The 57287-nt window shown below is 60.4% G+C and carries 53 protein-coding genes, 2 tRNA genes and 2 pseudogenes (1 of these 57 cut by a window edge); 39 read left to right on the forward strand and 18 right to left on the reverse strand.

Going from position 1 to position 57287, the window contains the following annotated elements; genetic code table 11:
* The 8 genes from AACP59_RS01750 to AACP59_RS01785 form a co-directional block, all read left to right on the forward strand.
* Positions 1 to 544, forward strand: the 3' portion of a protein-coding gene (locus AACP59_RS01750) for a ComEA family DNA-binding protein (RefSeq protein WP_339349603.1). It extends 89 nt beyond the left edge of the window; the window shows 544 of its 633 coding nt (coding positions 90-633); the start codon falls outside the window, past its left edge; the stop codon is at positions 542 to 544.
* 563 nt (positions 545 to 1107) lie between these two features.
* Positions 1108 to 2517, forward strand: a complete 1410-nt coding sequence (locus AACP59_RS01755) for a ComEC/Rec2 family competence protein (RefSeq protein WP_339350065.1) — start codon at positions 1108 to 1110, stop codon at positions 2515 to 2517.
* The gene (gene holA / locus AACP59_RS01760; protein ID WP_370465953.1) at positions 2514 to 3497 is read left to right on the forward strand and encodes a DNA polymerase III subunit delta; all 984 of its coding nucleotides are present in this window, start codon (positions 2514 to 2516) and stop codon (positions 3495 to 3497) included. Before AACP59_RS01755 ends, holA begins: the two co-directional genes overlap by 4 nt.
* Positions 3494 to 4096 (forward strand): tRNA (adenosine(37)-N6)-threonylcarbamoyltransferase complex ATPase subunit type 1 TsaE, encoded by a 603-nt coding sequence (tsaE, locus tag AACP59_RS01765; RefSeq protein ID WP_339349605.1) that lies wholly within the window; start codon positions 3494 to 3496, stop codon positions 4094 to 4096. Before holA ends, tsaE begins: the two co-directional genes overlap by 4 nt.
* Positions 4093 to 4929: a tRNA (adenosine(37)-N6)-threonylcarbamoyltransferase complex dimerization subunit type 1 TsaB gene (tsaB, locus tag AACP59_RS01770; RefSeq protein ID WP_339349607.1), complete on the forward strand. Its 837-nt coding sequence runs from the start codon at positions 4093 to 4095 to the stop codon at positions 4927 to 4929. Before tsaE ends, tsaB begins: the two co-directional genes overlap by 4 nt.
* Positions 4929 to 5432 (forward strand): ribosomal protein S18-alanine N-acetyltransferase, encoded by a 504-nt coding sequence (gene rimI, locus AACP59_RS01775; protein ID WP_297316463.1) that lies wholly within the window; start codon positions 4929 to 4931, stop codon positions 5430 to 5432. The genes tsaB and rimI overlap by 1 nt, the downstream gene beginning before the upstream one ends.
* Entirely contained in the window at positions 5425 to 6468 is a 1044-nt protein-coding gene (gene tsaD, locus AACP59_RS01780) for a tRNA (adenosine(37)-N6)-threonylcarbamoyltransferase complex transferase subunit TsaD (protein WP_339349609.1), read from the forward strand. The genes rimI and tsaD overlap by 8 nt, the downstream gene beginning before the upstream one ends.
* A gap of 100 nt (positions 6469 to 6568) precedes the next feature.
* Positions 6569 to 6641 (forward strand) — tRNA-Asn (locus tag AACP59_RS01785).
* A gap of 82 nt (positions 6642 to 6723) precedes the next feature.
* Here AACP59_RS01785 and AACP59_RS01790 read toward each other — a convergent pair.
* From AACP59_RS01790 to AACP59_RS01800, 3 genes are all read right to left on the reverse strand, one after another.
* Positions 6724 to 7614, reverse strand: coding sequence for an AraC family transcriptional regulator (locus tag AACP59_RS01790; RefSeq protein ID WP_339349610.1), 891 nt, complete (start codon positions 7612 to 7614; stop codon positions 6724 to 6726).
* Positions 7615 to 7748: 134 nt separating this feature from the next.
* Positions 7749 to 8951, reverse strand: coding sequence for an MFS transporter (locus AACP59_RS01795; protein WP_297316466.1), 1203 nt, complete (start codon positions 8949 to 8951; stop codon positions 7749 to 7751).
* A gap of 76 nt (positions 8952 to 9027) precedes the next feature.
* Positions 9028 to 11307, reverse strand: coding sequence for an alpha-galactosidase (locus tag AACP59_RS01800; protein ID WP_339349611.1), 2280 nt, complete (start codon positions 11305 to 11307; stop codon positions 9028 to 9030).
* 841 nt (positions 11308 to 12148) lie between these two features.
* Here AACP59_RS01800 and AACP59_RS01805 point away from each other — a divergent pair.
* Both AACP59_RS01805 and AACP59_RS01810 read left to right on the forward strand, forming a co-directional pair.
* On the forward strand, positions 12149 to 12568 hold the full coding sequence (locus tag AACP59_RS01805) for a M23 family metallopeptidase (RefSeq protein ID WP_339349612.1): 420 nt from the start codon (positions 12149 to 12151) through the stop codon (positions 12566 to 12568).
* A 157-nt stretch (positions 12569 to 12725) separates the two neighbouring features.
* Positions 12726 to 14561 (forward strand): AMP-dependent synthetase/ligase, encoded by a 1836-nt coding sequence (locus tag AACP59_RS01810; RefSeq protein ID WP_339349613.1) that lies wholly within the window; start codon positions 12726 to 12728, stop codon positions 14559 to 14561.
* 103 nt (positions 14562 to 14664) lie between these two features.
* Here AACP59_RS01810 and AACP59_RS01815 read toward each other — a convergent pair whose 3' ends face one another.
* Both AACP59_RS01815 and AACP59_RS01820 read right to left on the reverse strand, forming a co-directional pair.
* A complete protein-coding gene (locus AACP59_RS01815) occupies positions 14665 to 16401 on the reverse strand; it encodes a substrate-binding domain-containing protein (protein WP_339349614.1) in 1737 nt (578 codons plus the stop codon).
* A 134-nt stretch (positions 16402 to 16535) separates the two neighbouring features.
* Positions 16536 to 17762: an NADP-dependent isocitrate dehydrogenase gene (locus tag AACP59_RS01820; RefSeq protein WP_297316471.1), complete on the reverse strand. Its 1227-nt coding sequence runs from the start codon at positions 17760 to 17762 to the stop codon at positions 16536 to 16538.
* Between the two features lie 207 nt (positions 17763 to 17969).
* Here AACP59_RS01820 and AACP59_RS01825 point away from each other — a divergent pair, with 207 nt between their 5' ends.
* The 24 genes from AACP59_RS01825 to AACP59_RS01940 all read left to right on the forward strand — a co-directional run bounded on the left by AACP59_RS01825 (position 17970) and on the right by AACP59_RS01940 (position 39639).
* Positions 17970 to 19094, forward strand: a complete 1125-nt coding sequence (locus AACP59_RS01825; protein ID WP_297316472.1) for a GuaB3 family IMP dehydrogenase-related protein — start codon at positions 17970 to 17972, stop codon at positions 19092 to 19094.
* A gap of 260 nt (positions 19095 to 19354) precedes the next feature.
* Positions 19355 to 19912, forward strand: coding sequence for a hypothetical protein (locus AACP59_RS01830; RefSeq protein ID WP_297316473.1), 558 nt, complete (start codon positions 19355 to 19357; stop codon positions 19910 to 19912).
* Positions 19913 to 19951: 39 nt separating this feature from the next.
* Positions 19952 to 21952 (forward strand): AMP-dependent synthetase/ligase, encoded by a 2001-nt coding sequence (locus tag AACP59_RS01835; protein ID WP_339349616.1) that lies wholly within the window; start codon positions 19952 to 19954, stop codon positions 21950 to 21952.
* A gap of 5 nt (positions 21953 to 21957) precedes the next feature.
* Complete coding sequence (locus AACP59_RS01840) at positions 21958 to 22440, forward strand: peptide deformylase (RefSeq protein WP_297316475.1); 483 nt, start codon at positions 21958 to 21960, stop codon at positions 22438 to 22440.
* Between the two features lie 233 nt (positions 22441 to 22673).
* A complete protein-coding gene (rpsB, locus tag AACP59_RS01845) occupies positions 22674 to 23522 on the forward strand; it encodes a 30S ribosomal protein S2 (protein ID WP_297316476.1) in 849 nt (282 codons plus the stop codon).
* A gap of 75 nt (positions 23523 to 23597) precedes the next feature.
* Positions 23598 to 24452 carry a translation elongation factor Ts gene (gene tsf, locus AACP59_RS01850; RefSeq protein WP_297316477.1) on the forward strand — a complete coding sequence of 285 codons (855 nt, stop codon included), beginning with the start codon at positions 23598 to 23600 and terminating at the stop codon, positions 24450 to 24452.
* A gap of 188 nt (positions 24453 to 24640) precedes the next feature.
* Positions 24641 to 25453 (forward strand): UMP kinase, encoded by an 813-nt coding sequence (gene pyrH, locus AACP59_RS01855; protein WP_339349617.1) that lies wholly within the window; start codon positions 24641 to 24643, stop codon positions 25451 to 25453.
* A 103-nt stretch (positions 25454 to 25556) separates the two neighbouring features.
* Positions 25557 to 26111 carry a ribosome recycling factor gene (gene frr, locus AACP59_RS01860; protein WP_297316502.1) on the forward strand — a complete coding sequence of 185 codons (555 nt, stop codon included), beginning with the start codon at positions 25557 to 25559 and terminating at the stop codon, positions 26109 to 26111.
* Between the two features lie 24 nt (positions 26112 to 26135).
* Positions 26136 to 27125, forward strand: coding sequence for a phosphatidate cytidylyltransferase (locus AACP59_RS01865; RefSeq protein ID WP_297316479.1), 990 nt, complete (start codon positions 26136 to 26138; stop codon positions 27123 to 27125).
* A gap of 85 nt (positions 27126 to 27210) precedes the next feature.
* Positions 27211 to 28398, forward strand: coding sequence for a dual-specificity RNA methyltransferase RlmN (gene rlmN / locus AACP59_RS01870; RefSeq protein WP_339349618.1), 1188 nt, complete (start codon positions 27211 to 27213; stop codon positions 28396 to 28398).
* A 120-nt stretch (positions 28399 to 28518) separates the two neighbouring features.
* A complete protein-coding gene (hisF, locus tag AACP59_RS01875; RefSeq protein ID WP_297316481.1) occupies positions 28519 to 29295 on the forward strand; it encodes an imidazole glycerol phosphate synthase subunit HisF in 777 nt (258 codons plus the stop codon).
* Between the two features lie 122 nt (positions 29296 to 29417).
* The gene (hisI, locus tag AACP59_RS01880; protein WP_339349619.1) at positions 29418 to 29852 is read left to right on the forward strand and encodes a phosphoribosyl-AMP cyclohydrolase; all 435 of its coding nucleotides are present in this window, start codon (positions 29418 to 29420) and stop codon (positions 29850 to 29852) included.
* A 43-nt stretch (positions 29853 to 29895) separates the two neighbouring features.
* Positions 29896 to 32001: a tryptophan synthase subunit beta gene (gene trpB, locus AACP59_RS01885; protein ID WP_297316483.1), complete on the forward strand. Its 2106-nt coding sequence runs from the start codon at positions 29896 to 29898 to the stop codon at positions 31999 to 32001.
* Complete coding sequence (trpA, locus tag AACP59_RS01890) at positions 32001 to 32879, forward strand: tryptophan synthase subunit alpha (RefSeq protein WP_339349620.1); 879 nt, start codon at positions 32001 to 32003, stop codon at positions 32877 to 32879. The genes trpB and trpA overlap by 1 nt, the downstream gene beginning before the upstream one ends.
* 37 nt (positions 32880 to 32916) lie before the next feature.
* Positions 32917 to 33882, forward strand: coding sequence for a prolipoprotein diacylglyceryl transferase (lgt, locus tag AACP59_RS01895; protein ID WP_297316503.1), 966 nt, complete (start codon positions 32917 to 32919; stop codon positions 33880 to 33882).
* A 27-nt stretch (positions 33883 to 33909) separates the two neighbouring features.
* Positions 33910 to 34584 (forward strand): ribulose-phosphate 3-epimerase, encoded by a 675-nt coding sequence (gene rpe / locus AACP59_RS01900; protein ID WP_339349621.1) that lies wholly within the window; start codon positions 33910 to 33912, stop codon positions 34582 to 34584.
* Positions 34585 to 34619: 35 nt separating this feature from the next.
* On the forward strand, positions 34620 to 34883 hold the full coding sequence (locus AACP59_RS01905) for a phosphoribosyl-ATP diphosphatase (protein WP_339349623.1): 264 nt from the start codon (positions 34620 to 34622) through the stop codon (positions 34881 to 34883).
* 49 nt (positions 34884 to 34932) lie between these two features.
* Positions 34933 to 35784 (forward strand): ATP phosphoribosyltransferase, encoded by an 852-nt coding sequence (hisG, locus tag AACP59_RS01910; RefSeq protein ID WP_297316487.1) that lies wholly within the window; start codon positions 34933 to 34935, stop codon positions 35782 to 35784.
* 4 nt (positions 35785 to 35788) lie between these two features.
* Positions 35789 to 36403 (forward strand): CDP-alcohol phosphatidyltransferase family protein, encoded by a 615-nt coding sequence (locus tag AACP59_RS01915; protein ID WP_297316488.1) that lies wholly within the window; start codon positions 35789 to 35791, stop codon positions 36401 to 36403.
* Between the two features lie 112 nt (positions 36404 to 36515).
* Complete coding sequence (locus AACP59_RS01920; protein WP_339352919.1) at positions 36516 to 37355, forward strand: DUF881 domain-containing protein; 840 nt, start codon at positions 36516 to 36518, stop codon at positions 37353 to 37355.
* 2 nt (positions 37356 to 37357) lie between these two features.
* Positions 37358 to 37690 (forward strand): small basic family protein, encoded by a 333-nt coding sequence (locus AACP59_RS01925; RefSeq protein ID WP_297316490.1) that lies wholly within the window; start codon positions 37358 to 37360, stop codon positions 37688 to 37690.
* A 7-nt stretch (positions 37691 to 37697) separates the two neighbouring features.
* Entirely contained in the window at positions 37698 to 38528 is an 831-nt protein-coding gene (locus AACP59_RS01930; protein WP_297316491.1) for a DUF881 domain-containing protein, read from the forward strand.
* A gap of 6 nt (positions 38529 to 38534) precedes the next feature.
* The gene (locus tag AACP59_RS01935; protein ID WP_297316492.1) at positions 38535 to 38975 is read left to right on the forward strand and encodes an FHA domain-containing protein; all 441 of its coding nucleotides are present in this window, start codon (positions 38535 to 38537) and stop codon (positions 38973 to 38975) included.
* A gap of 31 nt (positions 38976 to 39006) precedes the next feature.
* Positions 39007 to 39639, forward strand: a complete 633-nt coding sequence (locus tag AACP59_RS01940; protein WP_297316493.1) for a MerR family transcriptional regulator — start codon at positions 39007 to 39009, stop codon at positions 39637 to 39639.
* Positions 39640 to 39920: 281 nt separating this feature from the next.
* On the opposite strand, the gene AACP59_RS01945 is transcribed toward AACP59_RS01940, so the two are convergent.
* From AACP59_RS01945 to AACP59_RS01970, 7 genes and pseudogenes are all read right to left on the reverse strand, one after another.
* The gene (locus AACP59_RS01945) at positions 39921 to 40634 is read right to left on the reverse strand and encodes an HAD hydrolase-like protein (RefSeq protein WP_339349625.1); all 714 of its coding nucleotides are present in this window, start codon (positions 40632 to 40634) and stop codon (positions 39921 to 39923) included.
* Positions 40635 to 40699: 65 nt separating this feature from the next.
* Complete coding sequence (locus AACP59_RS01950; RefSeq protein WP_297316495.1) at positions 40700 to 41047, reverse strand: RNA polymerase-binding protein RbpA; 348 nt, start codon at positions 41045 to 41047, stop codon at positions 40700 to 40702.
* A gap of 86 nt (positions 41048 to 41133) precedes the next feature.
* A complete protein-coding gene (locus AACP59_RS01955) occupies positions 41134 to 43710 on the reverse strand; it encodes a DEAD/DEAH box helicase (RefSeq protein WP_339349627.1) in 2577 nt (858 codons plus the stop codon).
* 66 nt (positions 43711 to 43776) lie between these two features.
* The gene (locus tag AACP59_RS01960) at positions 43777 to 44097 is read right to left on the reverse strand and encodes a hypothetical protein (protein WP_339349629.1); all 321 of its coding nucleotides are present in this window, start codon (positions 44095 to 44097) and stop codon (positions 43777 to 43779) included.
* 36 nt (positions 44098 to 44133) lie between these two features.
* Positions 44134 to 45249 (reverse strand): annotated as a pseudogene (locus AACP59_RS09450) (helix-turn-helix transcriptional regulator); the annotation flags it as partial.
* A gap of 77 nt (positions 45250 to 45326) precedes the next feature.
* Positions 45327 to 46110, reverse strand: a pseudogene (locus tag AACP59_RS09455) (helix-turn-helix transcriptional regulator); the annotation flags it as partial.
* A gap of 150 nt (positions 46111 to 46260) precedes the next feature.
* Entirely contained in the window at positions 46261 to 47691 is a 1431-nt protein-coding gene (locus tag AACP59_RS01970; protein WP_297316499.1) for a UTP--glucose-1-phosphate uridylyltransferase, read from the reverse strand.
* A 193-nt stretch (positions 47692 to 47884) separates the two neighbouring features.
* Between AACP59_RS01970 and AACP59_RS01975 the strand changes: the two genes are divergently transcribed.
* Positions 47885 to 47958: transfer RNA gene (locus AACP59_RS01975), tRNA-Pro, on the forward strand.
* A gap of 104 nt (positions 47959 to 48062) precedes the next feature.
* On the opposite strand, the gene AACP59_RS01980 is transcribed toward AACP59_RS01975, so the two are convergent.
* Positions 48063 to 48287, reverse strand: a complete 225-nt coding sequence (locus AACP59_RS01980; RefSeq protein ID WP_339349632.1) for a helix-turn-helix domain-containing protein — start codon at positions 48285 to 48287, stop codon at positions 48063 to 48065.
* 232 nt (positions 48288 to 48519) lie between these two features.
* Here AACP59_RS01980 and AACP59_RS01985 point away from each other — a divergent pair, with 232 nt between their 5' ends.
* Entirely contained in the window at positions 48520 to 49230 is a 711-nt protein-coding gene (locus AACP59_RS01985; protein WP_339349634.1) for a tyrosine-type recombinase/integrase, read from the forward strand.
* A 21-nt stretch (positions 49231 to 49251) separates the two neighbouring features.
* The gene (locus AACP59_RS01990) at positions 49252 to 49647 is read left to right on the forward strand and encodes a tyrosine-type recombinase/integrase (protein WP_339349635.1); all 396 of its coding nucleotides are present in this window, start codon (positions 49252 to 49254) and stop codon (positions 49645 to 49647) included.
* 498 nt (positions 49648 to 50145) lie between these two features.
* Here the strand turns inward: AACP59_RS01990 and AACP59_RS01995 are convergent, their stop codons facing one another.
* The gene (locus AACP59_RS01995) at positions 50146 to 50901 is read right to left on the reverse strand and encodes a TetR/AcrR family transcriptional regulator (protein ID WP_339349637.1); all 756 of its coding nucleotides are present in this window, start codon (positions 50899 to 50901) and stop codon (positions 50146 to 50148) included.
* 250 nt (positions 50902 to 51151) lie between these two features.
* On the opposite strand from AACP59_RS01995, the gene AACP59_RS02000 reads away from it, so the two are divergent.
* A complete protein-coding gene (locus AACP59_RS02000; protein ID WP_339349638.1) occupies positions 51152 to 51613 on the forward strand; it encodes a YbhB/YbcL family Raf kinase inhibitor-like protein in 462 nt (153 codons plus the stop codon).
* A gap of 299 nt (positions 51614 to 51912) precedes the next feature.
* Positions 51913 to 53382 carry an MFS transporter gene (locus AACP59_RS02005; RefSeq protein ID WP_339349639.1) on the forward strand — a complete coding sequence of 490 codons (1470 nt, stop codon included), beginning with the start codon at positions 51913 to 51915 and terminating at the stop codon, positions 53380 to 53382.
* A gap of 618 nt (positions 53383 to 54000) precedes the next feature.
* On the opposite strand, the gene AACP59_RS02010 is transcribed toward AACP59_RS02005, so the two are convergent.
* From AACP59_RS02010 to AACP59_RS02025, 4 genes are all read right to left on the reverse strand, one after another.
* Entirely contained in the window at positions 54001 to 54489 is a 489-nt protein-coding gene (locus AACP59_RS02010; RefSeq protein ID WP_339351162.1) for a hypothetical protein, read from the reverse strand.
* An 826-nt stretch (positions 54490 to 55315) separates the two neighbouring features.
* Positions 55316 to 55543 (reverse strand): hypothetical protein, encoded by a 228-nt coding sequence (locus tag AACP59_RS02015; protein ID WP_339349642.1) that lies wholly within the window; start codon positions 55541 to 55543, stop codon positions 55316 to 55318.
* A 625-nt stretch (positions 55544 to 56168) separates the two neighbouring features.
* On the reverse strand, positions 56169 to 56705 hold the full coding sequence (locus AACP59_RS02020) for a ClbS/DfsB family four-helix bundle protein (protein ID WP_297317078.1): 537 nt from the start codon (positions 56703 to 56705) through the stop codon (positions 56169 to 56171).
* A gap of 26 nt (positions 56706 to 56731) precedes the next feature.
* Positions 56732 to 57232: a zinc ribbon domain-containing protein gene (locus tag AACP59_RS02025; RefSeq protein WP_297317079.1), complete on the reverse strand. Its 501-nt coding sequence runs from the start codon at positions 57230 to 57232 to the stop codon at positions 56732 to 56734.
* Positions 57233 to 57287 lie beyond the last annotated feature (55 nt).

The raw sequence follows: 57287 nt of genomic DNA on the forward strand, positions 1-57287 counted from the left end.
CCTGGTTCTGATGGTTGCCCTGGCGGCGAGTCTGACCCTCTTCATTCAACAGTCAGCCTCCCTGGCTGGGTCGTTCGGGGAATCGGGCAAGGCTGCCGGTACTGCGACGGATGGCAGGGCGGCAGACAGGAAGAGGGAGAAGAACGGGAAGAAGGAGCAGTCCCCATCGGGGGGTAAATCAAGCACGTCCGGCTCTGGGAAGGTGTCCGGTGACGGTAAGGATGCCGGGCCTGGTCAACCTGCGTCCGGTTCCGCGACCGCACCTGACTCGTCCGGGTTTCCACCGCCGCAGGTCCGGAATCCGGCATCCGGTGCGGGAGATTCGGGGGCAGGAGGTGGTCCTGTTACGGGCCAGGTGGATATCAATACGGCCACCGTCGAACAGTTGCAGGGGGTCAGGGGGGTAGGACCGGTCATGGCCCGGCGCATTGTCGAGCATCGTGGCCGTATCGGCAGGTTCTCATCAGTGGATCAATTGCTGGATGTCTCGGGGATAGGGCCCAAGACCCTCGAAAAGCTGCGGGCCTTCCTGGAGGTCCAGTGAGGTGGGAGCTGGGCCTGGGTACAAGGGTCGAATCCTCCTATAAGGGCCGTGAACTCACCTATCTGGGGCGAGAGCAGGGAAGCCGGGATTGGAGGTTTCTTCCCGTGGCCTGTACGGCATGGGCAACGGTCCTGGCTGTGCAACACCTCTTTGGACGACATCATCTCGGTCTGGTCAGGCAAGGTTCCGGAAGCCCCCGGGCGTCTGATGATGGTCAGATTGGTTCGTTGGGTGCCTATTGGTGGTGTTTGGCCGCTTTGGTAGTGGTGATTGTCCTCGGTTCAGGGGTTCTTATGGTCCTGCGCTACCTCGGCAGAGGAAAACCGAGGAAAGGAGACACTCGGGATTCCCCTTCTTCAGCGGCCGGGGGAAGGAAACCGCTCCGGCGTCTGTGTAGACAGGTCGGGGTCTGTCTGCCTGGTCTGGCGGTTGTGGGGACCACCATCATGATCATGTCCCTGATTACCTTGGTCGCCCAGGTGGCCGAACGGTCTGGACCTGCATACCGTCAGGCCATGAGAGGAAAGATCCGGGTCGAGGTTCAAGGCCGCCTGGTGTCACCGATGGCGGCTTCGGAACGGCTGGGTTGGGATTGCCATGCAACCCTGCATATGGACTTCATGCTGGCCGGTGGGGTTGGGATGCCCACTGGGGAGGAGGTCATCCTGTATGCCAGGGGAGGAGCCTGTCGGATGGGCCAGGCTGGGCGCTACCTGATCAAGGGTCTCCTGACGGCATCGGCCTTCGGACGTAATCCCCTATGGGTCGAGGCCGAGGATGGTCCGATGCGGGAATTGGACCGGCCTGGACATCTGTACGCAATGGTCACACGGATGCAGGAGGCCTTTCTGGTGCAGACACGGCAGTTGAGCGACCAGGGCAGTGTGCTGGTGCCGGGTCTGACCATGGGGATGCTGGGCAATGAGGGAATGGTTGCCGACGATTGGTCCGGTGCAAGGCCTGAACAGGTGGTGGAGCCTGTCTATGCGGCCCGTCTCAAAGAGAACTTCAAGCGGTCCGGTATCATCCACCTGATGGCTGTTTCCGGTGGCCACTTCATGATTCTGGCCGCTGTACTGACGCGCCTGCTCAGAGCCCTGCGCTCGCCTCCCCTCCTCACAGGCGTGGCCTTGGCGGGGACCTGTCTGGGCTTGGGGCTGATTATGGCCCCCTCTGATTCGGTGCTCCGAGCCCAGGCCATGGGGTTGTCGGCCGCCATGGCAATGACGGCCGGTCGTCGGTCCCAATCCATAAATGCCCTCTCCTGGTGCGTGCTCCTGATTCTGATGGCCAAGCCTTCCATGGCCTCCAGTTTCGGATTCGCACTCTCGGCAGCAGCGGTGTTGGGTATCAGTTTGCTTGGGGAGGGACTCTCAGACCGGCTGGGGTATCATATGCCGACCATCCTTGCCCAACCATTGGCCATGACCCTGGCCGCCCAGGCTGGGACCCTCCCCGTTCAGCTTCTCATGTCGCCGCAGATATCGCTCTTCTCCCCGATTTCCAATCTGGTCGTCGCCCCCGTGGTGGATGTTGCCACCCTGGCCGGTCTGGCCGGACTGATGGTCTCATGGGTTTGGCCTGGTCCGGGTCATTGCCTGGCCTGGGTGTCTTCTCTGGGAACCGGGGTGATGGAGGTTGGAGCGACCTGGCTGGGTGGATCGGATATGGGGGTGCTGGCCTGGCCGCCGGGAGGCCTGGGCCTGTTGGCCCTGGTCCTGACTGAGTTCGGCATCCTTCTCTTTCTGCGCCTGATTCGGTTGCTGGGATTGGCTGTGCTGGATCCGGAATCCGGAGGTGCGGATGGAATCGGTCTGCCTTTCAGACCTTCGATCTGGTTCAGGGTGAGCAGGTGGTTCCGTCAGACACAGGAGATGGCATCGTCGGCACGGTTCGCCTCCCGGAGGAATCCGGATAAGGAGAGACGGAGACACCTGTCAATGTCCAGCGATACGGGGAAATTTGAACCATGACGAAAGCTCAACAAGGAAATGCGCCTGTCATGATGGTGGTCGGCGGAGATCTCTTCCTCAACGGGCAACGTGTCAAGGAACTCTGTGCCCGGGCCTGCAAGGCCAACCCCGACTGTGAGTTCCTGGAACTCAATGGAGCCACCTGCGACTCCTACACCTTCGAGGAGGCGGTCAGTCCCTCCCTGCTCAGTGACCGATCGGTGATTCGCATGGAGGATATGCAGCTTGCCGATGAGGCCCTGGGAGATGCTCTGATCGCCTACTGCAAGGAGGCCGTCAAGAATCCGCAGGGCAGCAGCATCGTCATCTGCCGACATGATGGGAGCAACCGGGCCAGGCGTCTTCTGGACCAGTTGGCCAGGGCAGGGGCCGTCAAGGAACAGGTGCCGGATTTGAAGAAGTTCGAAGCCAGGGTCAACTTCGTCTATTCCCAGTTCGAACAGCGTGGACGGCGGGTGGAACCGCGAGCCGCCCAGCGGTTGGTGGACGTCCTGGGAGAACGGACCCCCGAGCTGGCTTCCATGTGTTCCCAGCTCTGCAATGACTTCGACCAGAATCCTCTCACTCTGGACATCGTCAATTCCTACCTGACCGACAATCCCGCAGTCAGCGGGTTCGTCGTGGCGGACCTTGCCCTGAGTGGACACGGTGCTCGGGCCGTCGTGGCGCTAAGGTCGTCGATAGGGCAGGGCAATGACCCCATCTCCCTGATCGGTGTCCTGGCCTTGAAGCTGCGGGTCCTTGGCAAGCAGGCGGCAATCCAGGCGGGCGCAATCACCACCGCAGAGGCCAAGTCCGCATACTGGCAGTTGCGTGATGCCCGCAGGCAGCTGCGTGGTTGGAGCTCGCAGGGCCTGGCGGATTGCATCGAAGCACTCGCCGCCGCTGATGAGGAGTGCAAGACCAATGGCGGAGATCCCGAATACGCGCTGGAACGGGCCGTTGAACTCATCGCCTCCAGGGGGAGGGCCAGGGTATGAGCCTGAAGCTGGTGGGTGATGATACTGGCGAATTGCGCCTTGCCGTTCCCCGGAGTTCAGATATGCAGGATCTGGGTGGTCTGGTGGCCTCCCATCTTCACGGAGGCGATGTGGTCGTGCTCTCAGGACCCTTGGGGGCGGGGAAAACCACCCTGGCCCAAGGGCTGGGCAAGGGCCTGAAGGTGGATGGGCCGGTGGTTTCGCCCACTTTTACGATTGCCCGTGAACTCCATGGCAGTCTGGCTGATGGAAGAGCGGTCGATCTGGTTCATGTGGATGCCTACCGCCTGGGCGGGGAAGGATACGAACCCGGTGAAGACAGTGTGGGTCGGCTTCTTGATGAACTGGAATCCCTTGGGCTGGATGAGGAACTGGAGGAACCCGGACAGGAGACGGTCGTCCTGATGGAATGGGGTGAACAGATGGCATCCGCCTTGGCCGATCAACGTCTGGAAATCATCATCGACAGACCCCTGGAGGGGGAAATGGATCCTGATCTGCCACCGACCAGCCGGGGACAGCGTTTGGTTACCCTGCGTGGGGTAGGCTCGTCCTGGGTATCAAGATTGAACTCCCTGCGGAAGGTGGTCCAGGCATGAGTGGCCAGGAAGGTCATGGTTCCAAGAGCAAGGTGGACGAATCGGTCCTGGTGGTCGACACCTCCTTCGGGTCGACCGTCGGCATGCTGGGCCACGAGCCATGGGTTGAAACGGACTCCAAGTCCCATGTGGAGCATCTTCAGGTCAACATAGCGACCGTGGTCGCCGATGCAGGTCTGGCTCCCGCGGACCTGGACACGATTGTGGTCGGACTGGGCCCTGCCCCCTTCACCGGTCTCAGGGCAGGTATAGTCACGGCTAAGGCCCTGGCGTATGCCACAGGGGCGAAATTGTTGGGCCAGGACATTCTGATGCCCCAGGCCCGGTTCGCATACCGGCAGGCCCTGAACCAGCGTGGGACCACCTCCCTTACGGATCAGCCGGATCAGGCGGGAATGAAGACACGGATTCTGTCCCTGGCCGTGAATGATGCACGACGTCACCAGTTGTATTTCCGGCTGTATGACGACTTCGGCCAGGCTGACCATGGCGGTCGCCCGCTTACCCCCATGGATATCGATTATCCGGACGCGATAGCCAATCGGCTCGCGGGGATTGTCGACGAGTACACGGCATCGGATCAACCGGTCCAGGTCGTCATCAGCGGGCACGGGGCGAGGCGGTACGAGGACAACTGGCGGGCATTACTGCCCGAGGCCCTCGTCTCAGGTGAGTCCTTCCTGGACAGCGGTGCTGCAGGTTTGGCCCTGATGGTGGAGTCGGCCAGGAGCCGGGAGCCGGACGGACCGGAAGGGGAGACGGTCGAACCGCTCTACCTGCGCAGGCCCGACGTGTCCGTGCCCAACCCGCTCAAGCACGTGGTGAAGTCCTGATGATCCGACAGGTGGAAGAGCGGGATTTGCCGGTCCTGGCCCGGATGGAAGAGGAGATCTTCCAGGGGTCCTCATGGAGCCTTGAGGTGCTTCAGGCTGAATTGCATGCCCCCGCCAGGACCTATCTGGCCTGTGAGGAGGAGGGGGGCATCCTTGCCTACGGGGGTTTCTGGTTCAATGGGGAAGAAGCGGAATTAATGACCATCGGTGTTGCCCCCTCGGCCCGTCATCGTGGTCTGGGCCGGTCCCTGCTCACGGAATTGTTCGACCAGGCCAGGGAGCAGGGCGCGGGACAGATGTTTCTCGAGGTTCGTGTGGACAATGATCCGGCCCTGGGACTCTATCGGAACATGGGGTTCCGGCAGATGGGACTGAGGCGGCGGTACTACCAGCCGGAGGGGATTGATGCCTTTACCATGGTCAAGGATCTGCCAAGGAGCCTTGGCCCGGTGGGTGGCGACAGGAATGGCCTGGGTAAGGAGAGTGTGACGGACAATGAGTGAGCCTGTGGTGCTGGGCATCGAATCTACCTGCGACGAGACCGCTGCGGCCCTGATCCAGGGGGATCGGTTGCTTTCCAATGTGGTGGCTTCGTCCATGGATCAGCATGCTCGTTACGGCGGTGTCATTCCCGAGATAGCCTCGCGTGCCCATACCGAATCCTTCGTGCCGGTGGTCTCCCGGGCCTTCCTGGAGGCCGACATGGATCTGAACCAGGTGGATGCCATAGCGGTTTCCGCCGGACCAGGGTTGGCGGGATGTCTGGCCGTGGGCGTTTCCGGTGCCAAGGCCCTGGCCTGGGCCGCAAATAAGCCCCTGTACGGCATCAATCACGTGATCGGGCATATAGCCGTCACCCAGCTCCAGTTCGGTCCGTTCCCCGACGACACCCTGGCCCTGATCGTTTCCGGGGGTCATACCTCCCTCCTGCACGTTGGCGACATATCCCGGCAGGTGGACGTGGTCGGATCCACCCTGGATGATGCCGCCGGCGAGTGCTTCGACAAGATCGCCCGTCTGCTCGGCTTCCCATATCCTGGGGGGCCGCACATCGACAGGCATGCCCGTCTTGGGAATCCCAAGGCCATCCAGGTGCCCCAGGGCCTGACCAAGGGGAGGGCCGGCGCCGATCATCCTTATGATTTCAGTTTCTCGGGGGTCAAGACCGCTGTAGCCCGCTGGATCGAAGGGCAGGAGGCGGCCGGGCGGGAGATTCCCGTGGACGATGTCTGCGCATCCCTGGCCGATTCCGTGGCCACCGTCCTGACCAGGAAGGCCATGGCGGCCTGTCGGCGGTTCGATTCCGACACCCTGGTCGTGGGGGGCGGCTTCTCCGCCAATTCGCAGCTGAGGGCAAGGCTCCAGGAGGCCGGGGGCCAGGAGGGCATCAAGGTCAGGATTCCGCGGATCGAACTCTGTACCGACAACGGGGCCATGGTGGCCATGCTGGGCGTCAACCTGGTCAAGGCCGGCATCGGTCCATCCTCTCCGGGCTTTTCCATAGACTCGGCGATGCCCATGGATACAATAGTCATGTAGCACGATTGGACGGGTCGACCAATCGACACGCCAATTTGCCTCAAGCCGTTCTGGGGAATAAGATATTGAAACTGTGTTCAGCGAGAGTTGAACGGGATATTCCCGCATAGCTCAGTTGGCAGAGCGTTCGACTGTTAATCGAAATGTCGCTGGTTCAAGCCCAGCTGCGGGAGCTCGATGGCCGCCGGTCTTCCGGCGGCTTTTTTATATCGTGATGGTGGGCGGTAATGGTCCGCATTGTTTCATTTTGCCGGGTCAGCGCTCAAGCAGGGCCTTGAGGATATCCATGTCGATGTTCAGATCATCATGGGTGCGTGTCCGGACCCGTCGGTATTCCAAGGGGGTGGTTCCCGTCCGGTCCTTGAACTTTCGGCTGAATTGTTCGTTGCTCTTGAAGCCGCAGCGCCTGGCCGTCTCCTGAACCGGGATGTTGGTCATGGCTATCAGATCGTAGGCCTCGTCCATCCGGATGCCCTCTATGTATTCACGCATGGTGGTTCCCATGACCTGGTGGAATCGCCGCGAGAGGTAACTGCGATCCACATGCAAGCCCTCGGCCACGTCCGAGGGGCCTACACCGTCCTGATGGTGGCGGGCTATGTAGGTGACGGCCCTCTGGACCACCTCGTCGCCGGTGACGGCGTTCTGTTTGAGCCCGCCGCTGGACACCAGATGCCGGGCCAGCTGGTGGAGGAAGTCATAGGCCAGGGAGTTGAGTTTCAGTGCATCACCGACGCTGCCATCCGTGTAGGAGAAGCAATCGGTGACCAGTGAGAGGAAGGGCTTGAATTCGTCCACATGGAAGACCGTCCTGCTGGTGTCCAGGCCGATCTTCGTCAGGGTATCGCGCTGGGTGGTACCGTTGAAGCCCATCCACAGGTAGGTCCAGGGGTTCCTCTCGGAGGCGTGGTATTCGATGGGGGTATCCGGGCCGACCACGAAACCGTCCTTCCTGTGAAGGTGGTATTCGGTCTCGTTGACCCTGACGGACCCGGTACCTCCCAGAACGATGTGGACGATGTCGGTGGTTCGCAGGGCCGGACCGAAGGAGTGCCCGGGTTGGGTCCTCGAGATGCCGCAGACCGCGAAGGTGATGTTCTGCGCGCTTTCCACCGGCTGTTGTATGAACCAGACCGCATTCTCCATTGTTGACCCCCGATGATGGGCCCACTCCTCCCGGCCGGGGCCCTGCGAAGAGGTCGGCGAAGAAGGTCGTGGGTTTGCGATTCGCTGCCCGACCATCCTAGAGGTCGGGCAGCTGTTTCCCACTGAGAGATGAATCAGACGCGTCTGATGGTGCGAGGGAGGTTTCGGATGCCCAGTCCAACCAGAATCAGGGCGAAGATGACCGCCAGGATGATGAAGGGGGCCGTCAGTGAATCGGTGCCGAAGATGTTGCTGACCAGGCCCATGAAGATGGGCGAGACGAAGTTGCCGATGTTGCAGCCGATCAGGACCAGCGAGGTTGCGATGGTGCCCATCTTGGGGCTCATGATCTCCCCGATGGTCGTATAGATGTAGGGGAAGCACCAGGCACCGGGGATGCCGATGATCATCATGCCGATAAGGGCGAAGGCGAAGTTGTGGATGGACAGTGCCATAAGCACATTGCCCACCACGTACAGGGCCACACCCATGTAGAGCACGGCGATGCCGATTCGCTTGTTCAGCCACCCGAACACGAATCCCGCCAGAATCCCCAGGATGGGCATCAGGGAAAGGAAGAAGCTGGCGTTGTATCCCTCGCCCTTGATACCGACCGCAATGGAGGGGAATCTCAGGGTGGAACACAGGGAATCGAGAACCATGAAAACGGCGAAGAGCACCAGAACCCAGACGAAGGGGTGGAGGTGGTCCTTGTCGGTGGTGACCGTTCCTGCATGCTCCGCCTTCTTCTCGGCCTCTTCGGCAATGTCGGTCCGATCGGGTTCCGGCACGGTCAGATAGAAGAAGATGGCCAGGGGGAAGGCCAGGAGGTAGATGGCATAGGACCAGTGCCAGCCCAGGGAGAGCAGGAGCCCGGCCAGGATGGTCAGGAGGCACTGGCCGATGTTCTCCATGGATCCGCGGTAGCCCAGGAGGGTGGCCCTGGTGTCACCCTGGTAGAGCTCGCTGATGATGTTCACGGCCAGGGAGTTGTAGAGTCCCAGTCCGCACCCCAGTAGGAGCCGGCTGATGAAGATGAGCGGGTAGGTGGTGGCGATCATGGGGGCGGCCCCACCGACCCCGGCCAGGATCATGGCGCAGAAGATGGTCCGTTTGGTGCCGAAGTGACGTTCAACCAGGCCGGAGAGGAGGATGAAGACGATGACGGCCAGACTGGGAATGGTCGAGAGGAGCTCGTTCTGTGCCGTGCCGATCTGCAGGTCATGGCGCATGGCCGGCAGGGCCCCGTTGATGGCCGGTGCGCTCGTCAGCATCAGCGATATGCCAAGGATCGCTGCCTTGGTTAGGGCGCTCTGGCTGGAACTGGTTGATTTCATTGATTGTGCTCCTTGATGTGGCAATTACAGGGTTTGACGGTCCATACCCATGGGTCATGGACCGAAGGCGGCGGGATCAGTCGGCCTGAAGGACGAAGAGACGTGAATCGAAGTCCTTGGTGCTCCCCAGGGGGTTGACCCCACCCATCTCGCCGGAGGCAGCATCGGAGTCCACCATGCCGACCCGCATCAGCTCGTCTCCGCGCAGGGTCAGACCCTGGATGGTTGAGGGGCCGGTGCAGGTGATTCGGTAGTCCGCCTGAGGGTCCAGGCCCTGGAGTTTCAGACTGGTGTAAGGGCCATTGGGTTCGAGGAGGATGGTGTAGTCGCCGATGATAACGGTGCGTCTGTCCTCGGAGACCACCATCCATGCGCACCTGTGGTTTCCGTAGGGTGCCCGCAGGCGATAGAAGGAGCCGGTAGCCAGGACCTGGCGGTGTTCCTTGTAGAAGGCGACCTGACGATGGACCTCCTCCATGTCTTCCTCGCTCAGGGTGCCGAGATCCAGTTCGTATCCGAAGGTGCCGAAGAGGGCCACATTGCCACGGGTCCTGATTGGGGTGACCCTGCCGGTCTGGTGGTTGGGCACGATGGAGACGTGGGCACCCATGGCACTGGGCGGGTAGAAGAAGCTGGTGCCGTACTGGATCTTCATCCGCTCCACTGCATCGGTGTCATCAGAGCACCATATCTGTGGGGTGTAGTAGAGCATCCCCATGTCGAAGCGGCCGCCGCCTGAGGCGCAGCCTTCGATCAGCAGGTCGGGGAAGGCATCCAGGAGACGCTGGAGAAGGTCGTAGACCCCCAGGATGTAGCGGTGATGGAACTCGCCCTGGGATTGGGGCCCGCGAGTGGTGTCGAATCCTTCGGAGACAAAGCGGTTCATGTCCCACTTGATGTAGGAGATATTGGCCGTGGAGAGGATGTGATGCATCTGCCGGTAGATGTTCTCGACCACATCGGGGTTGGAGAAGTCCAGAAGGAACTCGTTGCGGCCGTGGTTCATGTGCCGGTCCGGGGTGTGGATGGCCCAGTCGGGGTGGGCACGGTAGAGGTCTGAGTCCTTGTTGACGGTCTCCGGCTCGAACCAGAGACCGAACTTCATTCCCATGTCGTTGATTCTCTTGGCCAGGCCGGTCAGGCCCCGGGGGAGACGTTCCTTGTTGGGGATCCAGTCGCCCAGACCCGCCGTATCGCCATTGCGTGAGCCGAACCAGCCGTCATCCAGGACGAAGAGTTCGATGCCGGCCTCCTTGGCTTTGGAGGCGATGGAGACCAGGCGATCCTCATTGAAGTCGAAGTAGGTGGCCTCCCAGTTGTTGATCAGGACCGGACGTGCCCGCTTGTTCCAGGGGGAACGAATCAGATGGTCGCGGACCATGGCATGGAAGGCCTGGCTCATGGCCTGATAGCCGCCTGTGGTGCAGGAGACCAGGGCCTCGGGGGTCTGGAAGTCCTGGCCGGGGGCCAGACGCCAGGCGAAGTTGGCGTCGTTGATGCCGGTCTGGATGCGGGTCACCCGATAGGTGTCAACCTCGGCGTGGAGATCGAAATTGCCAGAGTAGACGAAACCGATGCCCATGGTCTCTCCCATGGTTTCGTTGGTGCCAGGGCGGGAGAGGATGGCGGTCGGATTCAGGAAGTGGCCGCTGGCGTTGCGCAGGGATGATATCTCCTGAATCCCCTCATGAAGGTGGTGGGTGTGCGGGTGGCGTTCCCGGGCCCAGGCCCCTGAGAAGATGGTCATGTCGTAGTCGCTGTCGGGCATATCCAGGCTGAGGCTCATGGCCCGCTCGACCACAAGATGCTGATTCCCCTCATTGATGATCCGGGCGGAACGGGCCAGGATGGGGGATCCGTCGAAGATGGTGTAGTTCAGGGCTACTTTGAGTCCGGTGAGTCCGTCCCTGAGGATGATTCTGAGGGTAGTTGCCTCGTCCTCGCCGGCCCGGGTGGCCGGCAGTCCCTCAAGTTCGGGCTTGCCCTCGATTGTCTCATAGTCCAGGTACTGAAGGTCGGTCAGGGTGGAACCGTTCTCCTGTCGGACGGAGATGGCGGGCTGACGGTAGTCGCCGGTCCCGTATTCCGGATACTCCTGGCGTAGGTGTTCCAGGGAGTAGGTCATATCGCCCTCGATCCGGCAGGTGGCGGTGGGGCGGTGTTGGAGTTCGATGAGGTGGGCGAAGCTCTCCCTGTCGGCTACTGCCTGGCCGAAGTAGAGGTTGAGCAGCTTGCCTTCCCCGTCGACCTTCATGATGTAGCTGATCAGGCCATTGGTCAGGTGGAACTGTCCATCCTCATCATGGACGATCACACGGGCATCCTGGTCCTGTGACTCGCGCTTCCTTGTAGCCATACCTGCTCTCTTCCTCGAGGATTATCTTCCTTGTGCGGTTCGGGTGATCTGTTCGTCACTGTCTCATCCTCAAACCGACATTCACGATAGGGGCGATTTCCCGTCGTGGTGAGGGGAAGGGGCGGCCTGTTGTGGACTGTTTCCAACCTGGTGTGACTCGCTTGGTTCGCCTTCCCCACCGCACTCGGTATTCGGACCACACAGGCTCTTGGGGCCCGGTATTGCTTGCTTGGGCAGGCCTGACCAGTCGATTCCCGGTTGTATCGTGTGCGATTTGCCGGTGGGGGGTTTTCCACAAATCATCAATCGGGTCCAACAACCTGACCCGGTCTGAACCGGGCATGATTCCGCGCGCAAAACCACCGGCTGTTTTTTCGGAATCTGACGAATCACCGGGCTTGTTGATTGTTCCGGGCTGTGGCCAATTATCAGTTCACGTGGTTGCTCCCGGTGGAAAACGATCGATTGCCTCTTGGGGGGGCTTATCGAGAATTCACCCTCGACCACATTGGGCCGCAACAATGGTCGATGCCTCATGTCGTGGATCAGACTGGTTCCAGGAAATATGAAAAGGAGGCGTGTGATGGGCTGTGAAACCCTATGGAAGGCGGCAAGGCCGGGCAACGCATCGAAGCTGTCAGGGGAAACAGGATTGAGGGTCTGGAAGGGTGTCCACAGGCTTTTCATTTGTTGCTTTCTTTGCGCCTGTACAGTACCCTTCGGTCATCTTCTTCCCGAGGTCCATGCCGGGGAACCACTTGAGACCGGCAAGGTCGGTACCGCAAGTCCCGGTCCAACAAGCGCAGGTGCTGCAGACCTCGGAGGTTGCCAGGCAGGGTGGGTGCGTCCGGTCAGGACCACGGATGACCGTACGGCGTCGAAGCCGGTCAGGAAATTCGATAGGCCGGCGCATGACTGGCTTCCCGGGCATAGGGGGGTGGACCTGGCTGCCGATCAAGATGCCCTGATACTGGCGCCGGAAGCGGGGGCCATCGTTTTCGCCGGTACAGTGTCCGGAAAGTCGGTGGTGTCCATACGTCACGGATCTGCTGGAAGCCTGGTCTCCACCTTTGAACCGGCAAGAACATCCCTGCATTCCGGCGACCGGGTCGAACGTGGCGCGGTGTGGGGAACGGTTCAGGGCCATTCGGACCACTGCGATGGTGTCTGTCTGCACTGGGGGTTGCGAACCGTCGACAGGAACTATCTGAATCCGATGTCCAAGGTGGACCGGCACCGCATCCTCCTCAAACCCGGTTGATGACTGGCCGGTATGGTTCTGGTCCGGCGACAACGGCATACCGGATGCATCAGTTCAGGTACTGGGGGGAATATGCAAACAAGATGGGCCCCTTCTGCAATGGCGAACATGGTCGGGATAGAATCGATAATCATAGTGCAACGAGCAGGGAGCAATCATGCAGAAGGAATTCACCCGTCCCCTGGAAGAACCGATTGACAGTGATTCCAACGTCTTTTCCGTCCTGCAGGACAGGGTCCACAGGAAAGGCGACCTCCCCCTCATCCAGTACAGGTCCAAGCAGGGCTGGTGCACCATGACCGCCAAGGAGGTTCAAGACAAGGTCGTCGATCTGTCCAAGGGGCTGATCGCGAGGGGGATCAAGCCCGGGGATTCCGTGGCCATCATCTCCCACACCCGTTGGGAGTGGACGGTTCTGGACCTGGCCATCATGTCCATCGGTGCCGTCACCGTTCCGGTGTATGAAACCGACTCGCCGGCGCAGATCAGGCGCATACTCAACGATTCCCACGTCGTCATGGCCTTCCTGGAGGACGAGGAGATGAAGACCAAGGTGGACCTGGTCCGTTCCCAGTGCGCCTACCTGGACGATGTCTATGTCATTTCCCGGGGGGCTCTGACCACCATGACCGCCTATGGCAACGGGGTGTCCGAGGAGGACTTCCAATCCCGTGTCGCTGCCGTCAGGGGTGATGATCTGGCCACCATCGTGTACACCTCGGGGTCAACCGGCAGCCCCAAGGGGATTGAACTTAGCCATGGCAACATCATCTTCACCATCCGGTCAGGCATCCAGGCCGTTCCCGACATCTGCCTGGGTCCCGATAGGCGCCTCCTGCTCTGCCTTCCTCTGGCGCACGCCTTTGCCCGCTGCTTGCAGTATTTCGCCATCGGTACCGACCTGGTCTTGGGGCTGACGGGGTCCATCAAGAATCTGCTCCAGGATATGCAGACCTTCAAGCCCACCTTCATTCTTGCCGTGCCCCGGGTTTTCGAGAAGATCTTCAATGCGGCCTCCCAGAAGGCCGGAACCGGCACCAGAGGGCGCATCTTCCTGGATGCCGTCAAGGTGGCCCGGCAGTGGTCACGGATCCAGCAGGAGGGCGGCAGCGTTCCCATGGCGCTCAGGGCCAAGCACGTCATGTACACGGGCACCGTCTACGAGCCCATCCAGGAAGCTTTGGGAGGTAACGTCCAATATGGCATATCCGGAGGTGCCCCCCTGGATGACGGCATCGCCCACTTCTTCAACGGCATCGGGATTCCCCTCCTGGAGGGCTATGGTATGACCGAGACCATGGGACCCGTCGCCGTCAACCCGACCGAAGGTTATCGAATCGGCACCATTGGTCTGCCCATGCCGGGAATCACCGTGGCCATCGACGAGGAGGGCGAACTCTGCATCAAGGGCCCCGACGTCTGTCTGGGGTATCACAACCATCCGGAGATCACCACACGGCAGATTCGTGATGGTTGGCTCATGACGGGGGATCTTGGCAGCATCGACGACCAGGGATTCATCCAGCTGACCGGGCGCAAAAAGGAGATCATCATCACGGCGGGCGGTAAGAACATCTCGCCGGCTGTCTTGGAGACCGCAGTGCAATCCTCTCAGGTCATCAGCCAGTGCATGGTCATCGGCGATCGACGGCCTTTCATCGCCGCCCTGATCACCCTGAACCTGGATGAGGCCAACCGCTGGCTCCAGTCCGAGGGTGCGGAGCCGGTCGGGAGCATGACCGAGGCAGTGGCGAACCCCATCATCAGGACCGAGGTCGAGCGAGCCGTTGATGCCGCCAATGCCCAGGTTTCCCAGGCCGAGTCCATTCGTCGTTTCAGAATACTGGACGAGGACTTCACCCAGGAGGATGGTCTTCTGACCCCGACCTACAAGCCACGCCGCAAGGATGTGATGGAGCGGTACAGGGATCTGATCGACAAGGAGATTTATACGGGAACAAGCACTGATTCTCCCCGGTTGCCCGTCCGGTAGGGTCCGTCGAGAACCGCCTTCGGGAACTTGATGCCTGGCCGGGAAGTTCCCTATGCAATCGGCTCGTTCTGGTTGGTGTGCGACCACACCCTGTCAGCCCCTCTCAGAGACCGGCTTCGGCGGGTTTGATGTAGTTGGTGTCGATCAGGGTGCTCTTGAGGTTGGATGCCGAGACGGCAACCTGGGGGCGTGTCAGACGGTTCACCTTACGACCGGAGAGGGTTTCCTGACCCACGGCCGGAAGGTTGCCCGGCAGGGTGCCATCCTTGTTGAGATTTTCGCAGACGGCGGCAATGTCCGCAGCCAGGCCCTTCCTGTCTTCGATGGCCGTCATCCACTGTTCCCCGTCGACGATCTGCGGGATGTTGTCCACGTAGGCCCCATATCCGCTGATGATCGGCCAGGCTGAATGGTCCGCATTGTCATCCGACTTTGCCCGGGTCCCGTCCTTGGACGTCGACTGGGGAGACGCCCCCTGATCCGGCTGTGTGGGGTCCGCATCCTGGCGTGGTGCCTCGCCCTGGGCGGGCTTGGGGACCTTTTTCCTGTGCAGGTCATGCTTGCCGGTGATGGATCCGACGATGCCGGATATGGAGATCTCGGGATTGATGTCGGCGGCCGACCCGGTGTATCCCAGGTCGCCCAATTCGGACACGACGCCCGAGACGATGAAGTCGTTCATGGCCAGGATCCCGTCTACTGCCGTATGAGTCCTGCTCTGCGAGTCCATGTGCAGACGGGCGGCGACCTCCTTCTTGGTGGCCGACGCATCCTTGCCCGGGTCGAAGGTCACGGCCATCCAGTCCTTATCGGTGGTCTCCTTGGTCAGCAGTCCCGAAGGGCTGACAGCCCGCCCGTCCTTGAAGTAGGGGCCCAGCACCTGCCAGATGCCGGCGAAGGCCTGGCGGGGGAAGGAATTCGTCTCCTGGTTGGTCTCCCGGTCATTCCGGGCCTGTTGTGTACCGGTCGTTTCCTCGTCGGCCGGACGCCTGGGCAGGAGTACCTCGATCCTTACCGGATTGTCCTTGCTGGCCTTGTCCAGCTCCAGTTTGCTGGCCAGTTTCGTCGCCTGGAACTCGCCGATGCTTCGAGCATTCGACATGTCGACGAAGAGGTCCGGCGACAGTTCGGGAATGTCATTGGCGAGGAGCACCACGTGCATCCCTGCCTCCTTGGCGAGCTTCAGCGAGGAGACCAGTCGGTCATAGGACTTGGATTCGCCCTCTTCCTTATCGGAGGAGGATTTGCTGGATGGCTTCTTGGTTGTTTCCTCGTCGGAGGAGTCGGTCGTGGGAGACCCGGTCCCGGAGAATCCCGTCTCAGGCGAGTCGCCCGTGGATGTGTCCTGCGCGGAGGACCCGTCATGCCCGGTCTTGATCTGGGGCTGGGTCACATAGTCACCATACTGTCGGGTGATGGAATCGGGGGAGGTGAAGGGGGCGATGACCAGGGTGGTGGGGGAGACGGCCTTCCCTCTTTTATTCCCGCCGGCCAGGTGCGAGACCACATAGTCCTGCAGGTCCTTGCTCTGATCATCGAGACTGGAGTCGGTAAAGGTGGTGACCCGCTTTCCGTCGATATGATGCTTGGCCAGTCCGTCCTTGAGTTCGGGAACCAGGGCGGCCCACTTGTTCAACGGGGTGTGCTGGGAGAGGGTGATGCCGTCCGAGGGGGTGAAGATGGCCACATTCCCCGGGTCGGAGACCTTGGTGGTGGTAGGGGTTGCCCTCGTCTGGCCGGTGGATTGCATCCCACAGGCCCCGGTCGTCAGGACCAGGGCCAGGGAAGCCAACACTGCCAGGACACCGTTTGCGCGATTGTTGCCACCCGACCGTTTCACATCCGCTCCCTAGGATCCGATTCGAACCCGACGGAGATCGGGTTCCGGCTTCCCATTGTATGGGTAGACCAGGGCGGGATGGCAAAGACGGCGGTTATTCACATCCGCTCCCGACAGCCGGGCGGGTTTCCGGGTTAGTCCAGCCCCTGGCTGATTCGCCTGGCAAGCCCCTGGGACAGGGCCTGCATGAAGTCCTCCGTGTTCAGCCAGGGCTGGGTGGGGCCGACCAGAGCGGCCAGGTCCTTGGTCATCTTGCCGGATTCCACGGTTTGGATGACCACATCCTCGAGGGTCCTGGCGAACTGCCCAACCTCCGGGGTTCGATCCAGCTTCGCCCGCTGCCTGAGCCCACCCGTCCAGGCATAGATGGAGGCGATGGGATTGGTCGAGGTCTCCTTTCCCCTGGTCCAGCGGCGGTAGTGCCGGGTGACGGTGCCATGGGCGGCTTCGGCCTCGACGGTGCGTCCATCCGCGGTCATCAGGACGGAGGTCATCAGCCCCAAGGACCCGAACCCTTGGGCCACCGAGTCGGATTGCACATCCCCGTCGTAGTTCTTGCAGGCCCAGATGTAACCGCCCGGCCATTTCAGGGAGGAGGCCACCATGTCATCGATCAGGCGGTGCTCGTAGGTCAGCCCTTTCTGCTCGAACCGTTCCCGGTATTCCTCCTGGTAGATCATGGCGAAGATGTCCTTGAAGCGCCCATCGTAGGCCTTGAGGATGGTGTTCTTGGTGCTCAGATAGACAGGGTAGTGTCGTATCAGTCCATAGTTGAAACAGGCCCTGGCGAAGTCGGTTATGGACTGGTCGAGGTTGTACTGGACCTGCGCCACACCCGCCCCGGGGTAGTTGTAGACCAGGTGTTCCATCGGTCGACCGCCGTCTTCCGGGGTGAAGGTCACGGTCAGGCGCCCCCTGCCGGGGACCCTGAAGTCGGTGGCCTTGTACTGGTCGCCGAAGGCATGGCGGGCCACGACGATGGGCTTGGTCCAGCCTGGGACCAGGCGGGGGATCCCGTTGATGACAATCGGTTCACGGAAGATGGTCCCGCCCAGGATGCTGCGAATGGTCCCGTTGGGTGACCTCCACATCTTCTTCAGCCCGAATTCCTTGACCCTGGCCTCGTCCGGGGTTATGGTAGCGCACTTGACACCCACATGTTCGCGTTGAATGGCTCTGGCGGCGTCGATGGTCACCTGGTCATCGGTAGCGTCCCTGTGCTCTATGCCCAGGTCGTAATAGTCCAGGTCCAGGTCCAGATAGGGCCTGATCAGCTGGTCCTTGATCATTTTCCATATGACCCGGGTCATCTCGTCACCGTCCAGTTCGACGATGCGGCCCTTGACCTTGATCTTCTTCATGGGACCTTCCCTCTGCATAGCAACTGAGACATCAATCCGACCGGGATGGATGGTGCATGCTACATCACCGGTCACATCATCACCAGTCATATGTAGACCCCCAATGTTTCCCCCGGTCACAGGGACGTAACCTGCCCGTAGCAGGAGAGGGAGGGATGGCCATGGCGCTTACTGCGGGGTCATTGCGGGGCACTATCCTTGGTAGTCATGACACAGGAAACTGAAATCGGTCTCGGCAAGAAGGCCACGGTGGCCTACACCCTGGATGACATATCCATCCTCCCCTCGCGGCGCACCCGCGATCCCAAGGACGTATCGACCGCCTGGCAGGTGGATGCCTATGAATTCGACATCCCCCTGGTGGCCGCCCCCATGGACTCGGTCACCAGTCCAGCCACCGCCATAGAACTGGGCAGGCTGGGTGGACTGGGTGTTCTGGACCTGGAGGGTCTGTGGACCCGGTATGAGGATCCACAACCCCAGTTCGAGCGCATCGCGGACGCGGACCCGGACCAGGCCACCGAGGTCATTCAGGAAGTGTACCGGGAGCCCATCAAGCCCGAGCTGATTACCGAACGGCTTCATGAGATCCGCCAGGCCGGGGTCACCGTGGCCGGGGCCTTGTCGCCCCAGCGCACTCAGGAGTTCTACTCCATCGTGGTGGATGCCGGTGTGGACCTCTTCGTGATTCGCGGCACCGCGGTCTCGGCCGAGCATGTGTCGACCACCCATGAACCCCTCAACCTGAAGCAGTTCATCTACGATCTGGATGTTCCGGTCATAGTGGGCGGTGCGGCCACCTATCAGGCCGCACTCCACCTGATGCGCACCGGTGCGGCAGGTGTCCTGGTCGGGTTCGGAGGCGGGGCCTCATCCACCGACAGCGCCACGATCGGCATCCAGGCGCCCATGGCGACGGCCATCGCCAATGTGGCCGAGGCCCGCAGGGATTATCTGGACGAATCCGGTGGCAGGTATGTTCAGGTCATCGCGGACGGGGAGACCGGTACTTCCGGTTCCTTCGTCAAGGCGCTGGCCATGGGTGCCGACGCGGTCATGCTGGGCACCCCCCTGGCCAAGGCGAATGATGCACCGGGACGGGGTATGCACTGGGGTGCCGAGGCCCATCATCCCGAGCTGCCCAGGGGCCGCAGGGTGAAGGTCGACCAGGTGGGTGACCTGCATGAGATCCTTTTCGGACCCAGCAGCAGGACCGACGGCAGTCTCAACATGATTGGCGCACTCCGTCGTGCCATGGCCTCGACCGGATACGTGGACGTAAAGAGCTTCCAACGGTGCAAGGTCGCCGTAACCGCAGGTGTCCAGATCTGATTCGTGGGGTTGTCGGTCAGGGGTTCAGATTGTCCTGACCGGCTGTGATACGCCTGCAGGCAGACCGATTCCTCTTGACGCAAGATAAAGCCTCACCCCAGGTCTGAGTGTCAAGTTAAATAAATGTGATTTAACTCACACTTTACTTTTCCCTCTCACTTCCATAGCGTTGACACTAAGTTTCGGGCCTACCTGGACTCCTCCAGGAGGCTTTGTGGTGAAATTGTTCCTCGGGGGAGGAGTGCGTCATATGACGCGTGATGACTATGACAAATGAAATCAATCTTGCTCCGGTTTGGGAAGACAAGCAGAATCAACCGGCCATCGGTCAGGACGAGTCGGGAATGTCCGTGCCGAGGAGGAGCGGATACGAGGAGACCATCCTGATCGGGGAGTCGAAGATTCCCGTCAAGGTAAGGACGATCAACACCTTTGGTGCCGAAGAAGTCACTGACGGTCGGACCATGGAGACCTTCGTATCAAGTCTGTGTTCCCTGGTTGTCCGATCGTTCGAATTCCTTCGGGGGAGGCTTCCGTTGAAACCGCTGGAACGCGCATGCACCTATCAATGCAGGCAGCGGCTGCGTGTTTTTGCCGGTCTGTTGGGGACCACCAGGCTGGGGGTGGCTGCGGTCGGGGAGGATGGGGCCGAGATACATCTGCCACTCATACCCAAAAGCGTGGAGATTTTCAGATCCTCGCCCAAGGCATATAACGTCACCTTGAGATTCATGGTCGGCGATCTGCCGATGCTGGCCAACGAGGTCGTGCGGCTATTGGGTTCTCGGTGGGTCTGTACCGAGCTCGACATGGGGTAGGGCGTCCTCTTGGCGGGTAGCCGCCATATGATGGAACCTATGTTGCGCGAATATACGGTCGAAATTCAGCATCCCACGACCGACGAAGACACCATCTATTCACTCCTTGCCAAACGCACGGCCAGGGATCCCGACGAGTTGGTGGCCCAATGGCAGGATCCGATGACCAGGAACTGGCACGACGTCAAGGCCGGCCAAATGTCGGAACGGGTACGTGCCGTGGCCAAGGGAATGCTCGCCCTGGGGGTCACCAAGGGCAGCACGGTGGTGATCTATGCACCAACCAGTTATGACTGGGGGGTGACCGACTTCGCCTGTGCAGCCATCGGAGCGGTCTCGGTCCCTATCTACGAGACGGATTCGGCCCGCCAGGCCCGGAAGATCGTCAAGGACGTGGACTGCGTCCTGGCCTTCGCCGGTGATTCCGACCATGCCCAGATCCTGGAGCAGGTCAGAGCATCCTCGCCCAATCTCAAGTATGTCTTCAACTTCCAGGAGGGCGGACTGAATGCCGTCAGCGATTTCGGCCAGTCCGTCACCGACGAACGTCTTGACCGGGCCATCGCCCAGGTCAAGGCCGACGACCTGGCCACCATCGTCTACACCTCGGGCTCAACGGGAGAGCCCAAGGGGGCCATGCTCTCCAACCGGAACTTCGTCCACATCGTCTTCGTCGGCTGGGATGTGCTCTACCACATGTTGGCGGCTCCGTCCAGACTCATGCTCTTCCTGCCCCTGGCCCACTGCTTCGCCCGCTACATCCAGTACGTGGCCATAGGCGCCCAGGGTGTGGTCGGATACGTCTCCAACGCCAAGCACCTCCTGACCGACCTGCGCACCTTCCGGCCCACCTACCTGCTCGGCGTGCCCAGGGTCTTCGAAAAGGTCTACAACGCCGCCTCGCAGAAGGCCGGCACCGGTCTGGCCGGCAAGGTCTTCGCCAAGGCCACCCGGCACTTCACCAAGTGGTCCAAGGATGAGCAGGACGGGCGCGGCCACTCGCCCCTGACCCGACTGGCCCACACCTTCTATACCAGGACGGTCGGCAATACGATCGAGTCCGCCCTGGGTTCCAACCTGAGCTACCTGGCCTGCGGCGGCGCCCCCATGAATGCCGACCTGGCCCATTTTTTCAACGGGATCGACGGCATCACCTTCATCCAGGGCTATGGGATGACCGAAACGGCCGCCCCCTGCATCGTCAATTTCGAGGATGCCAACGAGGTCGGATCCGTCGGACGGCCCGGATCGGGCATCAAGGTCAGGCTGACCGATGATGACGAACTCATGGTCAAGGGTCCCAGCGTCTTCATGGGCTACTACAAGAACCACGGGCTGGACAAGACCGTTCTGGACAAGGACGGATGGCTCCACACCGGTGATCTGGCGCAGATAGATGACCAGGGCTTCGTCTTCATCACAGGCCGGAAGAAGGACGTCATCATCACGGCCGGTGGCAAGAACGTCAGTCCTGCCCCGCTCGAGGACGCCATCTGCACCTGCCCGATCGTCTCCCAGGCCGTCGTGGTCGGTGATGGCAGGCCCTTCATCGGTGCCATCCTTACCCTGGACGAGGGGATGCTCAAGTCATGGTTGTCCGCCCAGGGCCTGGATGCCAACATGACCATGGAGGAGGCCAGCCGCAACGACGCCATCCGAGCCTTCATCCAGCAGTATGTGGATCAGGCGAACAGCAACGTCTCCCGGGCCGAATCGGTCAGGAAGTTCGTCATCCTCGACAAGGACTTCAGCGAGGAGGACAAGACCCTGACCCCCAGTATGAAAGTGGTCCGGCCGGAGGTTCTCAAGCAGTATGCCGACGTGATCGACAGGGTCCTCTATGCTCCGAGGAATTCGGGCAAGTCGGCAGTCAATGCCAATCCCTTGGTGGCCAAGGCCAAGTCGACCGTGAGCGACTCCCTGGCCAACGTCTCCGGTATGCTCCGTGAAACCAGGGCCGATACACGGCCTGACGCGAACGACGAGGGCCGCTGCGAGGCCGACCGGGATGACCAGGAAGACAGCACAGGCAAGGAGTAAGAATAGTGGCAATCCGTACCATCAGAGTGGTCCCCGATCCGGTGCTGCGCACCCCCTGCGACCCGGTCAAGACCATCACCCCGGCCGTCAGAAGCCTGGTCCAGGACCTGGTCGACACGGTGGACGACCCGGGCAGGGCCGGCCTTTCGGCCAACCAGATCGGTGTGAGTCTGCGCGTCTTCTCCTACAACGTCGGCGGCAAGGTGGGGTACATGATCAACCCGGTCATCGACGAGACCGATGGTGAGCAGTACGGTGAGGAGGGATGCCTCTCCCTGCCCGACCTCTGGTACCCGACCAGGAGGGCCGAGTATGCCAAGGCGCATGGCATCAACCTGGATGGGCAGACCATCACACTTGAGGGGCGGGGGATCATGGGCCGGATGATCCAGCACGAGTGCGATCACCTGGATGGGCATGTCTACATCGACCGCCTGGAGAAGGATGTCAGGCGGAAGGCCATGCAGGCGCTTCGATCGGGTCGGTGAGTGGCTCCGGAGACCGGTTCGGCCCTGCATTGAAATCAACTGCAGGTGGTATAGTAGGAACTCGTGTGCCATTCGGTGAGAGCCACTGTCACGGGTGGTCTTTTACAATCCTGTATCCAACCAGGCACACGTACATCGCGTCATGTCCGCGACGCCCTGTGTCGGTCGGCCCTGTTCGGGGCTGCACGCAGGCGCACATGGCCAGGCAATAACCGACAATGAAAGGCAATGACATGGCACAGATCACCATGAGCGAGATGTTGAAGGCCGGCGTTCACTTCGGGCACCAGACCCGTCGCTGGAACCCCAAGATGAAGCAGTACATCCTGATGGAGCGCAACGGGATCCACATCATCAACCTCTTCAAGTCGCTCGACCTGATCGACAAGGCTTACGATTTCATCAAGGAGACCGTGGCCCACAACGGCACCGTTCTCTTCGTCGGCACCAAGAAACAGGCCCAGGAGGCCATCAAGACCCAGGCCACCAGGGTGAACATGCCCTATGTGTCCGAGCGCTGGTTGGGTGGCATGCTGACCAACTTCCAAACAGTGACCAAGAGGGTCGGCCGTCTGAAGGAACTTGAGGAGATGGACTTCGATGATGTCCACGGCTCCGGTCTGACCAAGAAGGAACTGCTTCTGCTCCGTCGCGAAAAGGACAAGCTGGAGCGTCAGCTTGGCGGTATCCGCAACATGAACCGCACCCCCTCCGTCCTCTTCGTGGTCGACATCAACAAGGAGGCCCTGGCTGTCTCCGAGGCCAAGAAGCTGGGTATCCCTGTCGTGGCCCTGGTCGACACCAACACCGACCCCGAACTGGTCGATTACCCGATTCCCGCCAACGATGATGCCATCCGTGGCGTGGAACTCCTGACCAGCCTTATGGCTGACGCGGTTGCCGATGGTCTGCTGGAGCGATCCGGCAAGGCCGCCAAGGCCGAGGAGACCGGCGACCAGCCCATGGCCGAGTGGGAGAAGAACCTGCTTGAGAACAAGGAGGGCGAGGCTGCCGAGGCTGAGGCCCCCAAGTCCGAGGAGACCCCGGTTGCACCTGCGGCAGAGGCCGCCAAGGCCGAGTGATTTCGGCTTAGTGAACCAGAAAATCGTTTCTTTCCGTCCCGACCGAGTGCCGGGACGGTTCAGATAGGAGTTGTTATGGCAAAGATCACCGCTGCACTGATCAAGGAGCTGCGTGACCAGACCGGCGCTGGGATGATGGACGTCAAGAAGGCCCTGACCGAGGCCGATGGCGACATCGCCCGGGCCAAGGAGATCATTCGCGCCACCGGCATCCAGGCCGCGGGTGCCCGTGAGGGCCGCAAGGCCCAAGAGGGTCTGATCGCCTCCACCATCATCGATGGCGGCCAGGGTCAGATCGGGTACGCCGTCGAGCTCAATTCCGAGACCGACTTCGTGGCCAAGACCCCCCAGTTCGTGGACTTCGGCAAGGAAGTCATCGAGGACGCCGCCAAGGCGGATGCCTCCGATGCCGACCAGGTTGCCAAGGCCCCCTCCAAGGCCGGTACCGTCAATGAGACCGTCGAGGAGGCAGGTGCCCTCTTCCATGAGCACGTCAAGATCGGTCAGGTCGCCAGGGTCGAAGGTCCGCACGTCGAGATTTACTCCCACCGCAAGTCGGTCGAGATGCCCCCGTCGATCGTGGCCATGATCGCCACCGACGAGGCCGGTGCCTCGGTCGCCCATGAGGTGGCCCTGCAGATTTCGGCCATGAATCCCAAGTGGCTCTCCCGTGATGACGTCCCCACCGATGTGGTGGAGTCCGAGCGTCGTGTGGCCACCGAGAAGTCCCAGGCCGAGGGCAAGCCTGAGCAGATCATCCCCAGGATCGTCGAGGGCAGGCTGAATGCCTTCTTCAAGGAGAGCGTCCTGCTCGAGCAGCAGTACGTCAAGGATTCCTCCAAGACCGTCGGCGACCTTTTCAAGGAGGTGGGTGGCGAGGCCCTGGCCTTCGCCCGCATCGAGGTCGGCAAGGGTGACGAGGAGGAGTAAATCCGCTCCGGTGCCGATTGCGCACGGGTAGATTCTCACCGTTCAGAGGAGGTGACCCATATGGTCGCCTCCTCTCGTCATGTCCGGGGGAGGGAAACCAGGTGGAGGCCGGGTGCTTGTCGGTCTTCAGCGGTATCCTGAAAGACGGTCCATTTGCTTGGTTTTACAGCAGTAAGGAAGGTTCCCGCATGACCCGATCCGACAGACTTGAGAGCGAATCATTCGGAGGACGTTCCCTGCGCAGCATCGTGGATGGCGCAACGAGCGGCGGGCAGTCGACCCCGAGAAGGGTGCTTCTCAAACTGTCGGGTGAGGCATTCGGCGGCGGCCGGGTAGGCATTGATGTCGACGTGGTCCAGCGCGTGGCCAAGGAAATCGTCCAGGCCGTCAAAACCGGAGTCCAGGTGGCCATAGTGGTCGGCGGTGGGAACTTCTTCCGTGGGGCCGAGCTCAGCCAGGCCGGCATAGAGCGCTCCAGGGGAGATTACATGGGCATGCTGGGCACGGTCATGAACTGCCTGGCCCTCCAGGACTTCCTTGAGCAGGCCGGTCAGGCCACCAGGGTGCAGACCGCCATCACCATGGGTCAGGTCGCCGAACCCTACATCCCCCTGAAGGCCATCCGACACCTGGAAAAGGGTCGTGTGGTCATCTTCGGAGCCGGTGCCGGGCTTCCCTACTTCTCGACCGACACGGTCTCCATCCAGCGTGCCTTGGAGATTCACTGCTCCGAGGTGCTCATGGGCAAGAACGGGGTGGACGGTGTCTACACCTCAGACCCCCGCAAGGATCCGTCGGCCCGTATGTTCACCCGTCTGAGCTACCAGCGCGCCCTGGTCGACAACCTGGCCGTCATGGATGCCTCGGCATTGTCCATGGCCAGGGACAATGCCATGCCGATTCGGGTCTTCGGACTTGAGGGGACCGGCAACGTCACGGGTGCCCTCCAGGGTAAGGAACTCGGCACACTGGTCATGAACGGGCAGGACACCGCCCGCTGACCGTACAGCCGCCGTCTTGGTCCAAGCGGGCCACAGGCCGTAGAGTAGTTGACAGGCAGAGCCTGCAGTGAGCAGGAATGCACCCAGCAGCAAGGAGCAGATCATGACCACAGTGGTGGATCAGGCCAAGACGCAGATGGACAAGACCATCGAGGCCACCAAGGAGAACTTCGCGGGAATCAGGACGGGCAGGGCCAATCCTTCCTTCCTCAATGACATCATGGTGGACTACTATGGTGCACCCACCCCCATCAAGGCCCTGGCCTCCATCGGCGTGCCCGAGCCCAGGACCCTGGCGGTGACCCCCTTCGATGCCTCCCAGGCCGGCGCGGTCGAGAAGGCCATCAGGGACTCCGATCTGGGTGTCAACCCCAATCGTGACGGCAACGTGATTCGCGTGACCATGCCCGAACTGACCGAGGACCGTCGCCGCGACTACGTCAAGATCGCCAAGACCAAGGCCGAAGAGGGCAAGGTCGCCGTTCGCAACATCCGTCGCAAGGTCAAGGAGGATCTGGAGGCCAAGGTCAAGGACGGCGACCTGGGTGAGGATGAGGGCAACCGGCTGCAGAAGGAGCTGGAGACCATCACCAGGCAGAAGAGCGATATGATCGATCAGCTCCTGGAGGCCAAGGAGAAGGAGATTCTCGAGGTCTGATGCACTCGGAAGGGTCCGCCATTCATGAGTACTAAGGAAAACCCCGCCCAGAAGGCAGGTCAGGATGCGGTCGCATCCCTGAACAGGCGTACCGGTCGTAACATGCCCCAGGCGGTGGCCACCGGCGCCCTCCTGGTGGTCATCATCCTGGCCTGTATCCTGGTCCGCATCGATGCCTTCATCTTTCTGATCGTCATCTTCATGACCTTGGGGCTCTGGGAGCTCAGGGTGGATTTCGCCACCGTCGGTATGCACATACCGGTGGTGGAGCTGTGGGTCTGCTCAGCCGCCACCATGTTGGCCTCCTTCTACGCTCCCGACCATGTGGCGGTCATGACGGTCGGAGTCCTGGTCACGGCCCTGGTCGGGGCGCTTGCAGCCACACGAAGGCACCACCTGGGAGGCCGCCTGGTCAAGGCCGTCGATGCCAAGTTATCGGGCAAGGACGCTGATACCACGGCCGACGCCTCCTATGAAGCCGAGGGGGGAAGGTCACAAGCCGGCAGCCTGGCCAATGTCGGTGTCACCATTTTGACCGTCATCTACATCACCCTCCTGGCCTGCCTGATCACCCTGCCCACCACCTTCGGGGGGCACCCTGCCGCACATGCCTTCATGGTGATCTTCCTGCCTGCCCTGAGCGATATCGGAGGGCTCCTCTTCGGGTCCCTCTTCGGTCGGCACAAGATTTCACCCCGCATCTCTCCCGGCAAGTCCCTGGAAGGGTTGACCGGCTCCATGCTCTGCTGCCTGGTCGGCGCATTGGTCATCTTCGCGGCAACCTATCCCATGGCCGACTGGGGACGGATCTGGTGGGTCGCCCTGGTCATGGGCATCATGGTCGGGGCCACCGGCACCTTCGGTGATCTGAGTGCCTCGCTGATCAAGAGGGACTTGGGCATCAAGGACATGGGCCACCTCCTCAAGGGGCACGGTGGGGTGCTGGACAGGGTGGATTCCATCCTCATGTCCGCACCCTTCATCACACTGGTCCTTTTGACCACTGGTCTGTGACCAGGATGACGGTCTGTTCGCCTGCCGACAGGTCCAGGGTTTCCAGGAATTGTTCAAACGGTAGATATCAGGATGGGGTCGAGATATGACAGACGAAGAGATGGACGGTACCAAGCCTGAAACCGGTATCACCCCCGGGGGTGGGGAGGGTGATTTCAGGGACGTCCTGGCTGCCGACCATGCGCGTAGGGGAAAACCACCACGGCACTTCGTCGACATGGACCAGGAGGAACGCCAGGAGGTATGTGGTGAGCTGGGTCTGCCGAAATTCCGTGTCTCCCAGCTGGCCAACCATTACTTCAACCATCTATCCACCGATGCCGATACCTTCACCGACATCCCTGCGACCGGACGAAAGTCGGCGGCCGAACGGTTCTTCCCTGACCTGATCACCCCGGTGACCGTCCAGAAGGCGGACCAGGGCACGACCGTGAAGACCCTCTGGGAGCTGTTTGACGGGTCGAGGATCGAATCGGTCCTGATGCGGTATCCCACCAGGGCCACACTCTGCATCTCCAGCCAGGTCGGCTGTGGAATGGGCTGCCCATTCTGCGCCACCGGTCACCTGGGTCTGACCAGGAACATGTCGACCGGTGAGATCCTCGAACAGGTCAGGGCGGCCTCCCACATGATGCGATCCGGCCAGGTCGCCGGAGGCCCTGGGCGGCTGAGCAACATCGTCTTCATGGGGATGGGGGAGCCCATGGGGAACTACCGTGCCGTCCTTTCCGCCGTCAGGCAGATCAGCGCCCTTCCGCCCAAGGGGTTCGGTATTTCGGCCCGCAACATCACCATTTCCACTGTCGGAGTGGTTCCCGGCATCCGCAAACTGATCAAGGAGGGGATCCCCGTCCGTCTGGCCGTCTCCCTCCATGCGCCCAGCGACAGGCTGCGTGACGAGCTGGTTCCCATGAACCGCCGCTTCAACACCACCCAGGTCCTGGATGCGGCCCATGACTACTATCTGGCCAGCGGCAGGCGGGTCAGCATCGAGTATGCCCTGATGCGGGGCATCAACGACCAGGCCGAGCACGCCCGCCTCCTGGCCAAGCGGCTCAACCATTACGGGGATGACTGGGCACACGTGAATCCCATCCCCCTGAACCCGATCGAAGGGTCGCGTTGGACGGCCTCCAAGCCTGAGGACGAGCAGCGCTTCCTGGATATCCTCCATGGGGCCGGTGTCGCCGCCACCATGCGGGATACGCGCGGTTCCGACATAGACGGGGCCTGCGGCCAGCTGGCGGCCAAGTCCATCAGGCTCCAGGCCTGATCCGGTCGGGCTCATGCGGACCTGTCCGTTCTGTAATGTGGACACCTGTTGATGGGCCGTAGGATCCGGCACTAGGGTGGTGCCTCAAGAAGACTGGTCCGGGCGAGGAAGGTGGGTGGCATGACGGTAGCGGTTCGTGTCATTCCCTGTCTGGATGTCGATCAGGGGCGAGTGGTCAAGGGGGTCCACTTCAAGAACCTGCGTGATGCGGGTGACCCGGTCGAGTTGGCCTCGACCTACTACAACCAGGGTGCCGACGAACTGACCTTTCTGGATGTGACCGCCTCGGGGAGCGGCCGGTCCACCATGGTGGACCTGGTAAGGCGTACCGCCGACCAGATTTTCATCCCCCTCACCGTCGGCGGGGGCGTGCGTACCCCGGAGGATGTCGACACCCTCCTGCGGTCGGGGGCCGACAAGGTCGGCATCAACACGGCTGCCATTGTCAATCCGAAGGTCATCGGCGATATCGCCGCACTATTCGGTCGTCAGGTCCTGGTGCTTTCGGTCGATGCCCGCAGGTCCACTGCAAAGGGGGTCACCTCGGGGTATGAGGTGACCACCATGGGGGGCCACCAGTCCACCGGGATCGATGCCGTAGCCTGGGTCAAACAGGCCCAGGAGCTGGGTGCGGGTGAGATCCTCCTCAACTCCATGGATGCCGACGGCACCCGTCAGGGATTCGACCTGGAGATGATTGCCGATGTGCGCAAGGCAGTCTCCCTTCCCCTCATTGCAAGCGGTGGTGCCGGCAAGGTCGCCGACTTTCCCCCTGCAGTCAAGGCCGGGGCCGATGCGGTCCTGGCGGCCTCCGTATTCCATTTCGGCCAGGTGTCCGTCCAGGAGGTCAAGCAGGCGCTCCAAGCGGCCGGGTATCCGGTTCGATGGCAGGCCTGAACCAGCCCTGATGAATCCATGCCGCCTGGTGTTTCCAGGCCGGGCGGGAGCACCACACCCTACAAGGAAGAACAGACCGGGATCGGTCGGATGAGCCGAAGCAACAAGGAGGTTGGGGACCAATGTCACAGTCCTCGAGCAAGAAGGAATCGCAATTGGACCCGGAGACAGCGGCCAGACTCAAGAAGGATGACCAGGGTCTGGTGGCCGCCGTCATCCAGCAGTATGACAGCCTTCAGGTGCTCATGGTGGGGTACATGGACGAGGAGGCCCTCAGACGGACCCTGACCACGGGCAGGGTCACCTTCTGGTCGCGGTCCCGGCAGGAATACTGGCGTAAGGGAGACACTTCCGGGCACGTCCAGTATGTCAAGGGGGTCAGTCTGGACTGTGACGGTGACGCCCTCCTTGTGCAAGTGGACCAGGTGGGGGCGGCCTGTCACACCGGTGCCAGGTCATGCTTCGAGGCCGGAGGACCCTTGCAGGCGGTCCAGGGCGGCCGGGTCCGGGGCGATGCCCAGGAAGTGGATGGGGACGCGGATGCAGACAGACGCTAAGGTAAAGGGAGTGAATACTCATGAGGCTGGAGGGAAGGGCTCTATGACCGTTTTGGACGAACTGGTGGCCGGTGCCGTGGAGGATGCCAGGGCTCGGGTGCGGGAAATCCCCCTGGAGAGGCTCAAGAAAGAGGTCCGTCAGCTGAAGCGCAGGCCCCTGGATGCGGCCCTCCTTCTCAAGGAGAGTGCCGGCATTCCCGTCATCGCCGAAATCAAGCGTGCCTCGCCCTCCAAGGGATTCCTGGCGGACATCAAGAACCCGGCCGCACTGGCCAGGGAATATGCCAACGGAGGGGCCTCGGCCATATCCGTCCTGACCGAGGGCAGGCGCTTCCTGGGTTCCCTCGACGACCTACGCCAGGTCAGGGAGGCTGTCGGCATCCCCGTCCTCAACAAGAACTTCATCGTCTCCGACTATCAGGTCTGGGAGTCCAGGGCCAACGGGGCCGACATGATCCTCCTGATCGTGGCCGCCCTGGATGACACACGGCTCAGGCATCTTCTGGTCCTGGCCGAGAGTCTGGGACTGACCGCCCTGGTTGAGACCCATGACCGGAAGGAGATCGATCGGGCCATAGCGGCCGGTGCCAGGGTGATCGGCATCAACGCCCGGAACCTGAAGGACCTGAGCGTCGATGTGGACCAGTATGCCAGGCTGTCCTCCAACCTGCCCGAGGATGTGGTCAAGGTGGCTGAATCTGGGGTCTTCGGCACGGTTGAACTTGAGCAGTATGCCAAGGCGGGGGCCGATGCGGTCCTGATCGGGGAGGGGCTGGTCACATCCCAGGACCAGGAGGGGACTGTCCGGATGCTGGTCCAGGCAGGTCACCGGTTCAAGGCCTCCCAGGCCATGCCCCTCTCGACCCATGACGGCCCCTACTTCGGCCCCTATGGAGGGCGGTACGTCCCCGAGGCCCTGGTGGGTGCCCTGAACGAGTTGGAACGGGTATACGGGCAGGCCAAGTCCGATCCGGACTTCCAGAAGGAGCTGGGCAGACTCAACCATGTCTATGTGGGGCGGCCATCGGCCCTGACTCCTGCCCCCCGGTTCGCCGAGTTGATCAGCGGCCGGGTGGGCGGTCAGGTAAGGGTTTTCCTGAAGCGGGAGGACCTGAACCACACCGGTGCCCATAAGATCAACAACGCCCTGGGCCAGGGCCTTCTGGTCAAGCGGATGGGGAAGAACCGGGTCATAGCCGAGACCGGGGCCGGTCAGCACGGAGTGGCCACGGCTACGGTCTGCGCCCTCCTGGGATTCAAGTGCCGCATCTACATGGGCCAGATCGACGCCCGTAGGCAGGCCCTGAACGTGGCCAGAATGCGGATGCTTGGGGCGGAGGTCGTCGAGGTGACGACCGGGACCAGGATTCTCAAGGATGCCATCAACGAGGCCCTGCGCGACTGGGTGACCAACGTGGAGACCACCCACTACCTGCTGGGTACCGTGGCGGGTCCGCATCCCTTCCCCACCATCGTCAGGGACTTCCAGAAGATCATCGGCGAGGAGGCCTCCGACCAGCTTTCGGCATACGGCATCGACCATCCCGACGGGGTGGTGGCCTGCGTCGGTGGCGGGTCCAACGCCATCGGCATCATGAACACCTTCCTTGACGATCCCCGTGTTTCCCTCTACGCTTACGAGGCCGGGGGAGACGGGCCCAAGTCCGGTAAGCACGCCATCCGTCTGACCCCCGGTACGGGCCAGATCGGTGTCTTCCAGGGGACCAGGTCCTATCTGCTCGAGGATGACCAGGGGCAGACCCTGGACACCTATTCGATTTCCGCAGGTCTGGACTATGCATCGGTAGGGCCGGAACATGCCTGGTTGCACGACCTGGGTCGGGTCCGGTACGACTATGCCACCGACCAGGAGGCCATGCAGGCCTTCAGCGATCTTTGCCGCACCGAGGGAATCATCCCGGCCCTGGAATCCTCGCATGCCCTGGCCGGTGCCACCAAGGCCGCTGCCGACCTCCTGGGCAGGGGGGTCGAGAATCCCGTCATCCTGATCAACATTTCGGGAAGGGGCGATAAGGACGTGGCCACGGCGGGCAGGTGGTTCGGATATCTGTCCGAGGAGGAGGCCAGCGCCTTGGAGGCCCAGGGCGGACAGGACAAGGGCGGTCAAACGAAAGAGGAGGACCGATGATGGTCGACCAATCAAGACAGGCAGCGGCTTCCGCCCAACCCAGGGGATTCAGCCGCAGGACCAGTCCGGTGGCGGCCACCCTGGAGGCTCTCCGCCAGGAGGGCAGACCCGCCTTCATCGGGTACTTCCCCTATGGATTCCCTGACGAACCCACCTCCCTGGAGGCCATGCGGGTCATGGTCCGGAACGGGGTCGATATTGTCGAGATAGGGTTGCCCTACAGCGATCCGGTCATGGATGGTCCCGTGATTCAGGCGGCCGCCAAGTGCGCCATTGACCAGGGGGTCACGGTCGGAGGTGTCTTCGATGCCGTCCGGCAGGTCCAGGAGGATGGTGCCAAGGCCCTGGTCATGAGCTACTGGAACCTGATCATGCATTATGGGGTGGCCGAGTTCGCGGAGGGGATGGCCGATGCCGGCGGTGCAGGACTGGTCACCCCCGACCTGATCGTCGATGAATCGGGGGAGTGGATCGAGCAGTCCGACCGGTATGGTCTTGACCGGATCTACCTGGTGTCGCCCGATTCCGCAGATGATCGCTTGGAGCTCACATCACGCGCAGCCAGGGGGTTCGTCTATGCCACCTCCCGGATGGGTGTGACCGGTGAACGGACCAGTATGTCCGGGTCGGCCAGGGAACTGGTGGCCCGGGTCAGGCGTGCCGGAGCTCCTTACGTCTGCGTGGGCATCGGTGTCTCGACCGCCCAACAGGCCTCCCAGGTCGGTGCCTATGCGGACGGGGTCATTGTCGGTTCCGCCCTGGTTCACTGCCTTCTGGATGACCAGGGCAGACCCCGCAAGGACCGCAAACGGGCCCTGGACGACCTGGCTTCCGTCTGCTCCGACCTGCGCTGGGGCATCAGCCAGGTCAAGAGGTGACGGGGCTGTAAGGCCCAGGGGCTAAACTGTGGGTCTTATGACGTTTGCCTACATTCCATCGCCAGGAATATCCAGCATTCACATGGGGCCGGTCACCATCAGATTCTACGCTCTGACCATGCTTCTGGCCATCGTCGTGGCCGCCTGGATCACCGCCAGACGCTGGAGGAAGGTCGGTGGACGGTCCGAGCAGATCCTGGACATCGCCATCTGTGCGGTACCCGCCGGCATCATCGGTGCCCGGCTCTACCATGTCATCACCACCCCCGAGCGGTACTTCGGGGCCAAGGGTAACCCTGCCGACATCCTCCGAATCTGGCAGGGCGGCCTGGGCATCTGGGGGGCCATCCTGCTGGGAGCCCTGGCAGCATGGGCCTGGTGCCGCCACAAGGGCTATCCGACCGCCCTTCTGGCCGACACCGTGGCCCCGGCCCTCCTGGTGGCCCAGGCCATCGGGCGTCTGGGCAACTGGTTCAACCAGGAGCTCTACGGGGCTCCCACGACCCTGCCCTGGGGACTGAAAATCGATGCCGCAGGTTCCGCCATCGGCAGCAGCGAGCAATGCTATGACGGAGCCACCTGCCCAACCGGCACCCTCTTCCAGCCCACCTTCCTCTACGAGATGATATGGAATCTGATCGGGGCGGCCCTCCTGGTCTGGATCGGTCACCGGGCCATCAGGATCCTCAAGGCCGGTTCCCTCTTCGCCCTGTACGTCATGTGGTACACCATGGGGCGCACCTGGATCGAGGCCCTCCGCATCGACTTCGCCCACGAGTTCCTTGGGGTCAGGGTGAACGTCTGGGTCTCCATGACGGTCTTCCTCCTGGCCGCTGTCGCCTTCGTCATCATCCTGCGCAGGGGCAAGCCGACCTCCCTCCTGGCCGAAAAGCTGCGGACCATCACCGAGCTGGAGAAACGGCAGGAGGCCATCTGCGAGGGCAGTCGGGACAGGGACGCCCGGGCCGGGAACCACGATGGGCACGACCAGGGCTTGAATTAGGGTCACCGGTCTGTCGTACAACATAGAATGAGATTCATGAGCATTCAGATAGCACCCAGCATCCTTTCCGCCGATTTCGCCAACCTGGAGCGGGACCTCAGGGCCATTTCCACGGCCGACATGGTCCACGTAGATGTGATGGACCATCACTTCGTCCCCAACCTGACGCTCGGGGAGCCCGTGGTGGAACGGATCTGCCAGGTGACCGACCTGCCGGTCGATGTGCATCTGATGATTGAGGACCCCGACCGATGGGCCCCGGAATTTGCCAAGCTGGGTGTCGCATCCGTCACGTTCCATACCGGAGCCGTCCATGCCCCGGTCCGCCTGGCCCGCCAGTTGCACAATATGGGTGTCAAGGCCTGTCTGGCCGTGCGACCTGCCGAGCCCGTCGAACCCATCTTCGACATCCTCGAAGAGTTCGATATGATCCTGGTCATGACCGTGGAGCCCGGCTTCGGCGGCCAGAAGTTCCTGGACAACCAGATGGCCAAGACCCGTCGTCTCCGCAACGAGATAAGCGCCCGTGGGCTGGGAACGCACATCCAGGTGGATGGCGGGGTCAGCCCAACCACGGCCCCCATCGTCGCCGAGGCCGGAGCCGATGTCCTGGTGGCGGGTTCAGCCGTCTATGCGGCGTATGATCCGGCCAAGGCCATCGACCAGATCAGGCGGGCCGCCCAGGAACGGTACAGGGACTGACAGGTCCGGACAGAAAGAACGGGGGACGATGACCAATGAAGACCTTCGATGAGCTGTTCAAGGAGCTCTCAGCCAAGGCCAGGGAGCGCACAGTTGGTTCACTTACCGTGGATGAGTTGGACAAGGGTACGCACTTCATCGGCAAGAAGATCGCCGAGGAGGCCGGTGAGACCTGGATCGCGGCCGAATACGAGGGAGTGGATCGGACTGCCGAGGAGATGAGCCAGCTGCTGTATCACCTGCAGGTCATGATGATCGACAGGGGCATCAGCCTGGAGGATGTCTACCGGCATCTGTGAGCCACCCTTCCATCCGTCATAGATTCGCTGCCGTACTAAGGAGGTCACCATGCTGAAGGTTGCGGTACCCAACAAGGGTATGCTGTCACAGCCGGCATGGAGGTTGCTGTCAGAGTCGGGATACCGGCTGCGCTCCAACGACCGGCAGCTGGTGGTCGAAGACGTAGACAACGGCATAGAGCTCTTCTATCTGCGGCCCAACGACATTGCGGTCTATGTCGGCTTGGGTACGGTCGATCTGGGCATCACCGGGCGCGATCTCCTGCTGAACTCCGGCACGCAGGCCGTCGAGGCCCTGAAGCTGGGTTTCGGCGTCTCGACCTTCCGTTTCGCGGCTCCTGATTCCAGTCCCATCCGTACCCTGCAGGATGTGGACGGGAAGCGGATCGGCACCTCCTTCGACCGGCTCCTTGAGGACTACCTGGCCGGTAAGGGACTCAAGGCGGAACTGATCCATCTGGATGGGGCCGTCGAGTCCTCCGTTCAACTCGGGGTGGCCGATCTGATTGCCGATGTGGTCTCCACCGGCACCACCCTGCGCAATGCCGGCCTTCGCATCTTCGGGGATCCCATCCTTCATTCCGAGGGGATCCTGATCAGGTCGCCCCATCTGGATTCCGATGATGAGCGTCTGGCCGTCATGTCTCGGAGGCTGGAAGGCGTCCTGACCGCCCAACGCTATGTCCTGATGGACTACGACATCCCCGTCGAACGTGTCGCTGAAGCGGTCGGAATCACCCCGGGCTTCGAATCACCCACCGTTTCGCCACTCCACGACAAGCAGTGGGTGGCGGTCAGGGCCATGGTCCCCAAGGATCAGGTCAACAACCTCATGGACCGTCTCTACGGGGTGGGGGCACGCGCCATTATCGTCACGGCCCTCCAAGCTTCTAGAATGTAGCATGATGGCTCTGATTGATCGAATTTCGCGCAGCAGGTACAGTCCTGAACCAAGGTCGGTGATATTCACCATCCCCAACGTCATCAGCCTGCTTCGTATCTGCTCCATACCCCTGATTGCCTACCTGGTGGCAAACCGACATCTGATCATATCCCTGGTGGTGCTTCTCATATCGGCCCTTTCGGACGGGGTGGACGGAATCATCGCCCGGCGGTTCAACCAGGTGAGCAAGCTTGGGCAGATTCTTGATCCGGTGGCCGACAGGTTGCTGATCCTTTGCTCGATCCTGGCCCTGAGCATCGCCGATATCCTGCCCTGGTGGCTGATGGTACTGGTGGGGGCGCGCGATGTCCTTCTGGGTATCCTGACCCTGGTCCTGGCACAGCATGACTACGGTCCCCTCCCTGTCCACTTTGCAGGGAAGACGGGGACGGCTGTTCTGATGCTGGCCATACCCGCCCTGATCTTTGCCGACGTGGGGCGCACCCCCCTCTTCCGTATCTTCCATCTCGTGGCCCTGGGCGCCGTCATTTGGGGGGTGGCCCTATACTGGCTGGCCGGATTGATATACGCCTATCAGGGAATAGGCCTCCTCAGGTCGGACAGCGATCATGACTGACCCCAGCCCAACCCCGGTTTCATTCCCCGTGCCGCCCGACCGTGCCTTGATCCACCGGAGGGCGGTCTTTTCTCATTCGACGGCCAACCTGGAGACCAGGTATGTGGACCGCATGACGGTTGACAGCGCCACCGCGGCCGTCCATCGCAGGAGGCTTGCCGACGAGTCCCTGCGGCTGATCGATGACTTGACCAACCGGCCCATGGACCCCATGTTCGAGGATGCACGCCTGCTGCCCAGGGAGGACCGCTCCATCTTCAGTATCTGGCTCAACCGCATCCTGGTCTTTGCCATCTGCGTCCTGGTCGGGCTGGCAGGGACAGGCATTGTCCAGGTGCTCCACAAGGATCCCCGTCAGAAGGTCCGGGAGAAGCTGATCTCCCAGGTGGAGGATGTGAACAAGCGTTCCGACGCACTCTCCCGAGACATCTCCTCGCTCAGGGGAAAGATCGAGGGTCTGTCTGCCAAGGCCGGAGCCCCTGCCCTGAGTCAGTCCCAGGCCCGGGATGACGTGACCAACGGGTCTTCTCAGGTCAGGGGGGAAGGCGTCGTCATCACCCTGGCCAACCCGATTGCCTCCAAGGATTCCCAGGACAAGGGTGACCCGATTAAGACCGTGACCGACCAGGATCTGCAGTGGTTCCTGGCCAAGCTCTGGTCGGCCGGAGCCGAGGCCATTTCCATCAACGGGAACCGGATCGGCACACAGACCTCGGTCAGGACGGCAGGACAGACCATCCTGGTGGGCACGGCCTCCATCCAGGCCCCATACCGGATCGAGGCCATCGGCGACCAGTCCCGGCTGGGAGACATCCTTCAACGCGAAGACCTCCAAGGCCGGCTCAGCAGTTTCAAAAAGGCCAATATCACGGTCAATATCTCCAAGGAGCGTGAAATCACCCTGAACGCCCTTGGACTTCCCAACCTTTCCTATGCCAAAAGGAGTCAGTGAATATGACGGCAGTACTCGGACTGGTTCTCGGCGTTGTAGCGGGCATCTTCCTGCAACCGGACATCCCCATCGGCCTTCAGCCCTACCTGCCCATCATGGTCGTGGCGGCCCTTGATGCACTGGTGGGTGCCATCCGCTCCTACTTCGAGCGCAGCTTCTCCGACCGGGTCTTCGTGGTCTCCTTCATATCCAACGTAATCACCGCAACCCTTCTGGTCTTCCTGGGCAACCAGCTGGGTGTGGGCTCCCAGCTCTCCACGGCCGTCATCGTGGTCCTGGGCATCCGCATCTTCTCCAACGTCTCATCCATCCGTCGTTTCATCTTCAGGGGATGACCACCAAATGAGGCCTTTCACGCATAAGAACGGAGACAGACTCCCCAAGAGCATCCCTCCCAAGGCCAAGGGGAGGGTGCATGCCAATGACGATGACACCCAGACCGGTGCTTTCCCGGTGGTGCGCCGCAGACCACCCAGATCGCTGAATGCCAACGCCAACCGGGCTCGTCTGGTCACCAGCGTACTGGTTGCGCTGATGTGCGCCCTCCTGGGTTTCGGTTACGCCGTTCAGGTCCACAACAACCAATCCTCCTACCAGTCACTCTCCGAGGAGGAGCTGGTTCGGCTCCTGGATGAGACCAGCACCCAGGTCGATAAGCTGGAGGAGCGCAAGAGCCAGCTCAACCAGCAGCTCGCCTCGATCAAGTCGGCCGCAGACAAGCAGAAGGAAGCCGCCAGGATCGCCCAGCAGAACGAGCAGAGCTCGGGCCTCCTGTCCGGGCGGCTTCCTGCCCAGGGCAGGGGAGTGGTGGTCACCATCTCCGAGGAGACCGACCGGGTCGACGCCACCACCATGTTCAATCTGATCGAGGAGCTCCGAAACGCAGGTGCCGAGGTCATCTCCTTCGGTGACGTGCGGGTGGTCACCAGCACCTATTTCCTGGATACCAAGTCCGGTCTGGAATGTGATGGGAAAAAGATGAAGGCTCCCTACACAATCAGAGCCATAGGCGACCCCGATGCCCTCCAGAATGCCATCCAGATCGCCGGCGGTGTGGGGTCCAGAATCAAGGTCCAATACCATGCCTCGGTCGGTGTTGAGCAGTCCAATAGTGTAAAAATCGACCAAGTTCGTCGTGGCCAGGATTATCAGTACGCAAAGACTGTAGAATAGAGCATTATGACAGAACCTATTCCAACTGCGGGAGAAACCACCATCATCGGTATGCCCGCTCTGAATATTCCGGTGACGTCCAATGGAGACCGCCCTCTGACCCAGGATGACCTGGATACGATGGCCCGGTTGCCAGAGGGTACGGCCCTGCTCATCTCGACCCGGGGAGCGGTTTCAGGGTCCCGGTACCTGCTCGACCAGGACCAGGTGAGTGTAGGCAGGGATCCCAAGGCGGACATCCTCCTCGATGATTCCACGGTCTCCAGGGCACATGCCATCTTCCGTAGGGTTCCGGGCGGCTTCCAGGTCCAGGACACGGGAAGTCTGAACGGAACCTATGTCAACCGGGAACGGGTCGACCAGGCTGATCTGCACAACGGTGATGAGATCATGATCGGCAAGTTCCGGCTGGTCTTTTTCGACAACAAGGCGGTTGTCGCCAGGTAGTGACCGGTTCCACCAGGTAGGAGGAGTTACCATGACCGATCGGACGGGATCCGAGGGCGGGGGAGAGGTCTCTTTCGGCAGCCCGGACCATCTGATTCAGGGGGCACTCTTCACACCTGAGCAGGCCGAGGGAATCACCCGCGGATATGGGGGTACGGTGGCGGCCAAGGTGGCCGGCATCACCTACCGGCAGCTGGATTACTGGGCCCGGAAAAGGATAGTGGAGCCATCCATCAAGTCATCGCACGGGTCCGGTTCCCGCAGGCTGTATTCCTTCAAGGACGTGGTCATACTCGCTGTTCTGAAGCGGTTGCTGGATGCCGGGGTCAACCTGGTCAATGCCACGGCGACGGTTGCCTACCTGACCAGGAGAACCACGGCGCAACTCGAGGATGTCACGGTGGTCTGTGACGGGGGCCAGGTGATCGAGTGCAACGGGCCAGACCAGGTCTTCGCGCTGATGAAGTCCGGCAGGGCGGTCTTCGCGATTTCCGTGGGGGCCATCTGGCATCGTATGGATGTGGATCTGGAGACCTGCGACCATGTCGATCTGGAAAGTGGCCAGGTTCGTTCGGGCCTGCCCGACAGGCCCATTGATGAGCTGACGGCCATGCGGTTGCGTAAGCGCCTGGAGCTCCAGCACAGGCAGCGTCAGGAAGCTTGACCCTTCCGGCTTGTCGCTCTCGTGCGAATTCGCGCACACATGCGTGCACGCATTCAGGTATTCCCGAACTCCATGTAACTCACGTATGCAGCGGTACCCACAGGTGAATCTGTTCTGCTGTTATGAGCCTGACAGTCTGATTGACCATGCGGACCAGACATCGCACGGGTAGTGCTGGATGAGTGGGCATCCCATAATCGATATCCAATTTGACATAACGTACATTATCGGCGTCAAGTGAAACGACAATTCTCTCGCTTGATCCGATCGTGTTCAGTGGTTTAGGCGAAATACTCGCCGACGGCCTCTGATAGCTGATCTATACGATCGATGATCCTGTAGGCCCCGTGATTCTTCAGCTCGTCAGGTTCTGCGTAGCCCCAGCCGCAGCCCAGGCAGTCCAGACCCATCCGCCGGGCCCCATCGGCATCTGTCCAACGGTCGCCGACCATGAGTGCCCTGTCGCCGCGTTCCGGAGAGAATCCCAGTCCGTCGAAGGCATAGGCGATGACCTTGTCCTTGGTTGCTCGGCTGGCATCGGTGCTGGCACCGTAAATCGCATCGAGATGATTCGTCAGGCCAAAGTGGTCGCAGACGGGAATGGCCTGATATTCGGGCTTGCAGGTGGCAACGGCCAGGATGAATCCCTGCTTCCTCATCACATCCATCTGGTCTATGATTCCGGGGAAAACGGATGCGTAGAGACAGCCGGGCACCCGGGCGTTTGGATTCGACGGATCGGGGAAGGCGTCCACAGCGGCATAGTAGTGTCGGTAAATCTGTACGCCGTGCTGGATCCGGCTTTCAGGAACATGGTTCCGCTGCAGGGAAACCGCGATGGACGGGCCGATGAACCTGCGCAGTGCGGCCTCATCAGGTATGGGAAGGTCCAGTTCCTCGAACACCTTGACCACCGATGCCAGTATGCCTGGATGGGATGAGGTCAGCGTGCCATCCAGATCCAGCAGCACTACCTTACGGGCTGTTTGGGTCATCGTATTCAAATTCCGGTTTCACCTCATCTGCAGGTCAAAAAATGTATGAAGAGCGATACGCGGACTCACTCATAGTCCGGGAACCAGCCTTCATGGTGCATCTTGAGCCGTTTGTCAAGCACGGTCTGCAGTTCCTCCTCGGAACGGCGCTCCAGGAGCATGTCCCAGTGGGTCCTGGTCGGCTTCCCGTTCTTGCCGATCCCCTCGTCCTCGTTGCCCTCCAGGTGGGCAATCTGACCGCAACGGCACTCCCAGTCCTGGGGAACCTCGGCGCCCTCGGCCAGGGGCAGGATGGTCCGATGGCCCTTGGGGCAGACATAGGCGACCTCACTGCGGGCCGCGAAGTCCACGTTCTGGTCCGATTCCAGTGACTTTGCCCCGATGCTCATGCCGCGAAGGCTGCGCTCTGCCATACTTCCTCCATTACGTTCAGGTCCTGTGCTTCCAAGCTACAGAACAGCATTGACTTGCCTTTTATTCCGGGGCTTGGCCCTGGGCCTCACTCCACGCCGGTATATGCCACGATGCCACGGTTGACCTGGTCGGCGGCGATGCCGGCCCGGAGTGCCAGACGGTGTCCGCCCGACCCCAGGAAGGGTTCGACCTGGACGATCTGGGTGAGCACGTCCGAAAGGCGCTTGGCGTTCCGGACAAAGTCCCCGGCGGTCAGCTCCGTGTCCTTCAGGATGGTTGCGAGTGAATCTCCACAGGCCCAGTCGTAGACCGTCCGTCCCAGGCCGAAGTCCAGGTCGTCGGGCAGATCCAGCCCGGCATCCTCGCACTCGTCCCGGACCAGCTCCCACTGCCTGTTCATGGTGGCAATGGCTCCGGCCAGGGGGGAGGACCGGCGACCGGGATCACCCTGGTCCCCCACTCCCCTGCGCGATTCATAGACCATTCCCGACATGGCTGCGGCCAGTTCCTCGGGTTCCAGGTCATCCAGGATGCCCTTGTCGAGAATCTGGGCCAGGGTCAGGTCCTGTTCGCTGTATATCCGCCGCAGGAGCTGCCCCCGTCTGGTCAGTTGATAGTTCTCATCGTCGACCTGGCGGATGTACCCCAGGTCGGTCAGGATGGTGCAGATCCTGTCGAACTGCCTGGAGACCGAGCCGGTGCGAGACTCGTACCTGTCCTCGGCTTGTTGGAGTTCCTTGTTCTCGCGAATCCAACGGTTTCCCCACCGCATGTGCTTGGGGAGATCCGGGCACTGACGGCAGGGGTGGTTGCGCTCCTTCTTTTTGAGGTGCTCGATGTGCTCGTCGAGCCTCCTGAAGGCGCGGTTGCGCTCACGTTCATTGCGGAAGCGCTGCTTCTTGAGTTGTCGTCGATCGTTCTTCTGGGCCGAGGAGAGATCGGCCCTGATCTTCATGAACTCGATCAGGTCGCCGTGGCTGCACTGGGCCGCCTCGCTGTAGCCATCCAGGGCCTCGGTCAGGGTCCGGATTCTGGCCTCCAGTTCAGAGGCCGACTGGTTGGCCTCCCACTGGGCAAAGGAGTGGTCCAGGGTGTCGCGGGCCATGCTGTAGGTACTGGAATTGAGCAGGTTGACGGCCATGTTGAAGGTCGGTTTGAAGCTGGAATGCAAGGGATAGACGCGCTTGCTCGACAGGGCGGCCATGGTCTCGGGGCTGAAGTCGCGATGGTCAACCACCACCACATGTCCGATTTCGTCGATGCCGCGTCGGCCGGCCCGCCCGGTCAGCTGGGTGAACTCCCCCGGTGTCAGGCCCACGTGGCCGGTCCCGTCGAACTTCTCCAGCTTCTCGACCACCACGCACCGTGCCGGCATGTTGATGCCCAGGGCCAGGGTCTCGGTGGCGAAGACCACCTTGATCAGCCCAAGTTCGAACAGATGTTCGACTATCTGTCTGAAGAGGGTGACCACCCCGGCATGGTGGGCCGCGAAGCCCTGCTCCAGGGCGAACCTGAACTGGGTGAACCCCAGGGCCTTCAGGTCCTCATGGCTCAGCTGGCCCTCGGCCATGGAGTCCACGATCTGGTGGATTCGGTACGCTTCCTTGTCGGTGGTCAGCTGGAGACCCGCCCGGGTGCACTGTTGGACGGCCTGGTCGCAGCCTGTCCTGGAGAAGATGAAGTAGATGCCGGGCAGCATGCCCATGAAATCCAGCTCATCCACGACGTCGGCCCGGCTGGGGCGGTAGCGCTCCCCCTGACGGCGGTCCTGACGCCCGGCTCCCCCGCGTCCGTGGCGGTTCCGGCGATGGCGGTCGCCATCCTGTCCCCGTGCGCTCCTCCTGGCCTCGCCTTGCCTGTTGAGCTGTGCCAGTCGGTTGGCCAGACCGGGGTTGATCCTGCTGGTCTGCCGACCGGAGCCGTCATGCCTGTACAGGTCGATGATCTCCGGCTCGGTATGCCTGTCTGCCTGGACCAGAACATGCTGTTCCAGGGGTACCGGCCTACGCTCGGAGACCACCAGCTTGGTCTTGCCCCGAACGGATGCGATCCAGTCCGAGAAGTCCTCCACATTGGAGACCGTTGCCGAGAGCCCGACGATGCGGGTGGACCGGGGAAGGTGGATGATGACCTCCTCCCAGACCGGCCCCCGGAACCTGTCCGCCAAATAGTGGACTTCGTCCAGTACCACATACCGGAGGGCCGAGAGGGTGGACGAGCGCTCATAGAGCATGTTGCGCAGCACCTCGGTGGTCATGACCACGATATCGGCCTCGGAGTTGATCGAGGTGTCACCGGTCAGCAGGCCGACATGGTCCTCCCCGTACCGGGCCACCAGGTCGTGGTACTTCTGGTTGCTCAGGGCCTTGATGGGGGTGGTGTAGAAGGTCTTGACGTTCTGTTCCTGGGCCAGGAAGACCGCGAAGTCTGCCACGATGGTCTTGCCGGCCCCGGTGGGTGCCGCTACCAGGACGTTCTGGCCGTCCTCCAAGGCCTCGATGGCCTCCACCTGGAACCTGTCCAGGGGGAAGGGCTGCATGTTCTGGAAGCGTCCGGAGGCCCCCGTCATGCGCCTGCGCTGCTTGTTGAACCTGGCATATCGTTGCGAGGGACTGAGCGTCTGGTCCGATTCCTGACTATCCTGATAATGATGACCTGACATATTCCTCCGATGATGGAGCCGGATTGACTGCCTGCCCCTGAATGGCTTGGACGGGATCGGCCATCCTTACCGATTGAAGTGCTTCCAGCGTGCCCAGGCTACCTCATGGTTCCTCCGCCTGGAGTCCTTGCGCCTGAGCAGGTCCGCATGGGCCTGGGAGTATCGGCCGGATGCCTTGCTCAGGGGTTGGGCGAAGAAAGGGCCTTCCGCCTGGTCCTGATGCCCGGCCTCACCGGCAGGCGGCTGGGGCATGTGCCGGCTGATTGTTGCCCCAACCTGACCGATGGCCTTTCCGGCCCGGATGGCGTGGAGTATGGCATAGATCGCCCCAATGACCAGCATGGCAATCATGAACAGGGTCAACGGTATCCAAACCCATCCCGGCATAATCAGCTCCTTTTGCAGCCTGAAAGCGCCGAGTGCCTACTCGTCGCCGTGGTCGTCCCCGGCAAAGTCGTTGATGGTGATCTCCCGTTGGGCCCGCGCCAGGATCATTGTACGCATGGTCTTGGGTGCCACGGCGGTGATGTGCTTGGCGTGGGCGATGCAGAAGGCCACGAACCAGGAGTCCGAGGAGACGGTCAGGTGGACCTTCTGGCCGGTGCCGCACGGTTCGACCGATGCCCCCGGCAGGGACTTGATGTAGGGCAGGTCCGGCCTGTCGGTGATGAAAACCGCGGCCGTGCCGTTGTCGAAACTCCACTTGCGCAGCTCGCTGACCGGCACATCGGGGAACTCGACCTTGTGACTGGGTTTGACGATATCCGCATGCTCGATTCTGGCGATGCGGAGCACCTGCCACTGCCGGTTCCTGCCTGTCCCCTGTTTCAGGTGATGCGTTCCCTTGGATCCCGAACCCGAGTCGGAGGGGGCATCCTCGGCTGACGTGCCCTTGGCTGCGTCGCCGATATCGGTCCAGACGGCGGCATAGTAGACACCCTCATCCACGAAGATCTTGGCCGGGGCCACCACCTTCCGCCTGGTTCTGCCGGCGGCGTCGGTGTACTCCATGTCCAGGAGGGAATCGGTCTTGATGGCCCTGCGGACCACCGAGAAGCTCTTGGGCTCGGTCTCATACCCGGTCAGGCTCAGCCAGGGGGTCTCCCCCGGCCCCACGTGGGTGCGCAGACGCTCATAGAGGGATTCGGCCTGGGTGCGGGAATCCTCCGGCAGGAGGGGCGAATGGGCCAGGTAGTTGAGCGAGGCGGTCAGCATGCTCAGGTACTGGGGCGATATGCCAGCCAGGCGTTCCAGACCCAGGGAGTTGGTGGCGGAGACGATGCCGCTTTCATCCAGGAGGGACCAGTCGATGTCGAAGAACTGGCTGCCGGCCATCTCGCCGTCATCCGAGACCGTGGTCAGGGTGTTGATGTCCTTGCGGATGATGTTGACGAATTTACGCAGTTCGTCGGCGCTCCGAGGAGTGCCGACGAAGCGCTCGGCCAACTCGCTCAAGGAGAACTCCTCACCCAGGTGGGCCGAGAGGAAGAGCATGAGCCTGAGGCGGCGGTCGACCTCCGACCCGGTCTGGAAGGAGGAGGCACTGGCCCGCCTTGCGTGGGGCAGGTCCATATCATCATCATCCATGTCGATGGCGATGTGATCGGTCTTGTTGGAGCGTGCGATCTCCGGGGGGACCACGGTGGCGGCACCGGGACTGATGGATTCGTCGGCCAGTTGGAACCTGGTGGCGGCGTCCAGCCTGCGGTGGAAGGCGTCGACGGCCTCCTGAGGGCTCACGATGGAGGCATCCGGGTGCTCCAGGACGAACATGGCCAGGTCATCCGAGTCGGCATAGGCCACATTCAGGTTCTCCCCGTCCACGTCGATAGTGGCGGCGAACCGGCGTGAGTCGATGACCTTGACGAGGTCATCGGGCAGGTGTTGGGTTCCCAGGCCGGGGGCGATGGAGTCCAGCCCCAGGCCTGGGATGGGCACCTGGGGCACGCGCGGGGTGGTGCGTGACAGGGGCCGCACCGGTTCCTCGCAGGCCTCCTGGGACATGGCAATGGAACGGGCCAGGTAGTTTGCGGCGGCCAGGACGGGCATCTCCTCCTGGGCGAAGTGCACACGGATGCGGGGCTCATCTCCCAGCTGCAGGCGGTAGGAGGCGAAATCCTGCCCCTCCGACTTGGAGGAGTATTCGGGTTGCCGGGATTCGATGGCGATGCCCATGGCGGCCAGCTTGGCCCGGTCCCTCTGGAACTGCTTGGCGAAGGCGGCCTTGGCGGCCTGGTCGGCCAGTTCACCGTATGAATCCGCATAGGCCTTGACCCGTTGGGCAATCTGCCGGGAGGTCAGCCATTGCGGGAAGGCGGAGGATAAAACGGCCAGGACATCAAGTTCGTGCTTGCCCCACTTGTCCGAGAATCGCCGTCTTCCGTTCGTGCCTTCTGCCATCAGTCCTCGCGTATCGTTATGGTTCGTACACCAGTGCGCCCTAAAACGCACTTCTCACTATCATAGATTCTTTTTGCTGCCGGTGGGTACCAAACACTGAAATACGGTACCATTTCTTGACAGGCTGAACCCCCCTGCCCGGGCCCTGGCTCAGACCCACTCGTCGGGCTCGACACCCTGGGGTCCCACGTACTGCCCATTGGGTATGTAGGAGGACCTTTCCGGGTCTTTCAGGTGGGCGTCCGAGTAGAGGGTGACATCCCTGCCGAAGGTCCAATCCCCCTCGATGGTGACGGAGCTGGCGGCGGCCAGATCGGGAACCCCGTAGGGGAAGCGATCATCGAAGTCCGAGATGTACTTGTAGTACCGTTCGTCCAGCTTCACATCGGGGAAGTCGTAGTTCCCGTCCTCCATCTCATAGGAGTCCGTCAGGTGGAACCGGTCGGATCGCATGATGAAGAGGTCGTTGGTGGTTTTGACGGGCAGGAAGCGCATCCTGTCCACCTGGACACAGGTGGCCCCCTCGAAGAGCGTCGCCGCGGATCCCATGGCCGTCTCCAGTTGGACCACGGGGGTGGTCGATGGGTCGGTCGGGTCGACGGTCTTCCGGTTTTCGATGATCGGCAGCGGGAGCACCCCTTGATGCTCCTCCAGCTTTTCCTTGAGAGCGTCCACCCTCACCCAGATGCTGTTGGTGTTGAAGTAGGGGTGCTTGTGGATGGACATGGCCGAGGCCCTGTCGCGGGGGTCGACCTGGGTCATCTCACGCAGGATCAGGTGACCGGTCTTCCTGTCTATGACGATGTGGCCACCCTTGCGATCGGCCTTGGTCCGCATGGCCACTTCGATCATGAAGGGGGAACCGGACTGGGCGAAGTGGCCGGCCAGGGTCCTGGACGGCCTGGCGCCCAGGTTGTCGGAGTTGGAGATGAAAAGATATTCGATGCCCTGGTCCTGAAGTGTGTCGAGCAGGCCGGACTCCCAGATGGTCGAGAAGATGTCGCCATGACCCGGGGGGCACCATTCCAGTTCGGGCTGGTCCGGGTAGGAGACGGGTTCGCCGGTCTCGACGATGATCTTGGGTTCGATGTGCTGGATGATCTCCGTGGGGACCGTGTCCGGGGTGAACCGTTTGTCCTGGTTGATCACCCGCATGGTGTCCTTGGATGTCCTGAAGGAATTCATGAAGATCAGGGGAAGGGGAACGCCCAGGCGTTTGCGGGCGGTCAGGACCTGCCCCAGGATGATGTCCAGGAATCGCATCTGCCGTGCCTTGTGGCGTCGAATCGGCAGCAGGGACTTGGCCTTCTCCAACCCCATGGAGGTCCCCAGGCCTCCGTTGAGTTTGAGGAATGCCGTCCGGGAGAAGGCTTCCAGGGCCATATCCATGTCCATGGTGTCATGAATCTCCTTGATGCGCGGGACGTTCTTGAGTGGTACCACATCGGATTCACGGACCTTGCCCCCGAAATCGCCACTGCTCCATGTTTCGTACAGGTGCCTGAACTGTTGAATGGAGAGGTCGCTCATACCCCCGGCACGCATCTTCGCGGCTGAGAGATCAAACCCTTGTTCGCTCATGAATCCCCTTTCGGGCTTATCGTGCTACTCGGAAACACCGTTCCAGAGTAATTCCATATGACATTCCATGATAGCAACCGCGCCCGTGCTCCCCCACCCGTGGTGCAGAAGGCGGCCGAAGCGTGGCGAGACTCGCCACGCTTGGAAGGACCGCGGCATTGTGCTAGTATGTCTCCTCGGTGCTCATGCACTTCGGGCCGTAGCGCAGTTTGGTAGCGCACTTGACTGGGGGTCAAGGGGTCGCGGGTTCAAATCCCGCCGGCCCGACGAGATAGCAACAATTCCAAGGGGTTCGCCCCTTGGAATTGTTTGTATGCCCCCAATCGGGCACATTCCGGGCACATCGTATTGGTCTTATGTGCCCGACGGGCTCATTGCGGCCTCACCATGTTGGTCTCGATCAGGGCCAAAACATCCTCCTGCCGGTACCTCACCAGATGCCCTATCCGCACATATGGAAGCTCGATTCTCTGCGCCCTCCAGGCGTTCAGGGTGCTCACCGGAATCACCAGGATCTCCGCTGCCTCGGCCGGCGTCAACAGCTTGGCCGGCACCGGGACCGGATTCCCGGTCGTCATCTCCGTCATTTCGCTCATACCTGCTCCTATGCGTCAGCGCGGGCCGCCGTGAGCCTGTGCGGTTCAGTGCTAATCGGAACGAGTTGTTATGTGACGCATAGAGGTTGATATGGCAAAGGCATGGATACACGATAGATGGCTGAAAAGCGCGCAGGTCGCCATCACGGAAGGTCATCACACGAAGGTCGAACCGCCTTCGTCGGCGAAGCATTCTCTGGCTATGCACGCCGACGAACCCGACAAGGCGAAAGTGCCCGAAAGATTCAAATCGAAGGACTTCGCGAAGGGGGCGCGCTGGGAGGTGCGCTGGAGGGCGGACGGCGTCGGGAGGCGCAAGCTGTTCGGCTACCGGTCCGACGCGGAGGCGTTCATGGCCGAGATCGAGGACCGGATACGCTCGAACCGGTACATGGACCCCAAGGACTCCTGCAGACCCTTACGGCAGGCGGCCGACCTCTGGCAGCAGGGCCTGGCCGGTACGATCAAGGGCTCGACCGAGGGGCGCTACAGGCGTGAGCTGCGCGTCTGGGTCCTGCCTCAATGGGGGAATGTGGCCTTGAAGGACATCACCACGGTGCGGATCCAGCACTGGTATGTCAGCCTGGCGGAGGGTAAGGCGCCTTACGGCGGTGAACGCGGCTGCGGTTCCGCGCTGTCCGCCTCCTCGATCCGTTCGGTGGGCAAGATCGTGTTGGGCTCGATCCTGGATGTGGCGGTGGAGAACCGCTGGATTGACGCGAATCCGGTGGCGAAAGCCAAGGTGCCGCACAACAGGGCGGTTCAACGGAGGATATATCTGGCTCCAAAGGAGATCAAGGTCATCGCGGGGCAGATGGACGAGGCCAATGCCACGGCCGTCTACCTGCTTGCGTACACGGGGCTCCGCATCGGCGAGGCCCTGGCCCTGCGGTGCGGGGACGTGGACTTGAGCAGGAACAGGATCAACGTCCTGCGCACGTAGTCGGTCGATGCGGGCTCACGCTTGGTCGAGACGCTGCCGAAGGGCAACAGGACCCGTGTCGTGCCCATTCCCAACCAACTGCTGCCCAGGGTCAAGACCTTGTTGGAAGAGCATGGCCCGGAGGACTATCTGCTGCGCGGTCCGCGCGGCGGCAGGCAGAGCACCACCAACTGGAGGAACCGGGTGTGGGCGCCGGCATTGCGGGATGCTGGCATGCAGGATATCGAGGGGTTGGTCATCCACTCCCTGCGCCACACCTACGCTTCGCTGGCCATCAAGGCCGGGGCGGATGTGAAGACCCTGCAGGCTGTCCTGGGCCATGCCTCGGCCACCGAGACCCTGGACACCTACGCGGATCTGTGGCCCAGCCGCACCGGCGAGGTGGCGGAAGTCATCGGCCAGGATATCCGAATCTGACCGGATGCGCATTTCGCCTTTGCTGCGCACATTCTGATAGATGGTCTGTCTTCGAAAGGCGCCAAGACCCAGATGGTGCTTGTGCTCTTTACTCAGTACAAGCACCATCTGAGTTACGGTTCATCAGGCATCAGGCAAAATGGAAAAGCTCCCAGGAGGGCCTGATCTGAATAATCCAGAGGGACGATGATGGCTGGAGGTTGAGAAGAACTGCCCCTAACTCCTGCCAACGCCGGCGTGTTCTATGTGCGGACTGATACGAGCCGAAACAGGTACATTGCTGTATCAATGTGCCCGAAATGTGTCCGATTGAATCGGTAAAAAGAGTCCGGTTTTCGAATTGTATACTTAATCCCTCGATATTGACAGGCACGTTGAGCCTTTCCTTGTTGGACAGCGCGTTTCCTCCGTATTAGTTTGTACAGCAGATGCCCCATAGCCAGCACCAGTGGCCTGGGTGCATCTTCTTCCGGGCGTACCAATTCAGTCAAATCGATTTTACTGGTGGCTGGTTTGTTGGGCTGATTTTTCCCTATTTGTTTCACTCCCCTCATCTTTATCACTAAAAAGGTGAGCAACTTGTTCAACTGAAAGGGAGCCTTGCAATCTTGTGGGTATGCGGCTGGAACACATAGTGACTTCGTCTAAGACCTGGAGGAACACCGACTTATCCGGCTTGCTCGAAGATTCTGTCCTCCTGGCCCATTCCAGCATAAGTTCAATGGCAAGCTCCACCATGCTTGTGGATGACAGGATCGCGTTCAAAGATTCGGGCTGCTCAAATACTGCATGCCGAAGAGTGCTCGACCATGTGGGTATTTTTGCGTAGAGAGCGTGAAGCAGGGTTTCGTTCTCCAGTATCAGATGCAGTCGTTGGACGATGGTCCCAACGTCTTCGATTGTGGCCATATCTGTAAGACCGGTGATTGCACGCGAGAAAAAGGCAATCGGCTCTGCTTCCGTATTCGCTGCATCAAGCAGCTGAGCTAAGAAAAGATCCCATGCCTGTATGTCATGAGGCAAACGCAAGATGATATCTTCTTTTTGTGGGAAATAGCGAAAAAGAGTGATGGGTGTCACTCCGGCTTTATCCGCGATTTGTTTGACTGTAACCTCGTCATATCCATACTCCGCAAAGAGCTTCAATGCACATTCACAGATATAACGGCGGGTCGATGCCTTTTTGGATACCTGCCATTTTTTCCGAGCTATAACTGCTGCTGTCGAAATGCCTCGCATGTCAGTTTCCGTCACCAATTCCTCCAGCTCATTTTTTGTCTCATACCGGCATTTTATCCGCTTGCGAGGTGAACGCGGCCGCGCCTCCCCTTGGCGGCTGCCGATGAGAAAAGTGGTCCAGCATTGACCCTATAGTTCATATGTAGTTGTATTACATTTTAATTTTAGCAGATACCTTGCACATCAGGAGCGACAAGCAAGAAAACCTGTTACAGGAAATCAAACGGATTCTGGGTATAACCGTGGAACCGAGAGAGGTGCAAACATGGAGAATTATCAGGTAATCTGTGACGGAATCGGCGACGATAAGATATTTCTGCCGGTGCATACAGGTCGCGGAGAGGACTTGTCCCCAGGTTTCCATTTGTCGTCTCTGCCTCAAGGTACGCAGACCCTTGCGATTGTATTAAGGGATGAGAGCCATCCACTCTTCGGATCCATGACGCATTGGCTGATCTGGGATTTGCCAGCTAGCTGCGACATTGAAATGAACATTCCTAAAAAGGGCAATCCAGGCAGAGGAGAGGCAAGGCAAGGGATCGCCTATGGGTGGCATCGGTATCGTGGGCCTAAACCTCCAAGGGGAACAACCCATAAGTATGTCTTCACTGTATTTGCGGTGTCACAGAAGCTTGATTTAGGCTGGCTGACAACATATAAACGGCTTCTCGAATCCTTGCAAGACAAGGTGCTAGGCAAAGGCAGTGTCGAGGGTTTCTACGAATGAGTGACGCAGAGGAGGCATCTCCCACTGCCCTCCATGCTACGTCACCGTTGTCTGCAATTCTGCCAATTCTCCCGCGATTGGCATTGATGTGGAACTCAATGAACGGCTTCCATGTGAAGCATTGGAACTTACTGGTTCTCAAAAAAACGAGATGAGATGAGTCGCCAGTTCAGCGGGACCGGAATCCATACCCCTGATGAATCAGCTTAGTTGGGATTGCACGTACCTATTCAGGACCGATGGTAATTAATTGTAAAAGTAGAGGTGTGAAGTGAAAATAATTCATTAAGGAATGGCTGATGCTTGTCAGCCTCTGTGTAGCTGAAGCCGTATTGTTTGTCAACACGACTGCATTCAACCTAGCTCTTCCCTCAGTAGCGAGATCATTTAATGCGTCCACTGCCGAGCAGCAATGGGTTGTATCTGTTTATCCATTATGCTTCGTGGCGGTGCTGCTTATCGCTGGTTTCTTTGGTGACCTAATCGGGTACAGACATGTTCTCCTAACCGGATTGACTTTATACGCTGCTGCTTCAGTTCTGGGAGTCGTGGCCGCCAATATGGTAATGCTCATCGCTGCGCGAGCCTTGCTCGGTGTAGCTGCTGGAATGTTCATACCCATGGGCCTTGCTTTGATTACCACCTCATTCTCTGCGAACAATAGGAGCAGGGCGGTGACGATTTGGACGGTGGCTGGGACACTTGGCATTCCCCTGGGGCCGATCATCGGTGGCGGGATGACCCTCGTCATGGGATGGAAAGGTCTGTTCATCTTCGATGTCATAGCTATGGCGGTTGCGTTAGTGCTCAACTGGACCTTTCTGCCCAAAGATCGGGCTGAAGGACGGGCTAAGACTAAATTCCCTCTGCTTCAATCCTTGCTTATGATCGCGGGAGTTAGCCTGTTGTCAACAGGACTTATCAACGCGCAAAAGGCGCTGTTGTCATGGGCGACGTTGCTGCCGTTTCTCTCCGGTCTCACCCTAGCCTGGCTTTTTGTGTTTGTCGTCGGTCGCTCGGATACACAGCTCACCGATTTGAGTCTTATGCGGTTCACCTCATTTAAGGTCAGTTCTGTTGCTTTGTTGCTTTTGAATTGTGCAGCTTTTGGGGTTACTTTTATCCTTCCTACGTATTTGGAAGCGGTAAAAGGTCAGAATGCGCTAACTAGTGGTTTGATGCTCATGCCGATGGTCGCTGCTGCTATAGCAGGCGCTATGCTGAATAAGAGTTTTTTCGATAAGATTGGTGAGCGAAGAGCATGTCTGATGGGGCTGTTCTTTATAGGGTTTGGTCTGCTGACTATTGCTTTGGGGATATATACAGGAGTCTATGGCATCTTGGTTGTTGGGCAGATTGTCGCAGGTATTGGTATGGGATCAGGTCAACCCGTCTCCTTTAGTTGGGCATTTTGCGATGTACCATCAGAGCGCTCAGGCAAGGGATCGTCACTTCTCTCAGTATTTCAACAGTTGGGTTCGATACTCGGGATAGGGGTATTCGGGTCCATACAGGGGGCTCTATATGTTAGAGGTTTGAGCTCGGAGGTACAGGGTACGGGGATGGCAGTAGCTAATACTGTTACGGCATCGCTTCAGCAAGCAACAAACATGACAGGACAGGCTGCTGCTCTAAGGCAAAGCGCTATCCGCGCATATGTGTCTGCTGGCACGGCAAATTTCATAATCAGTGGCCTGATAGTAATGATTGCACTGATGGTGGTATTCCTTATTGTCACGCAAGCCGATGGGAAAAGTGTCTTAGCCTGAATGGCGATGCTGCTTTAAAAGCAAGGGATGCTGAGTTCTATAGATACGGTCTTATCTTGCTTGACCAGAACAGTGTATTAAATCGTTTCTTAATCTCGGTGCGTTCGACGATGTTGCCACGGTGTCAGGACCGGTTTTGGGGCAGCTAAATATGGTTCGACTCCGCCATATATCTGCGACTCGTGACTCCTAATCGGCTTTGCACAGTCCCGATGCCCACGGTCATTAAATGTCGCCACACATCGATCTGGGCATCGGAACTGTGTCGAGCCCGTATTTGCGGCAACTTAGCGACGATGTTGTAATTTCAGTCTTTCGGTCACCGCGGATGCGGCAAAAGTAAAAGTCCAGAAAAGCTTCTAGATGCTCTCGTCCAGTGTGGGGCAGGGCATTCGGCCAGCTATGCGTCAGCGCTGACGCATAAGAAAGGCATGAATTCTGTTACCTCCATACGATTTGGGGAAATCGTAGACCAGTACTCCAATCCCTGTCGGCCGGGAACCGCCGCAGCGAAGCTCAATAAGCTGCTGCGGAACCCAAGCCTGAGCTCCGACCTGGTTCAGAACGCCATCATCGACGCGATCTGCGATGTAATGAGGCTGCATCCAGAGCGGGAGCTCACCGAGCGCTATATTGCGGGTATCGCAAAGAGCATCCATCTAATACGCTAAGAGTTGTATGAGAATCACCATTATTTGAATCAAGCGACCAGGTGAATCCTCCGTCTGCTTTTTGCTGTAGCAGTACATAGTCGGCCAGCTTGCAATTGCGCTCGTCTTCCGGACAAAAATAAGAAGAGTAGTTGAGAACCATTCCATCAATGCATAAGTCGGAGGGGATTTTACTTTTGGAGGGGTTAAGGGAACCATCAGTATCCATGCAGTCCGTGAACAGCCGTGAAACCATTTCCCGGCAGACAGCTGTAGATGGAGAGACTTCCAGATTGTGCAAATCCAATAGTGTGTAATGCGTGCTGGTCCATTTTGGCTGGTAGTAATAGTTCCCCCATTGCCCATTGGGATGTTGGCAGGCAAGAAAATGGGAGCCCCCAACCTTCCAATGCAATGCGTTCTTGCAGTGAAGATGATACATCTTCGTCACTTTCAAGTAAGTACCTATGTACTTGATATTGAATGGAAACGTCACCGGTTAGAAGCCACTCCACAGCTGTATCCGTCATGCCGGTTGTATCTTTCCCCACTGTCTTCCCGCGATATTGTGACTTCAAACTTCCCCAATCACCTGCTCTTTTCGGATTTAATTGCAGCCTTGCCTCGAAGGCCTATGATGGAGAGCATCAGTAACCAGAGGATTGGGTAGGCTACGAGGGCCGGGACCAGGGATCCGCTTGCGAGTCTGACCAGGTGTGCCAGGATAAGGGCTGTGCCAAAGAAAACCAAGGACAATGTGACCATTTTCCACTGACCTTACGCTGGAATGCCAACGCGGATAGGGCCGCTACCAGCAGCAGCCAGGTAAGGGGGTAAGAGGTTAGGCCCAGCATCAGCGATCCGGTAACATAGTGGGTCGCATGGGCGACAATCAGGGCCAGTCCCAAGCAGCTTGCGGCAAGACTTAATATTCCCCTGCCGGTATACGCTTCGGCGCTTCCAGGGGAATCTGGTGTGGTATCAACAGGCAGGTCCTTATTCATATCTCTTCATCTCCTGTAAAGTCTCCGACAAAAAACCAACAGCAACCATTAGTGCAATGATCCCGGTCTTCAGACCGGTCAGCCCAGCAGCAAATCCTCCAGGCTCCGGCTAGGTAGAAAAGGGCCAGGGCGACAAATCAGAAGACGGGTGAGAGAGGGTTCTTTATCAGCTCTGCCGGGACTTACGTTCCTGGACAGGGTCCTTGGGCGCTTGAAGACTGTGGGGTAAGCTTATCCGTTCTCCTTGTGGTTCATGTAGTCAGAATGCCAGGAAGACCTCTACTGTAGCTTTGCTATCGACTTTGAGAGTTCCTCCATGGCCTTGGTCAGGGACAGCTCGGGATGAGCTGTCCGATAGGCCTTGATCTCGGTAACGCTGAGGTTGGGATCGATGGTCTTCATGTCTACCGGCCCCTCCCGGTGACGTTCGTAGAGAGTACTGGTTAAGGCTGTCAAACCACCCGACAGCAGGAGGATGATGGCCCAGGCCAAATGGTGCGGGTACATGTATACCAAGGCTGAAGCAATGAGCAGCACCCGGTCAACAGCGTCTCCAGAAGGAGTCGTATAAAACGGCTCATATGGTCCTCCCCTTCCTATGTTGATAGGGCTATGATGCACACCATTGTCATCACTGAGCTTCCCCATTCCAATACGGAAGCCGAAAGCAGGGCCTAACATTCCGTTTCATTCTGTCATAATGATCAGCCCCTGTCTACCAACAACAGGGGCGCCCAGAGGCATCAACTTGCGTTCTCGGCATCCTGCCCACCTCGGCTGCTGCTGTCCCCAAACCACCCCAACGTCCTTGGGTTACCACGAGTCCCACCGGACTGTGCCTTTGGTTCGTTTCATGTCCATCGACAGGGAGTGAATCCAATCCGGGCGCATCCGGGGTGCATCGCCGCCCCTTGGCACCTCCGCCCATCCTGAGAGAGCGGTGCCTGGAGTCGGTCGCCATATGCCACATAACTCGCCGGTCGGCAGGGGCTGGAGGTGGCTGCGGCCCAGCAGAGGTCGACCGGTCCTTTTCCAAGGGGGCATGGTCATATCCCGCCGGGCCGACGGGCAATAACAACGATCCAAGGCCACAGGCCTTGGATCGTGTGAATGCACAAGCCTTTGGCAGGTGCTACTTCTTCAGGGACCTGGCGTACTTCCTGATCTTTTTCAGGGCCCATTCATAGTGGCTTGAAACGTTGGAGACGAAGGAGGTGCCGAGGGTGTACTTGCCGGTCCAGGGGAAGTAGCCCGGCGTAAAGAGCTCCTCGTTGCTGAAGGACTTCATCAGGTCCATCACCTTGCGGTGGCTCTCCTTGAGCTGGTCAAGGGCCTGAGCGTACGGGGTGTCCTGATGCTTCTTCCAGAACTCCTGGTTCATTTCCCCGTAATTGCGCCAGTTGTACCCTTCAGGCAGGAAGTCCTTGCTGACGCCCTTCTGGTTGCTTTCGACCCAGTCCAGGAGCAGTACCTGCCACTCGTAGAGGTGGATCAGCACATCCCGGATGTTCTTGTCTCGCCTCCAGTGGGCCTCCTTCTCCTTGTTCAGGTCGAAGTGGAATTCGCCGTTGAGCTCCTCGGTGCTCATGGAATCGAGAAGGGACATGAGCTTATCGAATTGCTCGGTACTGGCTGTGACCAGTTCGTCTTTGGTCTTGGGTCTGGGCATGGGTTTCTCCTTGCTTGTGTTTGGCTTCAGGGATGGATTCGAGTGCTGGTGCCTTCTCTGTCTTCCTCATGGTGATTCTGGTGGTGCCACCGCTTCAGACTGGGGAGGAAGGCCCCCAGATATGAAACGGCCACTTCGACGCTGACTCCGGTGGCTTCCGCAAAACAGGGGGCGGTCGATTCTATAAGGTCATCCATCTGCTGCTGTGTAAAACTCCCGGAGTGGTAGCACCACTGGCAGTAGTCCGGATTCCTGCTCCCGTCGTCCTCCCTCCCCTGCTCCATGCCGGATGAGGAAAAGGGGGTGCCGCAGGATTGGCATACAGGCCCCTCGGGAATCTCCAGAAGCTCCACCACCGGCACCTCGAGTACGTAAGCGATCAGCTTGGCCATGTCGATGCTGGGCGAGGTCTTCCCCGTCTCCCACCTCGAGACCGCCTGGCGGGTGACATAGAGTCGGGCCGCCAAATCGGCCTGGGTCATGTTCGCTGCCTTACGCAGCCTGGGAAGCAGGTCCCGTATCGGCATGTTCAGTCCTTGTCGAAGGTGCAATGGTCGGCGCAAGCCGACAGAGACAACTTTA

Source organism: Bifidobacterium indicum (assembly GCF_036987015.1).
Classification (GTDB): Bacteria; Actinomycetota; Actinomycetes; order Actinomycetales; family Bifidobacteriaceae; genus Bombiscardovia; species Bombiscardovia indica.

Excerpts from the sequence above, each read along its gene's own strand:
- rpe (WP_339349621.1), top strand. The coding sequence starts at position 33,910 with ATGAGATTCATGAGCATTCAGATAGCACCCAGCATCCTTTCCGCCGAT.
- frr (WP_297316502.1), top strand. The coding sequence starts at position 25,557 with ATGACCACAGTGGTGGATCAGGCCAAGACGCAGATGGACAAGACCATC.
- AACP59_RS02015 (WP_339349642.1), bottom strand. The coding sequence starts at position 55,543 with ATGTACCCGCACCATTTGGCCTGGGCCATCATCCTCCTGCTGTCGGGT.
- hisI (WP_339349619.1), top strand. The coding sequence starts at position 29,418 with ATGTCACAGTCCTCGAGCAAGAAGGAATCGCAATTGGACCCGGAGACA.
- tsf (WP_297316477.1), top strand. The coding sequence starts at position 23,598 with ATGGCAAAGATCACCGCTGCACTGATCAAGGAGCTGCGTGACCAGACC.
- AACP59_RS01800 (WP_339349611.1), bottom strand. The coding sequence starts at position 11,307 with ATGGCTACAAGGAAGCGCGAGTCACAGGACCAGGATGCCCGTGTGATC.
- AACP59_RS01930 (WP_297316491.1), top strand. The coding sequence starts at position 37,698 with ATGAGGCCTTTCACGCATAAGAACGGAGACAGACTCCCCAAGAGCATC.
- AACP59_RS01830 (WP_297316473.1), top strand. The coding sequence starts at position 19,355 with ATGACTATGACAAATGAAATCAATCTTGCTCCGGTTTGGGAAGACAAG.
- AACP59_RS01955 (WP_339349627.1), bottom strand. The coding sequence starts at position 43,710 with ATGTCAGGTCATCATTATCAGGATAGTCAGGAATCGGACCAGACGCTC.
- AACP59_RS01795 (WP_297316466.1), bottom strand. The coding sequence starts at position 8,951 with ATGAAATCAACCAGTTCCAGCCAGAGCGCCCTAACCAAGGCAGCGATC.
- rimI (WP_297316463.1), top strand. The coding sequence starts at position 4,929 with ATGATCCGACAGGTGGAAGAGCGGGATTTGCCGGTCCTGGCCCGGATG.
- AACP59_RS01940 (WP_297316493.1), top strand. The coding sequence starts at position 39,007 with ATGACCGATCGGACGGGATCCGAGGGCGGGGGAGAGGTCTCTTTCGGC.
- AACP59_RS01820 (WP_297316471.1), bottom strand. The coding sequence starts at position 17,762 with ATGAAGAAGATCAAGGTCAAGGGCCGCATCGTCGAACTGGACGGTGAC.
- tsaE (WP_339349605.1), top strand. The coding sequence starts at position 3,494 with ATGAGCCTGAAGCTGGTGGGTGATGATACTGGCGAATTGCGCCTTGCC.
- tsaD (WP_339349609.1), top strand. The coding sequence starts at position 5,425 with ATGAGTGAGCCTGTGGTGCTGGGCATCGAATCTACCTGCGACGAGACC.
- tsaB (WP_339349607.1), top strand. The coding sequence starts at position 4,093 with ATGAGTGGCCAGGAAGGTCATGGTTCCAAGAGCAAGGTGGACGAATCG.
- AACP59_RS01950 (WP_297316495.1), bottom strand. The coding sequence starts at position 41,047 with ATGGCAGAGCGCAGCCTTCGCGGCATGAGCATCGGGGCAAAGTCACTG.
- AACP59_RS01755 (WP_339350065.1), top strand. The coding sequence starts at position 1,108 with ATGGCGGCTTCGGAACGGCTGGGTTGGGATTGCCATGCAACCCTGCAT.
- AACP59_RS01925 (WP_297316490.1), top strand. The coding sequence starts at position 37,358 with ATGACGGCAGTACTCGGACTGGTTCTCGGCGTTGTAGCGGGCATCTTC.
- hisG (WP_297316487.1), top strand. The coding sequence starts at position 34,933 with ATGCTGAAGGTTGCGGTACCCAACAAGGGTATGCTGTCACAGCCGGCA.
- AACP59_RS01810 (WP_339349613.1), top strand. The coding sequence starts at position 12,726 with ATGCAGAAGGAATTCACCCGTCCCCTGGAAGAACCGATTGACAGTGAT.
- AACP59_RS01790 (WP_339349610.1), bottom strand. The coding sequence starts at position 7,614 with ATGGAGAATGCGGTCTGGTTCATACAACAGCCGGTGGAAAGCGCGCAG.
- AACP59_RS01915 (WP_297316488.1), top strand. The coding sequence starts at position 35,789 with ATGGCTCTGATTGATCGAATTTCGCGCAGCAGGTACAGTCCTGAACCA.
- hisF (WP_297316481.1), top strand. The coding sequence starts at position 28,519 with ATGACGGTAGCGGTTCGTGTCATTCCCTGTCTGGATGTCGATCAGGGG.
- AACP59_RS01970 (WP_297316499.1), bottom strand. The coding sequence starts at position 47,691 with ATGAGCGAACAAGGGTTTGATCTCTCAGCCGCGAAGATGCGTGCCGGG.
- AACP59_RS01980 (WP_339349632.1), bottom strand. The coding sequence starts at position 48,287 with ATGAGCGAAATGACGGAGATGACGACCGGGAATCCGGTCCCGGTGCCG.
- pyrH (WP_339349617.1), top strand. The coding sequence starts at position 24,641 with ATGACCCGATCCGACAGACTTGAGAGCGAATCATTCGGAGGACGTTCC.
- rpsB (WP_297316476.1), top strand. The coding sequence starts at position 22,674 with ATGGCACAGATCACCATGAGCGAGATGTTGAAGGCCGGCGTTCACTTC.
- AACP59_RS02005 (WP_339349639.1), top strand. The coding sequence starts at position 51,913 with ATGCTTGTCAGCCTCTGTGTAGCTGAAGCCGTATTGTTTGTCAACACG.
- holA (WP_370465953.1), top strand. The coding sequence starts at position 2,514 with ATGACGAAAGCTCAACAAGGAAATGCGCCTGTCATGATGGTGGTCGGC.
- AACP59_RS01905 (WP_339349623.1), top strand. The coding sequence starts at position 34,620 with ATGAAGACCTTCGATGAGCTGTTCAAGGAGCTCTCAGCCAAGGCCAGG.
- trpB (WP_297316483.1), top strand. The coding sequence starts at position 29,896 with ATGACCGTTTTGGACGAACTGGTGGCCGGTGCCGTGGAGGATGCCAGG.
- AACP59_RS02000 (WP_339349638.1), top strand. The coding sequence starts at position 51,152 with ATGGAGAATTATCAGGTAATCTGTGACGGAATCGGCGACGATAAGATA.
- AACP59_RS02020 (WP_297317078.1), bottom strand. The coding sequence starts at position 56,705 with ATGCCCAGACCCAAGACCAAAGACGAACTGGTCACAGCCAGTACCGAG.
- AACP59_RS01935 (WP_297316492.1), top strand. The coding sequence starts at position 38,535 with ATGACAGAACCTATTCCAACTGCGGGAGAAACCACCATCATCGGTATG.
- lgt (WP_297316503.1), top strand. The coding sequence starts at position 32,917 with ATGACGTTTGCCTACATTCCATCGCCAGGAATATCCAGCATTCACATG.
- AACP59_RS01835 (WP_339349616.1), top strand. The coding sequence starts at position 19,952 with ATGTTGCGCGAATATACGGTCGAAATTCAGCATCCCACGACCGACGAA.
- AACP59_RS01960 (WP_339349629.1), bottom strand. The coding sequence starts at position 44,097 with ATGCCGGGATGGGTTTGGATACCGTTGACCCTGTTCATGATTGCCATG.
- AACP59_RS01825 (WP_297316472.1), top strand. The coding sequence starts at position 17,970 with ATGACACAGGAAACTGAAATCGGTCTCGGCAAGAAGGCCACGGTGGCC.
- AACP59_RS02025 (WP_297317079.1), bottom strand. The coding sequence starts at position 57,232 with ATGCCGATACGGGACCTGCTTCCCAGGCTGCGTAAGGCAGCGAACATG.
- AACP59_RS01865 (WP_297316479.1), top strand. The coding sequence starts at position 26,136 with ATGAGTACTAAGGAAAACCCCGCCCAGAAGGCAGGTCAGGATGCGGTC.
- trpA (WP_339349620.1), top strand. The coding sequence starts at position 32,001 with ATGGTCGACCAATCAAGACAGGCAGCGGCTTCCGCCCAACCCAGGGGA.
- AACP59_RS01945 (WP_339349625.1), bottom strand. The coding sequence starts at position 40,634 with ATGACCCAAACAGCCCGTAAGGTAGTGCTGCTGGATCTGGATGGCACG.
- AACP59_RS01920 (WP_339352919.1), top strand. The coding sequence starts at position 36,516 with ATGACGGTTGACAGCGCCACCGCGGCCGTCCATCGCAGGAGGCTTGCC.
- rlmN (WP_339349618.1), top strand. The coding sequence starts at position 27,211 with ATGACAGACGAAGAGATGGACGGTACCAAGCCTGAAACCGGTATCACC.